We start from the raw sequence: 56,756 nt of genomic DNA, 5'->3' as shown, positions 1-56,756 counted from the left end.
CATCAGCTTCTCGCCGCCCGCCCCGTTCGGCGTCGTCGGCACCAGGGCGCCGATCTCGGTGGGAAGCATCTCGGAGGTCACCTCCTGCTCCGGGTCGGTATGGGTGAGGATCATCAGCCGCTCGACGTTGTTGCGCAGCTGACGGATGTTGCCGGGCCAATCGTGCGATTGCAGCACCGCCATGGCGTCCTCGGCGATGCGCCGGCGGGCGAGCCCCGTGGCAGTCGAGATCTGCTCCATGAAGAAGTTGATGAGTTCCGGCACGTCCTCGCGCCGCTCGGACAGGGACGGCACCCGGATCGGCACCACGGAAAGGCGGTGGAACAGGTCTTCGCGGAAGCGGCCCGCGGCGATCTCCTCGGCGAGATCGCGCGAGGAGGAGGAGATGATGCGCACGTCCACATGGACGCGGGTGGTGCCGCCGACGCGCTGGAAGTTCTGGTCCACCAGAACCCGCAGGATGCGGTTCTGGGTCTCGCGCGGCATGTCGGCGATCTCGTCGATATAGAGGGAGCCGCCATGGGCCTCCTCCAGGGCGCCCACCCGGCGGGCGCGGCCGTCACCGGCCTCGACGCCGAACAGTTCCGCTTCCATGGTCTCGGGGGTGATCATCGCCGCGTTGATGACCACGAACGGGCCGCTCGCGCGGGTCGACGAGGCGTGCAGCGTCCGCGCCGAGAGCTCCTTGCCCGAACCCGGCGCGCCCAGAATCATCACGCGTGCATTGGTGGGGGCCACCCGCTCCACGGTCTGGCGCAGCTGGTTCACCGCCACGGACCCGCCGACGAGACGGCTCGCCTGTCCTGAGCGCGCCTTGAGATCACGAACCTCGCGCTTGAGCCGGGAGGCTTCGAGGGCACGCTCGGCGACCAGGACCAGACGGTCGGCCTTGAACGGCTTCTCGATGAAGTCGTAGGCGCCCGCCTTGATGGCGGCCACCGCCGTCTCGATGTTGCCGTGGCCCGAAATCATCACCACCGGCAGGTCGGGATGCCCCAGCTTGATCTGGTCGAGCACCTGCAGCCCGTCGAGGCGCGAACCCTGCAGCCAGATGTCGAGGAAGACGAGGTGAGGGCGACGCGACTCGATGGCGGCGAGCGCCTCGTCGGAGCCTCCGGCCGTGCGGGTCCGGTGGCCTTCGTCGTCGAGAATGCCGGCGACGAGGTCGCGGATGTCGGCCTCATCGTCGACGATCAGAATATCGGCGCTCATGACGTCATCTCCGCGATTGGGGGTGCCGTCTGTGCGGCAACCTTCTCAGCCTGCGCGGAAGGTGTCCCCTCCGGCTTCTTTTCCTGGGTATCGAGCGGCACGCGCATCCGCACGCGACCGCCCCTGCCCTCTGGATTGTCGTTCAGTTCGATGCCACCGCCATGCTCTTCGAGCACCTTGCTGACGATCGCGAGCCCGAGCCCGGTGCCGCCCTCGCGGGTGGTCATATAGGGCTCGAGCAGCCGCTGGCGCCCCTCGACGGGGAAGCCTTTGCCGTTGTCGGTGATCTCGATCACCGCGAACCCCTCCTCGACGAGGAGGCGCAGATCGACTCGGCCCTTGCCCAGTTCGGCCTCGGGCACGGCGGAAACGGCCTCCACCGCGTTCTTGAGAATGTTGGTGATCGCCTGCGACAGGAGCCGGATATCGAAGGCGGCATGCAGGCGGTCCTGCCCGGCTTCGGTGAAGCCGAACTCCATGTCGGGATGCGCCACCCGCATCATGAACAGGTTCTGTTTGGCGATCTCGCTGAGGTCGTTCCGGGCGATGGCCGGTTTCGGCATCCGCGCGAAGGACGAGAACTCGTCCACCATGCGCTTGATCTCGTCCACCTGGCGGATGATCGTCGCCGTGCACTGGTCGAACACGTCCTTGTCCGCGACGATGACTTTGCCGTATTTGCGCCGGATGCGCTCGGCCGAGAGCTGGATCGGCGTCAGCGGGTTCTTGATCTCGTGGGCGATGCGGCGGGCGACATCCGCCCAGGCCGAGGTGCGCTGGGCCGTGACGAGGTCGGTGATGTCGTCCAGCGTCACCACGAAGCCGCGGGCGCCCCCTTGCGCCTGCTCGCTGGTGACACGCACGGTGACCGTGCGCTCTCGCCCGTCGCGGGTCAGCTGGATCTGCTGCTGGAGGGCGCGCAGGCGGCCCTCCCCTCCCTCGGGAAGGATGGCCTGAAGCTCGGGCACGGCCTGGACCAGCGGCTTGCCGATGATCGCGTCCGCCTTGAGCCCCAATGTGCGCTCGATGGAAGGGTTGGCGATGGTGACGAGCCCCGCCGCGTCGACGCCGATGACACCGGGCGAGACGCCGGCGAGAACCGCTTCGGTGAACCGGCGGCGCCGGTCGATGAGTTCGCTCGCGGCCGTCAGCCCATCGTGCTGGCGCCGCAACTCCTGAGTCATCTTGTTGAAGCTCTCGCCGAGATGGGCGAGGTCGCCGTCGCTCTTCCGGGCCGGGACCTGGGCGTAGAAATTGCCCGAGGCGACCTGGTCGGCCGCGTTGATCAGCCGGCGGATCGGCGCGACGAACCGGTTGGCGAAGTTGAGGCCGAACCAGACCGCCGACAGCAGGGCGATCAGTGCGATCAGCACGAAGATCGAGGCGAAGCTGATCTGGATCGAGCGCTTGAGGGAATCGTAGGTGAGGTACTCGGCGGCGGCCGCCCGCGAGACGCCGGGGAAGTCGACGGCGAGCTGGCTCACCTCGCGCTGCACCAGCAGCACGGCCCCGTCATAGGCGGGCATCTGCAGCAGGGCGGCGAAGATCCGGCCCTCGCTCGGCCGCAGGCAGATCGTCTCGTTGGACTTGGCCGCCTCCTCGAAGGCCGCGGCGGAGGGGAGGCGGCGCTCCTTCAGGATGTCGATCTTGGCGCGGGCGACGACTTCGTTCGGCCCCCGCATGATCTCGGCGACCGGCAGGCCGAGCGCCGTCGCCCGCGTGGTCAGGAAGTTCTCGAACCATTGCCGGTTCACGTCGAAATTCGGCCGCGCCCGGGTGAGGTCGTCGTTGAGGATGCGGATCTCGCGGGCGAGCGACTGGCACTGGTTCTCCTGGTAGGCGTCGGCCACCTCGACGGATTTCAGCACCACGTCGCGGACGCGGTCGGTGAAGCCCAGCGACAATCCGCGATCGATCGTCACCGCCGCCACGACGGCGAGGAGCACCGTGGGCAGGATCGCGATGAGGCTGAACAGGCCGACGATGCGGGTATGCAGGCGTGCCACGGCCGCATTGGCCCGGCGCGCATGCAGGAAGACCCGCGCCTCCCAGCCGATGACGACGAACAGGCTGAGGACGAGGAAGACGTTGATGCCCAGCAGCGTCAGGCCGATCGTCGGCGTCGGCGTGACCCGGATGACCCCGGCGAGGATCAGGAAGGTCGCGATGGCCGAGACCAGGGCGGTGCTGACGACGAGCGCACCGACCCAGCCGGGCCCGCGAGGCGGCGCCCGTCTGTTATGCGGTTCGGGCTCGCCCTGCGGGGAGACGTCGTCTCCCGAGGCGGCCGATTGTCTGGAACGTCGAAGCCACGCCATGGCTGATGCGTCGCCACAACAGTGTGGCGAAATTAATACGAATCGGGCAGGCGTATCGGCGGATAACGTCGATGCAGCGCGGCCTCACACGACGCTTCGAGCGGTGAAACCGATGCTGCCGCAGCAGGCTGCGTCCGGTTCTTGCCAGGGACATGTCACTGTCGACCGGGCGTAAAAATACATTATCCTGACGCCTTTCCTCACACCGAGTTCGCGATGCCCGAGACGCCCGTCTATTCCTCCGCCGCCGTTGCCGCGCCTCACCACCTGGCCGCTACCGCCGGACAGACCGTTCTGGCGCAAGGCGGCAACGCCATCGAGGCGATGGCGGCGATGGCGGCGACCATCGCCGTGGTCTATCCGCATATGAACGGCATCGGAGGCGACGGGTTCTGGCTGGTTCGCGAACCGGGCGGCCAGGTGCGTGGCATCGAGGCCTGCGGTCCGGCCGGGTCTCTCGCCGCGGTCGCTCGCTATCGCAGCCAGGGCCATGAGACGATCCCCTCGCGCGGGCCGGATGCGGCCCTGACCGTGGCCGGCGCCATCGGCGGCTGGCGTCTGGCTCTCGACCTCGCCAAGGCGCTGGGCGGCCGGCTCCCCCTCGAGACCTTGCTGGCCGATGCGATCCGACACGCGCGCCAGGGCTGCGCGGTGTCGCCCTCCGAGGCGCGCTACGTGCCGAAGGAGCTCGACACGCTGCACGACCAGCCGGGTTTCGCGCAGACCTTCCTCGACCGGGGCAAGCCCTTCGCCGCCGGCGCCACGCGCCGCCTGCCGGCCCTCGCCGATACGCTCGAACAGCTGGCTCATGCCGGGCTCGACGATTTCTACCGGGGCGACCTCGGCCGCGAGATCGCCGCCGATCTCGACCGCCTCGGTTCGCCGGTGACGCGGGCCGATCTCGAAGCCTATGCGCCGCGAGAGCGGGCTGCCCTGTCCCTGCGCCGTCGCGACGCGACGCTTTACAACTTCCCGCCGCCCACCCAGGGCCTCGCCGCGCTCATCATCCTCGGCATCTTCGACCGGCTGAAGATTTCGCGGCCCGAGAGCACGGCGCAGTATCACGGGCTGATCGAGGCGACGAAGCGCGCCTTCGCCATCCGCGACCGCACGGTCACCGATTACGACCGGCTGAGCGTCGATCCGGCGAGCTTCCTCACCCCGGAGCGCCTCGACCGCGAGGCGGCCCAGATCGACATGCGCCGCGCCGCCTCCGTGCCCCTCCGGGGACCGGGCGACGGCGACACCGTCTGGATGGGCGCCATCGACAAGGACGGTCTGGCCGTCTCCTACATCCAGTCGATCTACTGGGAATACGGTTCGGGGATCGTCCTGCCGAAGACCGGCATCCATTGGCAGAACCGCGGCACCTCGTTCTCCCTGGACAAGGGCGCGGTGAACCCGCTGGAGCCGGGGCGCCGGCCGTTCCACACCCTGATCCCCGGACTCGCCGCCTTCGACGACGGCCGCGTGATGTCCTACGGCAGCATGGGCGGCGACGGGCAACCGCAATTCCAGGCCCAGATTTTTTCGCGGTATGCCGATTACGGCATGAGCCCGGCCGAGGCCGTCGACGCGCCGCGCCTGCTCTACGGGCGCACATGGGGTGCCGAATCGTTGAGCGTGAAGGTGGAGGACCGATTCGATCCGGCCTGCATCGCCGAGCTGCGCTCGATGGGCCACGAGATCGAGGAACTCGGCGGTTCCTACATCGATTCCCTGGGCCATGCCGGCATGCTGGTCCGCCATCCCGGCAACGGGCGGATCGAGGCGGTTCACGACCCGCGCTCGGATGGCGGTTCGGCCGGCCTGTGAGACGGGTCCCCGCCGGGGATCGGACGATCGAGACCCAGAGACCGGACGGTTCATGATGGCGGATGGCGGGATCACCCAGCGCGAATACTGGAACGGCGAGGTCGGCGCGCGCTGGGCTCGCAACCAGCGCCGGATCGACGCTGTCTTCGCGCCCCTCACCACCGCCTTGCTCGATGCGGCACGCCTTCGGGTGGACGGCTCGGTGCTGGATATCGGCTGCGGCGCCGGTGATTGCGCCATCGCCGCCGCGCGGTATCTCGGTGCCGGTGGACATGTGGTGGCGGCCGATCTCTCCGCGCCCCTGCTCGCCGTCGCGCGCGAGCGGGCCGGAATCGAGGCTTCCGCCGGCGCGCCGATCGCGTTCATCGAGGCGGACGCGCAGAGCCACGATTTCGGCGCGGCGGTTTTCGAACACGCGATCTCGCGCTTCGGAATCATGTTCTTCGAGGATTCCGCCGCCGCCTTCGCCAACATCCGCAAGGCCCTGGTTCCCGGCGGTAGTCTGACCTTCCTGTGCTGGCGGCGGATCGAGGACAATCCCTGGATCACCGTGCCGAGGGAGCTCGTCCTGCCCCTCGTACCGGAACCCGAGCCGGGTCCGCCGGACGCGCCCGGTCCGTTCCGCTTCGCCGAAGCGGAGACCATTCGTGCCGTGCTGGCGGAGGCCGGCTTCCGTGACATCACCGTCGAGGCTGTCGACCGCCCGCTCACCCTCGCCCGGTCCGGTGACGGCGCGGGCCCCACCGCGGCGGAGGCCGCCGCGGATTTCGCCACCGAACTCGGCCCCGTCTCCCGGCTCCTGCGCGATCAGCCGACATCGATTCGCGAGGAGGCCCTGCGCAGGGTGAGCGACGACTTCGCGACGCGCACCGTCTCGGGGGCCGTCGCCCTGAATGCGGGTTGCTGGCTGGTCTCCGCCACAGGCTGACGACCCCGTCGGTTCAATTGGTATACACTTTGCGTCTCCGTGCCCGCAGCATGGAGTGCATAATGGATACGAACCTTTCCCGGCAGCGCTGGATCCAACTCGGCCTCGGCCTCGTGGCCATGATGGCGATCTCCAGCCCGCAATACGTCTGGACCCTGTTCACCAAGCCGCTGATCGCGACGACGGGCGCGAGCCTGCCGCAGCTGCAATGGACCTTCACGATCCTGATCGTGCTGCAGACCTTCTTCTCGCCGGTCCAGGGCTACCTGATCGACCGGTTCAGTCCCAAGCTGATGATCGCGCTGGGCGCCATCCTCTCGGGCCTCGGCTGGGTGCTGGCCGCCCGCGTCGACACGCTCTGGGGCGTCTACGCCACCTACGGCCTGTTCTGCGGTCTCGGTACCGGCATCGTCTATGTCGGCATCGTCGGCCTGATGGTGAAGTGGTTTCCCGATCGCCGCGGCTTCGCCGTGGGTGTGGTCGCCGCCGGCTACGGCATGGGCGCGATGCTGAGCACCTTCCCCATCAGCGACATGCTCACCGCCTCGGGCTACCGCCACACGCTGACGGTGTTCGGCATCATCCTCGGCGTCATCGGCGCGCTGGCCGCCCTCGGCCTGAGGGCTCCCCGCGCCGACGAGGTCCTGCCGGCCCCGGCCCGCAACCTCTCGACCTGCGTCCACGACACCGCCCCGAAGGAGATGCTGAAGACGCCTCTGTTCTGGCTGATGTTCGCGATGATGACGATGATGTCCACCGGCGGCCTGATGGTGGTGGCGAACTTCGCCTCCTTCGCCCGCGACTTCGGCGTGGCCGACGCGATCATCTTCGGCTTCGTGGCCCTGCCCTTCGCCCTCACCTTCGACCGCATCACCAACGGCCTCACCCGGCCCTTCTTCGGCTGGGTGTCGGACAAGATCGGCCGCGAGAACACGATGGGCATCGCGTTCGCCGCCGAAGCGGTGGCCATCGCGCTGCTCCTCGTCTTCCGCGAGAACGCTTACGCCTTCGCCCTGCTTTCGGGCGTCGTCTTCTTCGCATGGGGCGAGATCTTCTCGCTGTTCCCCTCGATCCTCACCGACACGTTCGGCACCAAGCACGCCACCACCAATTACGGCTTCCTCTATATGGCGCAGGGCATCGGCTCGCTCTTCGGCGGACCGATCGCCGCCTGGATCTACCTGGTCCAGGGCTCCTGGCTCCCGGTCTTCGCGATCATCATCACCCTCGACGTGCTGACCGCGATCCTCGCCTATTTCGTCCTCAAGCCCATGCGCCGGAACTGGCTCGGTCTCGGCGAGACGCGCGCCCTGACGGCCAAACCCGCCATGGCCTGACGCCCTCCTCCTGACACCCACCTCCTGACCCTCGCGGCTGGGTTGATCTTTCGAAGCGCGGACGGGGAAACCTGCCCGCGCTTTGCCGTATGGTGCCCATCGATCTTTGTCTGTTCGATGAAGTGAGATTTACAACTTTGACAGGTGCATTCGCCGGGCCAGCGGAATGACTTGGTTGGCTGTCAGGGGCGCAAGCTCGATCGTTGGCGGCATCGTCATGGAAACCCAGACGACCTCTTCGATTTCGGCTGCGGGAGAGACGGGCTGGTCGAGGAGGAAGCCGTAGAGTTCGGCGTCCACCCAATGGCCGTCTTCGTTCGCGGCTTCCGCGACGAAGCGGCCGAGACAGGATGCTTCGGACGGAAGCTCCACGCCCAGCTCTTCCTTCAGCTCGCGCCCCAAAGCCGCGAGCGGGGTTTCTCCCGGCTCGATCTTTCCTCCCGCCTGCATGAAGAACGAGGACCCTCGCTTTCGAACGAGGAGCGTTCGGCCATGCGAATCGAAGATCAACGCTGCCGCGATGCGAATGACGGGTGCTGTGTCGGGCGGGGAATTCTTCAAATGGTCTGTCTCCTCCGTCCCTGCGGGATGAGGGCGAAGCCCAGTGTAAGGATCGCGCCGATCCCGGCACCGAGCATGACGGTGAAGGGCCCCCATCGATCGAGCAGGGCGGATCCCGCCATGGCGCCGATGCCGATCGCCGCGTTCAGGACGGCCGTGTGAACGGCTGCCGCCGGTGTCGCCAGCGGGCCGGCTGCCTTCAGAATCCAGGTCTGCAACGTCGCGAAAAGCATCGAGATCGCCGCGCCCCAGACCACGAGGCATGCTCCGACGCCGAGAAGACCGAGTGCCGTGCTCGACGTTCCCATGAGGATCAGGGCCATTCCCATCGCCGTGAGCGCACACAGGATGACCTCGTGCAGGAAGCGATCGATCAACAATGCGCCGAGAACGCTGCCGAGAAGGCCTGCCGCACCGAAGGCGAAGAGGAAAATCGGGACCGTCGTCGGCAGGATGCCCGGAAGCGCGGCGATGAACGGCTCGGCAAAGGTGTAAGCCGAGAAGTGAACCGCCCCGATCAGCGCGGTGATGGCGTAGATCGGTCGGAGCGTCCGCTGACCGATGGCATCGGCGAGTGTCGCCTCCCGGCCGCGCGTCGATGTCGTCAGGTTGGGAAGCGTCACCATCATCGAAACGGCCGTGAGCAGACCGAGCAGCCCAAGCGCGCCGAAGGCTCCGCGCCATCCCATCACCTGCCCCGCCATGTTCACCGCGGGAACACCCATGACCGCGGCGACGGAAATGCCGCCGAAGACGATGGAGGTCGCCAGCCCCGTTCGGTGAGGCGGGGCGATGTCCATGGCAAAGGCGGCGACCGTCGCCCAGAAGATGCCGTGTGCCACTGAGCCCACGAAGCGGGCGAGGAACAGCGACTCCAGGGACGGCGACATGAGCGCGATCGCGTTCGACGCGGCGATGACGAGCATCAATCCGATCAGGAGAGCTTTGCGCGGGACGCGTCCGACAAGTGTCGGCGCGAGAAGACCGCTGAGGGCTCCGAACCAGGCGTAGAGGGTGACCGTGAAGCCGATCGTGGCCTGGGATTCGCCGAGATCGCCAGCCATCTGCGACATCAGCCCGATAGGGGCGAATTCAGTCGAGACCATCGTGAACGCGGCGATGCCGAGCACCGAGATCGAAAGCCATGTCCGGAAAGGAGAGCGACCATGATCCTCGGCCAAACGTTCTCTCCTCGGACAAACGCGTCAGGCGATCGAATAATAGTTTTTTGAACTTTATCGAGTGGCGCAAACATCACACTTAGGAAGTGCTTGTTGTGATTTGCCGTTCCGCATTAATTAAGTGACATTTCTTCGTATGTGTCTATATAGATATCTATAAAAACAATAGAATGACCGAATAGATATTAAATTGTTTGTGGAAATTTTCTTCACAACGCGTCGCAGCGACCGTTATATTATGTTTTGGCTGATTATTAATCGCAAATGGCAATCTATAATTTCTAGTATGTACAGATATTTATTGTAAATATTGCCGTGCGCCATTCTTGTGGAGCCAGAAGCTGTTGCTTGACCGGCCGTTCCGATCAACCTGAGCATCAACTCACCGCGCAAGAGGAAGTGCAATCGGCCTCGGCGGTCCGCCCTCTGGCGTGACCCAGTCCTGCGCGTTCCGGAGGCGGATGCCGCTGGCGTGCAGGGTTGAGCGCCAGATCGGCGCCAGGGGCGTGAGGCGCGGCAGGGGGCGGAGTTCGACGCCCTGCGCCTTCATCGCGGCGGGCAGGTCCCGGATCGTGTCGTGGCCAATCGGGACGACCGGGCTTCGCGAGACCCAGGTGCCGGGCTCGCCGGCGGGCTCGAAGGACTTAGGTGGCATCCGGTAGCGCTCGATCGCGGCGGTGGCGATCCTCTCCGACCAGGCCTCCTCCACATAGGCGACGGCGCGGCCGGTGACGTCGCCGAACCAGGCCCGCCGGTCCTCCGGCGTGGTCCGTTCGGTCGGCCAGATCACGATCCGGGGGCAGTCGCGCGGGAACAGGTAGAGCAGGCTGTGGGCCGCATCGATCGCCCAGACCAGCGGGCCGTTCAGCCAGGCTCCCGCCTGTCCGCGATCCACGCCGACGCGGACGGGGCGCGGCGTGAAGACCCGGATCGCCGGGTCCTCGCTGAAATGGAACAGGTCCCCTGGTTCGCCGGACGTGTCGCGCGGGCTCACCGTGCGTTGCGGAAGACCTGAAGGTCGAGGTCCCGCACCTTCTTGCGCAGGGTGTTGCGGTTGACGCCGAGCAGTTCCGCCGCGCGGATCTGGTTCCCGCGCGTGGCGGCGAGCGCCGCGCCGATCAGCGGGCCTTCGATCTCGCGTAAGATTCGGTGGTAGAGGCCGGGCGGGGGCAGCGTGTCGCGATAGCCGCTGAAATACTCGGCGAGATGGCGCTCCACCGCCGCCGACAGCGTCTCGTTGTCCGCCGCGCCGGCCTTGCGCGCACCGGACCCGTTGCTCTGTGGCTGCGCCAGGGGCAGCGTATCGAGCTCGGCCTCGATGACCGGGCCGGTGATCGTCTCCTGCGGGTAGAGGGCCGCGAGGCGGCGGACGAGGTTCTCGAGTTCGCGCACGTTGCCGGGCCAGCGATAGCGCTTCAGGCGCTCCATCGCCTCGCCGTCGAGCTGCTTGCGGCTGAGACCCTCCTTCTCCACCAGGATGAAGAAGTGACGGATCAGGTCCGGCACGTCCTCCGATCGCTCGCGCAGCGCGGGCAGGCGCAGCGGCACGACGTTCAGGCGGAAGAACAGGTCCTCGCGGAAGATGCCCTGCTGGATCGAGACGCGCAGGTCCTTGTTGGTGGCCGCGATGATGCGGACATTGGTCTTGATCGGGACCCGGCCGCCCACCGTCGTGTACTCGCCTTGTTGCAGCACGCGCAGGAGGCGGGTCTGGGCCTCCATCGGCATGTCGCCGATCTCGTCGAGGAAGAGCGTGCCGCCCTCGGCCTGCTCGAACCGCCCGGCCGAGCGTGAGAGCGCGCCGGTGAAGGCGCCCTTCTCGTGTCCGAAGAGTTCGGATTCGATGAGGTCGCGCGGGATCGCCGCCATGTTCACCGGCACGAACGGCCCGGAGCGGCGACGGCCGTAATCGTGCAGCGCGCGGGCCACCAGCTCCTTGCCGGTGCCCGACTCGCCGGTGATCATCACCGTGAGATCGGTGGGCATGAGGCGGGCCAGCGCCCGGTAGATCTCCTGCATGGCCGGCGAGCGGCCGACCAGCGGGATGTCCTCGTTGCCCGGATCGGCGCCGGGGGCGGGCGTGCCGCGCGGCCGCGAGAGCGCCCGGCCGACGATGGCGATGAGCTCCTTCAGGTCGAAGGGCTTGGGCAGGTATTCGTAGGCCCCGCGCTCGGAGGCGCGGATCGCGGTCATGAACGTGTTCTGCGCGCTCATGACGATGATCGGCAGTTCCGGCCGGACACGCTTGATGCGCGGCAGCAGGTCGAACACGTTCTCATCCGGCATCATCACGTCTGTGATGACGAGATCGCCCTCTCCTTGCGCGACCCAGCGCCAGAGCGTGGCGCAATTGCCCGTCGAGCGGACTTCGTAGCCCGCCCGTGACAGGGCCTGGTTGAGGACGGTGCGGATCGCAGCGTCGTCGTCCGCGACGATGATGTGGCCGTTGGGCATGACGCGACTCTATTGCTCCACGACCGATTCGCGCCCGTCTCGGGCGCTCGACATGGGAAGGAGGAGACGGAAAGTGGTGCGGCGCGGCACCGGATCGCATTCGACGATGCCACCGTGATCGCCGATGATCTTGGCAGCCAATGCAAGTCCGAGGCCGGACCCCTGGGCTTTGGTGGTCACGAACGGGTCGAACAGGTCGGGCAAAAGCTCGGCCGAAACCCCCGGCCCGTTATCCCGCACCGCGACTTCAATGGGCAGGCTGACCCGCTCGCGCGAGCCCGGAACCTGCATCTTCAGCCCCGTACGGAAGGCGGTGGAGAGTGTGATCTCGCCGTCCACCGCATCGGCGCCGATGGCCTCGGCGGCGTTCTTCACGAGGTTGAGGATGACCTGGATCAACTGATCGCGATTGCCGAGGACCGGCGGCAGCGACGGGTCGTAGGTCTCGACGAAGCGGATATGCCGGGCAAAGCCCGACTGGGCCGAGCGCTTCACCTGATCGAGCACGCCGTGCACGTTGACGGGGCCTCGTTCGACCGGGCGTTCGTCGCCGAACAGCTCCATCCGCTCCACGATGCGGACGATCCGGTCGGATTCGTCGCATATCAGCCGGGTGAGCAGGCGGTCGTCTTCGGTGCCCGATTGTTCGAGGAGCTGGGCCGCCCCGCGGATGCCCGCGAGCGGGTTCTTGATTTCATGCGCCAGCATGGCGCCCAGCGCGATCATCGAGCGCGCGGCGCCGCGATGGGTGAGCTGGCGGTTCATCTTGTCGGCGATGGTGCGCTCCTGCAGCATCATCACCACCGCGTCCTCCTCGTCGCCGAGGGGGGTCGCGAAAACGTCGACATTGCGCTCCAGGCCGGAGCGCGGCTGAACCAGTTCGACGCCGTATTCGCTGACGCTCGCCTTGCGGCGGCGCACTTCGGCCACGAGAGCGCTGATCGGGGACGAGAACGGGATGATGTCGCGCAAGTGCCGGCGCTGCATCAACCGGGCGGAATGGTCGAAGAACGTCTCCCCCGCGTGGTTCACGTGAAGGATGCGGTCATCCGCGCCGATGGTCAGAACCGGCAGCGGCAGCGCGTTGATCACCGCCTCACTCGAAGGCAATGGGCGGGTCCTTCCGCCATGTTCCTTGTCCGCGCTCACGCTGCCTCCTCGGTGATGGACGGTTCGCGCAGGGGCCGCATCGCCCTCAGGAGAAGGTCGGCCGCGATTGTCGGGTCGGTCGTGGTGAGAAGCCGTGTCCGGTCATCCGAGCCGAGGGCGCCGACATCGTCCACATAGGCCGCCAGATGCTTGCGCGCGTGGCGCACGCCCATGGCGGGGCCGTAGAGCGCGAGGAGCCCCTGGTAATGCTCCAGGGCGAGGGCGGCCTTCTCTTCGGCGTCGAGGGAACGCGGTGCCCGGCCGGCGAGACCGGCGGCGATCTCGCCCACGAGCCAGGGACGACCCACGGCCGCACGCCCGATCATCAACCCGGCAGCGCCCGATGCGGCGAGGCAGGCCCGCGCGCCGGCGAGATCCACCACGTCGCCATTGGCGATGACAGGAATCGAGACCGCGTCCACCACGGCGCGGATGGCGGCCCAATCGGCCTGGCCCTTGTAGAATTGCTGGCGGGTGCGCCCGTGCACGGTCACCGCCGCAAGGCCGAGGCCCTGGGCGCGCCGGGCGAGATCGGGGGCGTTGAGGCTCGCATGGTCCCAGCCGAGGCGCATCTTCACGGTGACCGGGATCGCCACCGCCTCGCGGACGGCGGCGAGGATGCGCGTGGCCCCCTCGATGTCGCGCATCAGGGCGGAGCCCGCCTCGCCGCCGGTGACGGTCTTGGCCGGGCAGCCCATATTGATGTCGATGACGTCGGCGCCGTTCGCCTCGGCCAGCCGCGCGGCCTCCGCCATCGATTCGGGCACGCAGCCGGCGAGCTGGACCACGTGGGGATCGACCCCGCCGCCCTCGGCCCGCAGGCGCGCCTCCTCCGACCCACGGGCGAATTCGGCAGCGGCGACCATTTCCGAGACGACGGCGCTTGCACCCAGACGCCGCGCGATGCGACGCATGTGCAGGTCGGTGACGCCCGACAGGGGGGCGAGCAGGACCGGCACCGAAGCCGCGGCGCCTGCCCTCTCGCCGGCCTGCCCCTGGCCATCGCCCGAGCGCAGAACGCTCAAATAATCATCAGCTTTCATTGTGCCCAACAAATAGACAATCGCCGGGGCGACGCAAGCGCCTTGCGCGATTTGATTTCAGGCTATGCCCCGCTTAAACGACAGACCACCCCAGCCATTCACGCTACCTCGAACTGATGCGGGAGCATTTTTCCATGTCCGGCACCGCCTGGAACGCCGCGGTAGTCGTCGCAGCCGGCCGCGGGATCCGCATCGGCGGTGACGTTCCCAAGCAATATCGCAGCGTCGGCGGACGCGCGGTCCTCACCCGGACCCTCGCCGCACTGGCGGCCCATCCCGACCTCGCGGTGATCCAGCCCGTGATCGCCGCGGACGCGGCCTCGTTCTACCACGCCTGCGTCGCGGAACTCGACCCCGTTCTGCGCGCCAAGCTCGCGGCGCCCGTCGAAGGCGGCGCCACGCGCCAGCAATCCGTCCGGGCCGGTCTCGAAGCCCTGGCCGCAACGTCGGTGGAAACGGGCGCGCCGGGCCTCGTCCTGGTTCACGACGCGGCCCGCCCGCATGTGGACGAGGCGCTGATCGACCGTGCCCTCGTCGCCGGCCGGGACCATGGCGCGGCGGTGCCCGGCATCGCCGTCACCGATACGATCAAGATCATCGAGGATGTCGGCCCGGGTATCGCGCGGGTGCGCGAGACCCCTGCCCGCGAATCCCTGCGCGCCGTGCAGACCCCTCAGGCCTTCGCCTTCGCGCCCCTCCTCGCCGCCCATCGCCAGGCGGCGGAGGCGGACCTCCACGGCTTCACCGATGACGGGGCTTTGGCCGAATGGGCCGGGCTCGACGTGGTGGTGTTCGAGGGCGATCCGCGCAATCGCAAGATCACCCAACCCTCCGACCTGATCGAGGCCGACCGCGGCTTTTCCGGCAGCGATGTGCTGCCTTCAGAACCAGAGACCGATTCCATGACGACCTACGTGACCCGCCTCGGGACCGGCTTCGACGTTCACGCCTTCACCGAGGGCGACCATGTCTGGCTCGGCGGCGTGAAGATCCCCGCCGATCGGGGCGTGCTCGCCCATTCCGACGGGGACGTGGCGCTGCACGCCCTCACCGACGCCCTGCTGGGGGCGATCGCGGATGGCGATATCGGCACGCATTTCCCGCCGAGCGACGAGCAATGGCGCGGCGCCTCGTCCGACCGGTTCCTGGCCCATGCGGTGAAGCTCGTTCGCGACCGGGGCGGCCGGATCGACCATCTCGACATCACCATCCTAGCGGAAGCCCCGCGCATCGGCGCCCATCGCGAGGCCATCCGCGCCCGCATCGCCGAGATCTGCGGCGTGAAGCTGAGTTCGGTCTCCATCAAGGCGACGACCACCGAGAAGCTCGGCTTCGTCGGCCGCGCCGAGGGGCTCGCGGCCCAGGCGGCGGCGACGATCCGCCTGCCGGAAGACGACGCGGCGTGATCGACGACCCGGCGCTCCTTGCCCGCGCCGAGGCGCTGGTGGCGGCCTATGCCGCCGCCGGCCTCCGTGCGGCCTGCGCCGAATCCTGCACCGGCGGCCTCGTCGCTGGGCTGCTCACGGCGGTGCCCGGCTCCTCGGCGGTGGTCGAGCGCGGCTTCGTCACCTATTCCAACGAGGCCAAGACTGAGATGCTCGGCGTGCCCGCCGACCTCATCGCGACCCACGGGGCGGTGAGCAAATCCGTGGCCCGCGCCATGGCGGAGGGGGCGCTCGCCCATTCGCGCGCGGATGTGGCGGTCTCGATCACCGGCATTGCCGGCCCGGGCGGCGGCAGCGAGGCCAAGCCCGTGGGCCTCGTGCATTTCGGCCTCGCCCGCCGGGGTGCCGCGACCCGACATATCGAGCGCCGCTACGGCGATCTCGGCCGAGGCGAAATCCGCCGCGCGGCCGTGGCGGAGGCGCTGGAGCTGTTCGGCAGGGCCGTGGAGCCCGTCGGGACGGATTGAGGCCTATGTCAGTTGCTTTTCCAAGGCTCAACCTCATCCTGAGGTGACGCGTAGCGGCCTCGAAGGAGGCTTCCCGCCAGCATCGAGCGATCTGGAGGTCTCCTTCGAGGCCGCCGCTGTGCGGCATCACCTCAGGATGAGGTGGTCTGATTGGATGATCGACTTCGGTCTCGCCATCCGCTGAGACATCCGATCAGACTGGCTTTCAATCGGCGACTTCGCCGAGGATCGCGCCCGTCTTCGGATCGGCATCGAACTTCATCTTTTGGCCGTTCTTGATGCCCTCGCCGTCCCAATGGCCGTCATCGGCCTCGAGCTTCGTGATCTCGGTGTAGCCCTCGGCCATCAGCGCCTTCTTGACCTGATCGATCGGCAGCCAGTCGGCACCGGGCTGGTCCGCCACGGCGAAACCGGAGAGGCCGGCATTCAAGGCGAGGGCGAGGGCGAGAATCGGGATCGGTCTCACGGGGTGTTCTCCGGTGGCGCTGCGCCCCGGTATCTAGGGCCCCGCGCGGCATCCGTCCGCCTATCCCGTTAAGCGACGGTGCCACACATCTCGCGGGACGCGCGGGCTCCCTCTCCTTCCACGAGAGGGAGACGGTCGCGCCTCATGTCGACCCCTCATAGGTAGAGAAACGGCCGTCGAGCAGATGTGTGGATCCAGTAGCCCGTCAGAGAACGGGCACCGGCGCGTCAGGCAGCGCCGTACACCCGATCCGCCCTGCCCTCGAACGCATCGGTGAACTTGCGGAAGGCGCGGTCGAACATCGTGCCCATGAGCAGGCCGAGGGTGCGGCTCTTGAACTCGTAGTTGATGAAGAAGTCGACGTCGCAGCCGGCGGGAGATTTCTCCTTGAAACCCCAGCGGTTCTCGAGGTGTCGGAACGGCCCATCGATATATTCGGCGACGATCCTGAGGTTCTGCGGATCGAGGGTGACGCGGGTGGTGAAGCGCTCGCGGATCGCCTTGTAGCCGACACCCATCTCGGCAACGAGAATTTCCGTCCCGTCTGCGCCGGGTTGGCGGCGCAGGACGCGCAGGGATTCACAGAGCGGCAGGAATTCCGGATAGCGTTCCACGTCGGCCACGAGGTCGTACATCTGCTGCGGCGAGTGGCGCACCGCGCGGTTGATCCGGAAGGAAGGCATCGGCCCTCAGGCGTTGGCAGGCGCGAGCCGAGCGAGCCGGGCGGCCTTCAATCGAGAAAAATCCTCGCCCGCATGGTGCGAGGAGCGGGTCAGGGGCGTCGCCGAGACGAGGAGGAAACCCTTGGAATAGGCCGTGGTTTCAAGGGTCTTGAATTCTTCCGGCGGGACGAAGCGCCTCACCTCGTGGTGCTTCTTCGTCGGCTGCAGGTACTGGCCGATGGTGAGGAAGTCCACATCCGCCGAACGCAGGTCGTCCATGAGCTGGACGATCTCGTTCCGCTCCTCGCCGAGGCCGACCATGATGCCGGACTTGGTGAAGATGGTCGGGTCGAGCTCCTTCACCCGCTGCAGCAGGCGGACCGAATGGAAGTAGCGCGCGCCGGGGCGGACGGTGAGGTAATTGCCCGGCACCGTCTCCATGTTGTGGTTGAACACGTCGGGCCGCGCCTCCACGACGAGCTCCAGCGCCCCATCCTTGCGAAGGAAATCGGGGGTGAGCACCTCGATCGTGGTGTTGGGGCTACGCTCGCGAATGGCCCGGATGGTGCGGAAGAAATGCATCGCCCCGCCATCGGCGAGGTCGTCGCGATCCACCGACGTGATGACCACGTGATGCAGGCCGAGCTTGGCCACCGAATCGGCGATCTTGGCGGGCTCGTCGTCGTCGAGGGCGTTCGGCAGGCCGGTGCGCACGTTGCAGAAGGCGCAGGCCCGCGTGCAGGTGTCGCCCATGATCATGAAGGTGGCGTGCTTCTTCTCCCAGCACTCGCCGATATTGGGGCAGCCCGCCTCCTCGCAGACCGTGACGAGGCCGTGCTCCTTCACGATGGCGCGGGTGGCGTTCCAGCCGGGCGATCCGGGTGCCTTCACCCGGATCCAGTCGGGCTTGCGCTGGATCGGGTTGTCCGGACGATGCGCCTTTTCCGGATGCCGGGGGCGCTGGTCGTTTCGCAGGAGATCGAGGACGACGGCCATGGCATACCGGGCAAGCTGCGCCGGCAACGCGCCGGTGCTCAGGCCGGAACGTAATGGCTCGGCCACCGCATCGCAAACGATCGGGAAACGATCCGCCGAACCTGTCAGTAGCTCATGCCGCGCCCGCGGATCGCCCGGTAGATGGTGATGATGATGACCGCGCCCACGGTCGCCGAGATGAGGTTGCGCCAGAAGCCGTAGATCGGGATGTGGAGCTTGGCGGCGAGGTAGTTCCCCAGCAGGCCGCCGAGGATGCCCATCGCGATGTTGGCGAACAGGCCCATATTCGCGGCGGTGAACTGTTCCGCGAGCCAGCCCGCCAGGGCGCCGATGAGGATGGCCATGAACAATCCCATGCCGGGCTGCCCCAGCGCACCGTAGACTTCGCCATCCATAGTCGTTGCTCCTCGCGATGAACGGGGGGACGCCCCGCGTCGCATCCTACCTGTGATGCCCCGCTGCGTGGCGCAAGTTGCCCTGGCGGACCTGATATCGAGTTTTCCCGTGCTGCGATCTTCGCGTGGATGGACGCAGGTCATGCAATGACAGGTTTAGGCTCGGTCAATCGGGTGGATGCACCTCGGTCCGGAGCGTAGTCAGCCTCATGGTGCAAGATAGAACACAAAATTAACGATATTTCTTAACCATGATTCGACTGAACCCGGCATAGTCAGGGAAAATTTTACGTATTAATTTCCACACACTTGTCAGCATCTTGTTAACGATCCCTTAACTATCTTTGGGCTGCCGAAACGTCCGCCCGGATGTGCAGTCCTTGGAGCGAATGCTGTGAGTCGAATTCTTCTGACAGGTGCGACAGGGCTCATCGGCGGTGCTGTCCTGCACCGCGCCCTGGTGGCGAAAACCGATGCCGAATGGGTCTGCCTGGTGCGCGCTTCCGACGAGGAGGCCGGGCGTCAGCGCATCGCGGCGCGTCTCGGCCGCTTCACGAGTGCCCTGAACGCCCAGCGGATGGCGCAGCGCGTCGAGATCGTGGCGGGCGATTTCACCAAGGCCGACCAGATCGCCGATCCGCGTCTCGATTCTATCACGCAGGTTCTGCATCTGGCCGCCGACACCTCGTGGTGGGCGCAGGAGAAGGTGCACAGGACCAACCATGACGGCACCCTGGCTCTGGCCCGGCGCGCGGCGCGGATGCCGCGGCTCGACCGTTTCCTGCATGTGAGCACGGCGATGATCTGCGGCGGCAAGCCGCCCACCATGGTGGACGAGACCCGCTACCCCGACCCCGACGCCGCGCATCTCGTGCATTACAGTGCGTCCAAAGCCGCCGCCGAGACGTCGCTCGCGGCCGGTTTCGCGGACCTGCCCCTGGTCGTGGCGCGCCCCTCCATCGTGCTCGGCCATTCGACGCTGGGCGCCCGGCCGGGTTCGAGCATCCTCTGGGTGATCCGCGCCTGCGACCGGCTTCGGCTCGTCGCCGGTTCCCGCGACGGGACCGTCGACATCGTCCCCACCGACTGGGTGGCCGACACCCTGGTGGAGATGCTCGCGAGGCCCGCCCTCGCCCACGGCACCTACCACCTCTCCGCCGGCAAGCTGAGCCGCACCCGCTGGAGCGAACTCGGCCGCACCCTCGATCGCGTCGACCCGGCCGAGGGGCCGCGCCACTACGAGGAATTCTCCGCTCGCGACCGAGCGACCCTTCACAGGCGCTTCACCGAGGTCTTCGGCATGGACGAGGCCATCAAGGTGGCGATGTTCCGGGCGCTGCAGGCCTATTACCGGTTCTGCGAACTCGACGTGACCTTCGACAATACCCGCCTCCTGGCGGAGGGCTTCGCGCCTCCCCCCGCGCTCTCGGAATACATCGGCCGCTGCATCGAGACCTCCGGCGAGATCGTCGACCAGTTCCGCGAGGATTTCGGCGGATTTGCCGGGGCGCCCGTGCGGGGCGAGCAGACCGCTCGTCCGAGGCCGTCCCAGCCCGATGGCGTCACGAACCGGACCGTGGCGCGACGGGGATCCGCCCCAGGCTGATCCCTTCCTTGCCGTAGCCAAATCTCACCTCGCCCATGTAATCTGAGCGAAGGGCGTCCGGCTCGGGCGCGGATACAGGGTCACCACCATGCGGAATCGATCGAAGCTCGGCCTTGCGGCCTTGGGCGTAGTGCTTCTTGGCGGAGCGGCATTCCTCCGCTTCGTCGTCTACCCCGAGAAGGCCAGTCTCGAAGCCTCGGCCGGGGAAGGGACCAACCCCACCCTCCCCGCTCCCAACCCGACCTTGATGCCGACCGTGAACATCGCCCGCGTCGCCCGCTGGGAGAACGGCGCCAAGCCGAAGCCGGCCGCGGGGCTTCAGGTCGCGGCCTATGCGGCCGGGTTCGACCATCCACGCTGGATGTATCTCCTGCCCAACGGCGATGTGCTGGTGGCGGAGGCGAACAAGCCCAAGACCGACGACCCCTCCACCGGCATCGCCGACTGGGTCGCCGACAAGGTGAAGAGCATGGCCGGCGCCGGCGTGCCGAGCCCGGACCGGATCGTGCTCCTGCGCGACAAGGATGGCGACGGGGTCGCCGAGGAGCGCCACATGTTCCTCACCGGCCTGCACTCGCCCTTCGGCATGGCCTTGGTGGGCGGCGATCTCTACGTCGCCAATGCCGATGCCCTGGTGAAGGTGCCCTATGCGCAGGCCCAGACCGAGATCACCGCGAAGCCCGAGACGGTGGTCGAGCTACCGTCCGGCATCAACCACCATTGGACGAAGAACGTCATCGCGAGCCCGGATGGTACCAAGCTCTTCGTCACCGTGGGCTCGAACAGCAATGTCGGAGAGAACGGTCTCGACAAGGAGGTGGGCCGCGCCGCGATCTGGGAATACACGATCGCCACGAAGCAGATGCGCGAGTTCGCCACCGGCCTGCGCAACCCCAACGGCCTCGCCTTCGAGCCCACCACCGGCGCGCTCTGGACGGCGGTGAACGAGCGTGACGAGATCGGCAGCGACCTCGTGCCCGACTACGTCACCTCGGTGAAGGAGGGGGGCTTCTATGGCTGGCCCTACAGCTACTGGGGCAAGCATGTGGACGAGCGGGTCTCGCCGCAGAAGCCCGACCTCGTCGCCAAGGCCATCGCGCCGGACTACGCGGTGGGCACCCACACCGCGTCTCTGGGCATCGCCTTCTCCAACGGATCGACCCTGCCGGAGGCGTGGAAGAGCGGCCTCTTCGTGGCCCAGCACGGCTCATGGAACCGCCGCCCGAAGAGCGGCTACAAGGTGATCTATGTGCCCTTCAACGCCGGTAAGCCCACCGGCCAACCCGTCGAGGCGCTCACAGGCTTCCTCGATGCCGACGAGAAGGCGCAGGGGCGTCCGGTGGGCGTGATCCTCGACAAGACCGGGGCGTTGCTCGTGTCGGACGATGTGGGGAAGGTGATCTGGCGGGTGACCGGTGCGTCGCAGACGCAGTGAAACCGAACCGGGTCTCTGACGACCGGGAGGGAGGGGGTCTCCCTCCCTAGTATCCGTCATCGTAGACAACGACCGTTCCGTACCCACTACGTTCGTCAAGCGGATTGCGAGACACACGTGCGACCGGTGCGTCGTAGTAGTTTTCCTGCTCCCACGCCCGGTCTCGCGCGCTTTGAGACACGACGCGACGTGCGCGCTCCGAGGAGCGAGCCACACGCTGCGCTTCGGACCGACGGAGGTTGGCGACGGGCGCATGAATGCTGCCCTCGACGGTGACACGCGTCCCGCCCATCCCCTGCTGCCTCACCAGCGCGAACAAAGTCGCGGCGTTGCGCGGCGAGAGCCGGACACAGCCATGCGAGGCCGGGCGGCCGAGATGGCGGGTCTGATGGGTGGCGTGGATCGCGTGGCCGGCGGGCGTGAAGAAGATCGCGTGCGGCATCGGCGCGTTGTCCCATTCGCGAGAGAAGTGCGTCTTCTCCATCCGGAACGGCCGATATGCGCCGTTCGGCGTGTCGTAGCGGGCGAGCCCCGTTGAGACCGGCCAGACATGCCGGGTCTCGCCGTCCACCGCGACACTCATGCGCTGCGCCTCCTTGTCGATGGTCACGCGCAGCTCGGCCGAGGCGGGATGCGTCAGCGCCACGAGGGCAAGGGCGGACAGGAGGGTGGCGAGACGGCGGCGCATGATCGTCCTCGGTGTGATGCCAGGGTACATGCACCGGCGGGGGCGCGCTTCAAGCGATGCGTTCTGCTTAACGCGCGCTTCAGCCCCTGAGGGCGGAGCGGACATAACCCCGCGAAATCAACCGGCTGGTCTCGCGGGCCCGACGCTCGGCCTGCATCAGGTCGGACAGCGCGTCGGTGATGGCGCAGCGGAGCGCGATCTCCGCATCCCCCGCCGTGCTCGTCAGATAGGCTTGGGCGATATCCTCCACCGGACAGTGCAGGCCCGGCTCCGCCTCACTCTCGTTCCTGATCCTGGTCAGCGTCTTCGGCATGGCCCGTCTCCGACTCGCATTGAGAACGAAGACAGAACACGCCGTGACGGTTAACGGATCCTTACCCGGGTGGTTATAAGCCTGTGGACATCGGCACGATGATGTGCCGGGCTCAGCTGTGGATCACCTTGCCGTAGGCATCGAGCACGCTCTCGTGCATCATTTCGCTCAGGGTCGGGTGCGGGAAGACCGTGTGCATCAGGTCTTCCTCCGTCGTCTCCAGGTTCATGGCGACGACATAACCCTGGATCAGTTCTGTGACTTCCGCCCCCACCATGTGGGCGCCGAGCAGCTGGCCGGTCTTGGTGTCGAACACCGTCTTCACCAGCCCGTCCGGCTCGCCGAGCGCGATGGCCTTGCCGTTGCCGGCGAAGGGGAAGCGGCCGACCTTCACGGAGAATCCCAGCTCCTTCGCCTTGGCCTCGGTGAGGCCGACGCTGGCGATCTGTGGCTGGCAATAGGTGCAGCCGGGGATCTTGGCCTTGTCCATGGCGTGGGTGTGCAGGCCCTTGATCGTCTCGACGCAGAGCACGCCTTCGTGCTCGGCCTTGTGGGCGAGCATCGGCGGTCCGGCGACGTCGCCGATGGCGTAGATGCCCGGCACGTTGGTGTTGCCGAGCCCATCGGTGACGACGATGCCGCGCTCGATGCCGATTCCAAGCTTCTCGAGACCGAGATTCTCGATGTTGCCGACGACGCCCACCGCCGAGATCAGCTTCTCCGCCGTCAATTGCTGGCTCTTGCCGTCCGTCGTCTCGACGGTGGCGGTGACGGAATCGGCCGCCTTCTCCACCTTCGTCACCTTGGCGCCGGTGAGGATCTTGATGCCCTGCTTCTCGAAGCGCTTGCGGGCGAGGCCGGCGATCTCGGCATCCTCCACCGGCAGGATCTGCGGCAGCAGTTCGATCACCGTCACCTCGGCGCCCATAGTGCGGTAGAACGAGGCGAACTCGATGCCGATGGCGCCCGAGCCCATGACGAGCAGGCTCTTGGGCATCGTCTCCGGCACCATGGCCTCGTAATAGGTCCAGATCTGCTTCTTGTCCGGCTCGATGCCGGGGATCGCGCGGGGGCGGGCGCCCGTGGCGACGATGATGTGCTTGGCCGAATAGGAGCCGGCGGCGAGCGCACCCTTCGGCGCGGGGGCGCGGCTCGTTTCCTTCACCGTGACCTTGCCGGGCTCGTTGCCCTTGGCCGCGGCCTCGATGGTGGCCTCGCCCCAGATCACATCGACCTTGTTCTTCTTGAGCAGCATGCCGACGCCGCCGTTGAGCCGGGTCGAGACGCCGCGCGAGCGCTTGACGATGGCGGCCGTGTCGAACCCGACTTTCTCCGCCGACAACCCGTAATCGGAAGCGTGCTGCATGTAATGGTAGATCTCGGCCGAGCGCAGCAGCGCCTTCGTGGGGATGCAGCCCCAGTTCAGGCAGATGCCGCCGAGATGCTCTCGGTCCACCACCGCGGTCTTGAACCCGAGCTGTGCCGCCCGGATGGCCGCGACGTAGCCCCCGGGGCCTGCGCCGATGACGAGGATGTCGTAGGTGTTGGACATTCAGGGCTCCGCGGTCTCTCCTCCCCCTTGCGGGGAGGAGGTAGGAGGTGGGGGTGGTGCCGGATGGAACGGGTAGGGTGCCGATTGACCCCTCGGCGTTGCCAATCCTGTCTCGGGCAGGACATGTAACGACGGGTCGGAGAGTGCGGCGAATATCGTCTCGAGGACGATGTCGATCCGCAGCATGACGTCTGCATTGGTGAATCTGAGAACGCGGAAACCTCTCTCTTCGAGAGCGAGCGTGCGGGTTTCATCGTAAGCGGCCATGTGGTCGTGGCTATGCTGCCCGCCTTCGACTTCGACGATCATGCGCGCGGACAGACAACAGAAATCAGCGACGTAAGGACCGAGGGCAACCTGACGACGGAAATGCGAGCCTTCGATCGGCAGGCAATGCCTCAGGTGCCGCCACAATCGCCTCTCCGCCTCTGTCGATGTTCGGCGCAGGGTCTTCGCATTCAGTGCGGCGCGTGGAGAGACAGAGTGCCGAGGCGGTTCCTTCCATGGCATCGGCTGTCGCCTCCCGTGAACCCCACCAAGCTCGCGCACCTCCCTCCCCCTTGTGGGGAGGGATCGAGGGTGGGGGTGGCTCCGCCGGACTTCGCAGTGGGTCACCCAGTCACCCCCACCTCCAACTCCTCCCCACAAGGGGGAGGAGGGCTCGTTCAGTCTGGTCCGAAAGACTAGACCAGCATCCCCATCGGGTTCTCGATCAGGCTCTTGAAGGCCGAGATCAACTCGGCGCCGAGAGCCCCGTCGAGCACACGGTGGTCGCAGGACAACGTGGCGGTCATCACCTGGACCACCGCCGGGGCGCCGTCCTTCACCACGACGCGCTTCTCGCCCGCACCCACCGCCAGGATCGAGGATTGCGGCGGGTTGATCACCGCCGTGAAGTGCTTGATGCCGAACATGCCGAGGTTCGACACCGAGGTGACGCCGCCCTGGTACTCTTCCGGCTTCAGCTTCTTGGCCCGCGCCCGGCCGGCAAAGTCCTTCATCTCGTTCGAGATGGTGGAAAGCGTCTTCTGGTCGGCCTTGCGGATCACCGGGGTGAACAACCCGCCGTCGATGGCGACGGCGACGCCGACCTCGGCATTGTTGAAGCGTAGGATCCGGTCCTCGGCCCAGACCGCGTTGGCGGCCGGCACGCGCATCAGCGCCAAGCCCATCGCCTTGATGACGAAGTCGTTCACCGAGAGCTTGAACAGCGGCTTGCCGTCCTTGGTGGTGCCGGCGCTCTTGTTGAGCTGTTCGCGCAGGGCCATCAGCGCGTCGAGCTCGCAATCCACCGTGAGGTAGAAGTGGGGGGCCACCTGCATCGCCTCGGTGAGGCGCTTGGCGATGGTCTTCCGCATGCCGTCGAGGGGAACCTCCTCGAACGTGCCCTTCTGGTAGAAGCCGCGCACCTGATCGATGGTCAGCCCCTGTGCGGCGGCCTTTGGTGCGGGCGCTGGCGCGGCGGGAGCCGGAGCGGCCGCAGGGGCAGCGGCGGGGGCGGCTGCCTTCGGTGCGCCGGCCTTCGGTGCGCCGGCCTTGGCCGAGCCGCTGGCGATGGCGGCGCGGACGTCGCGCTCGATCACGCGGCCATGTGGGCCGGAGCCCGAGACGGCGGAGAGGTCAATGCCTTCGAGCTTGGCGATGCGGCGCGCCAGCGGCGAGGCGACGATGCGTCCGCCCTGCCCTGCTTGGGGGGTGGCATCCGGCTTGGCGCCATCGGGCGCCGCGTCGACCCGCGCGTAGGATTTGTGGCCGTCCCCAGGAGTGGTGTTCAGTGCGGGCGTGTCGCTCTTCGGAGCGTCTGCCTCGGGAGCCTCCGCTTTTGCGCCGCCATCGCCCGAAGCACCGACGGTCTTCGGGTCCTCGCCCTCGGAGGCGATGATGGCGATGAGATCGTTCACTGGCACGTCGGCGGTGCCCTCGGCCACGATGATCTTGGCGAGGATGCCCTCGTCGATGGCCTCGACTTCCATCGTGGCCTTGTCGGTCTCGATCTCGGCGAGGACGTCGCCGGATTTGACCGCGTCGCCTTCCTTCTTGAGCCACTTGGCGAGGTTGCCCTTCTCCATCGTCGGCGACAGGGCGGGCATCAGGACGTTGATGGGCATCGTTATGAATCCTGATCGTCAGCGGATGGGCGTGGCGGGGCGGTCAGTTGAGTGTGCCGCCGGGCGGCAAGTCGGGGTCGAAGCTCTCGGAATCGAGGCCGGCGCGGATGCGCTCGAACGCCTCTTCCTCCGACATCTCGGTCTCCAGCGCGTAGACCCGGGCGGCCTGACGGGCGAGGTCGATGAGAAGACGGCCCCAGGTATAGGGATCGTCGAAGGATCGGCGCAGAGCCACGCTCACCGCGCCGTCCACCACGCTGGCACGCACCACCTCGATGCCGCCATTGTTCAGGGCGTCGGGGGGAGCGGAGAGTTCCTGGAACTTGTCGGTCATGGTGCTCAACTCCTCCGAGCCCGTACTCCGACCTGAGACCTCATCCTGAGGCGCCGGAGCGGAGCGGAGGCCTCGAAGGAGCCCTCCAGTTCGAACTGCTAATACTGGAGCCCTCCTTCGAGGCCCGCGGATGCGGGCACCTCAGGATGAGGCCCTGGCTAGGACGATGGTCGGTCCGTGGGCGGCATCGGCTCACCGATAGCAGACCGCCTTCACCGCCTGGATCACTTCGGCGACGTTGGGCAAGGCGAGTTTCTCAAGGTTGGCGGCGTAGGGCATCGGGACATCCTTGCCGGTGACCCGCAGGACCGGGGCGTCGAGGAAGTCGAAGGCGTCGGCCATGAGGCGGGCGATGATCTCCGCGCCGATGCCCGATTGCGGGAAGCCCTCCTCCACCGTTACGCAGCGGCCGGTCTTCTTCACCGATTCCACGATCGTGTCGGTATCCATCGGGCGGAGCGTGCGCAGGTCGATGACCTCCGCGTCGATGCCCTCCTCGGCCAAAGCCTGCGCCGCCTTCAGCGCGTAGGTCATGCCGATGGAGAAGGAGACGATGGTCACGTCCTTGCCGGTGCGATGGATACGCGCCTTGCCGATGGGGAGCACGAAATCGTCGAGCTTCGGCACCGGGAAGCTCTGGCCGTAGAGGATTTCGTTCTCGAGGAAGATCACCGGGTTCGGGTCGCGGATCGCGGCCTTGAGCAGGCCCTTGGCGTCGGAGGCCGTATAGGGCGCGATCACCTTAAGGCCGGGCACGTTGGAGTACCAGGCGGAGTAATCGTGGCTGTGCTGGGCGCCGACGCGGGCGGCGGCACCGTTGGGGCCACGGAACACGATGGGACAGCCGAGCTGGCCGCCGGACATGTAGAGGGTCTTGGCCGCCGAGTTGATGATGTGGTCGATCGCCTGCATGGCGAAGTTAAAGGTCATGAACTCGACGATGGGCCGCAGGCCGGTGAAGGCGGCACCGGCCGCGATGCCGGCGAAGCCGTGCTCGGTGATCGGCGTGTCGACCACGCGGCGGGCGCCGAATTCCTGCAGCAGGCCCTGGGTCACCTTGTAGGCGCCTTGGTACTCGGCGACTTCCTCGCCCATCACGAAGACCGAATCCTCGCGGCGCATCTCCTCGGCCATGGCGTCGCGGAGCGACTCGCGCACGGTCATGGTGACCATTTCGGTGCCGGCCGGGAATTCCTCCATCACCGGCGCGGGGGCCTTGTTGGTGATGACGGCCGGGGCGGCGGGAGCGTTCGGCTTGTCGTCGCCCGATTTCGCCGTGGCGGCCGGTGCAGAGGCCTGGCCTTCGGCCTGCATGGTCGGCGTCGGGGCCGATTGTGCCGGGGTCGAAGCCTCCGGCTTCGAACCGCCGCCCGCCGCCGCCGCGGCCACGTCCTCGCCTTCACCGGCGATGATGGCGATCGGCGTGTTCACCTTCACGCCCTCGGTGCCTTCCTCGATGAGGATCTTGGCGAGGACGCCTTCGTCGATGGCCTCGACTTCCATCGTCGCCTTGTCGGTCTCGATCTCGGCGAGGACATCGCCGGATTTGACCGCGTCGCCCTCCTTCTTCAGCCACTTGGCGAGCTTGCCTTCCTCCATCGTCGGAGACAGCGCGGGCATCAGGATGTCGGTCGCCATGAGGTTTTTTATCCGTAGGTTGGCGGGCGGCCTTCTGGAGAGGAAGCAGCGGCTTCTCTGTCCCTCGCTGCGGCTCTCCCCCGTGCCGTCATGGCAGGGGGATGCCCCGGCTCGGGGAGCGTCGCGAGGCCTGTCTTAGGCGCGGGCTTCCAGCAGGATGTCGGTCCAGAGCTCGGACGGATCCGGCTCGGGATCGTGCGTGGCGAACTCGGCCGCGTCGTTGACGGTCTCGCGGACCTTGGCGTCCGTGGCCTTGAGGTCCGCTTCCGGCACCCCGTGCATCTCGATCAGGCGCTTGCGCACCATCTCGATCGGGTCGTGCTCGTCGCGCATCTTGGAGACTTCGTCCTTGGTCCGGTACTTCGCCGGATCGGACATCGAGTGGCCGCGATAGCGGTAGGTCTGCATCTCGAGGATGTAGGGTCCCTGGCCGGAGCGGGCATGCTCCACCGCCCGGCTCGCCGCCTCACGGACGGTGCGGACGTCCATGCCGTCGACCTGCTCGCCGGGGATGCCGAAGGAGATGCCGCGCCTGGAGAAATCGGTCTGCGCCGAGGCGCGTGCCACCGACGTGCCCATGGCATAGCGGTTGTTCTCGATCACGTAGACCACGGGCAGCTTCCAGAGCTGGGCCATGTTGAAGCTCTCGTAGACCTGGCCCTGGTTGGCGGCGCCGTCGCCCATATAGGTCAGGCTGACTTTGCCGTTCTTCCTGTAGGCGTCGGCGAAACCGAGGCCGGTTCCGAGGGAGACCTGGGCGCCGACGATGCCGTGGCCGCCGAAGAACTGCTTCTCCTTGGAGAACATGTGCATCGAGCCGCCCTTGCCCCGGGAATACCCGCCGCGGCGGCCGGTCAGCTCGGCCATCACGCCCTTCGGGTCCATGCCGCAGGCGAGCATGTGGCCGTGGTCGCGGTATCCGGTGATGGTCTGGTCGCCTTCGACCGAGGCCATCTGCATGCCGATCACGACGGCTTCCTGGCCGATATACAGGTGGCAGAACCCACCGATCAGGCCCATGCCGTAGAGCTGGCCCGCCTTTTCCTCGAAGCGCCGGATCAGCAGCATTTCGTGATAGGCGTGGAGGTCTTCTTCCCGCGTGAATTGTGGTGTGTTCGGCGCGGGGGCGTGCTCCGGAGCGTTGCTGGCCCCCGTACCCAACTGAGCCGAACCTTTGGCCGAATCGGCTTTCGCCTGCCCCGCTTCGTTGGCGGCATCCATCGGCTTTCCTCCCGTGAACGGCTATTCTGAACCGTTTCTAGGACAGGGTTTTCCGGAAAGCGAGGCCGTCCAGTCGACAGATCGTCGGAGTTGTCAGGCGGAATGCGACGGGACAAACACGATCATGGGTTGATGATGACGACATCGTTCGCGTGGACGCGCCCCAGCACGATGCGGGCACGTTCCTCGAGGAGATCGCGGTCGATCTGGTCGCTGCGCAGGAGGGCCACCCGGTGTTCCCAGATCGCCCGGTCCGCCTTGGCGGCCGTGAGCTCCTGCTTCAACCCATAGGCCTGGATCTTGAGCGCGCGCTTGGCCTCCAAGCCGCGATTGCCGCTCTCGGCCTGATGAACGAAATATCCGACCACGAGCGCGGACACGGCGTAGAGGCCGAGCGGCATGAGAACGGAACGGACGCGACGACGGACCACCATGTTTCGAGCATCGCGTCACAGGGTTAAGGATGCGTTTCCAATGTGGCTTCCTTTCGCCGGGTTTGCCCGATGATGCGTTTCGACCTCGTCGATCTCGGCCTGTTTCGCCACGTGGCCGAGGCGGGGTCGATCACGCATGGGGCGGCCCGGGCGAACCTGGCGCTCGCCGCCGCGTCGAGCCGGATACGGGCGATGGAGGTTTCCCTCGGGGCGGCACTCCTCAGCCGGAGCCGCCAGGGCGTGCTTCTCACCCCGGCGGGCCGCGCGCTGCTCGCTCATGCGCGCGGCCTTTTGGAGGGGGTCGACCGGATGCAGGGCGATCTCGCCGCCTATGCCGGCGGAGCGATCGGCCAGATCAAGGTCCTGTCGAACACCCACGCGCTGACCGAATTCCTGCCGGAGGCCCTGAGCGCCTACCTCGCTCTCCATACCGGCGTGAGCGTCGATATCGTCGAGCGGACGTCGGACGAGATCGTCGGTCTCGTGGCGGAGGGAGCCGCCGATCTCGGCATCGTCTCCGGCACGGTGGATACCGGCACCCTGGAGACCCACCCGTTCCGCCAGGACAGGTTCGTGGCGGTGCTGCCTTCCGGTCATCCGCTGGGGGAGCGGGACGGCGTGCTGTTCGCCGATGTGCTGGATTACGACCTTGTCGGCCTCGATCGGGCGAGCGCCATCACCCGCTTCCTCGCCGACAAGGCCATGCGCACCGGGCGGCCGCTCATGCGGCTGCGGGTCCAGCTGCGCGGCTTCGATGCGGTGTGCCGGCTGGTGGAATGCGGCGTCGGGCTCGGGATCGTCCCCGAAACCACCGCCCGGCGCGCCGCGCGCTCGATGGGCCTCGATATCGTGCCGCTCCTCGACCCATGGGCGGCGCGCGACCTCACCATCTGCCTGCGATCCCTCGAAGCGCTACCGGTTTTCGCCCGGGAATTCGTCGCTCATCTGCGCGCAGGGGCGTCACGGCCCGGTTTAGGGCTCCCCTCGGGGGCCGGCCTTGGCTAAACACGGCTCGGGAACGGAATGGTCCGTGTCCGTGACACCGATGAAGCAAGGGGTGCCCGGCATCATGCAGGATTCGTCGCGATCCATGCCCGACGCCCCTCTGGTCGATCCGGACGTCCATGTGGAGAGCTTCCGGCAGGCACGCGAGGCGCGCCGCCTCGAACTCGTCGAAGATTACGTGGAGTTGATCGCCGATCTCATCGGTGATGGCGGCGAGGCGCGGCAGGTCGATATCGCCGCACGCCTCGGCGTCGCCCAGCCCACCGTCGCCAAGATGCTGAAACGCCTGGCCGAGGACGGCCTCGTCCAGCAGCGCCCCTATCGCGGCGTGTTCCTCACCGAGAGCGGACGCATGCTCGCGGTCCAGAGCCGCGAGCGCCATCGGATCGTCGAGCATTTTCTCTGTGCCCTCGGCGTCAGCGCCGAGACCGCGCGGCGCGATGCCGAAGGAATCGAGCATCACGTGAGCGCCGAGACGCTGGAGGCTTTTCGCGACTTCACGGAGCGCAAGGCCTGAAGGGGGCGAAGCTTAAAGGGCTGGCATGTCACGGAGAGGTGCCGGCCTTCGCCCCGTGGTCGAACGGAACGCTACGGTTTTCGCGCGAAGACATGGCGCGTCGAGCGGCTCGACGGCAGGACCGAGGTCGTTTCCCCTTCGCGCAAAGGCCGGGCGCTCCCGCCGATCTCGCGCCACCCGCCCCAGCTGGGTCCGGTCGCGGACTCCTTGGATGCCTGGATGATGCCGTCCGAGACGGAAAGATGCCCGGTTGCGACGCCGCGTATCATTTCGGGCGCGTATTGCCGGGCCGCGATCCCGAACAGCGAGATCCCTTTGCTGCCTGGCGCCAGCAGGGTGCCGAGCGCGCCCTCAGGTGGTTCGCCGGCGAGGCGCATGACGCTGGTGTTGGAATCGAGGACGGCCGCTGCCGCTTCGATGTCGCCCTTTGCCAGGAGCCGGCCGGCGCGGGTGATGCGCACCTCGTAGCCGTATCCATCCCGGTCGCGATACAGGCGGGTCAGGCCGAGTTGCAGGGATTCGCAGATCATCAGCACGTGGTCGCGGGCGTATTCGTCGCTCGTCATGACCGTGGGGAGATCGCTCCTTCCCGTCTGCGTGCTGGCGGCGATGTGCTCGAGGAATTCGAGCTTGGTGGATTTCCGCCTGATCGTGCCGCCGCCTTTCAACCGGGGTACCTCCCGCACCGCATTCGAACGTCATCGGGGCGACGAGCGCCCCACACAGCCCCCGAAGTCGGATGCCCTGGCGACGAGCCTCCGACCGTCACGTAGCTTTCGCGAGGGGACGTTAAGGCTGTGAGGGTTTCCGTTCTCTTGCCAAACCCCCTCAGTCTGAAGCGATTTCATCCGTGCGGAGGACGGGAGCGTCAGTCCGTCCTCAGTGCTCCGCCGATCTCCCGTGCCGCGCCGCCATCCACGAGGAGCTCCACCGGGCGCGGGTGGCTGAGAAAGCCCGTGGGGCTCGCCGTCAGGCCGTAGGCCCCCGATTGCAGCACGGCGATGAGGTCTCCTGCCGCGAGGTCCGGCAGCGGTGTGGCGCGGGCGAGCATGTCTAGGGGCGTGCAGAGCGGGCCGACGACGGCGCAGGGCGAGCGTGGCCCGCCCCGGTCCACCACGACGGCGACGGGATAATCGCGCTTGACCACCTGTCCGAGATTGCCGGAGGCGGCGAGATGGTGGTGCATGCCCCCATCGGTGATGACGAAGCGGCTGCCCCGCGAGACTTTCACCGCTCGCACTCGCGCCACGTAGAGCCCGGCCGGCCCGGCGAGGAACCGTCCGGGTTCGAGCATGATCCGCGCCTCCCTGAGCCGAGGATCTGACTTCACACGGGCGATCAGCGCTGGAATGCCGTCCCGGATGGCGGCGAGGTCGAGCTGCGTGTCGGTGGAGAAATAGGGGATGCCGAGGCCGCCGCCGAGGTCGATCGTGTCCAGCGGGCGCGCGATCCGGTCCGCGACCCGCGCCGCCAGCGACAATCCATAGGCCCATTGCGACAGGAGCGTCGCGGCGACGAGCCCTTGCGTCCCGGCAAAGAGGTGGATGCCGGACAGGTGCAGGCGCGGCTCGGCCTCCACCGCATCGACGATCGCATCCAGTTCCTCCTCGTCGAAGCCGAAGGGCGAGGGTTTGCCGCCCATTCGCATGGCGCCCCCCTGCGCGTCGGGCCCCGGATTGATCCGGATCGCCACGCGCTGAACGACGCCGTGGCGCCCGGCGGCCTCGGCCACGCGCCGCATCTCCTCGCTGTTCTCCAGATGGATCTCGCCGATCCCACCGGCAACGGTGGCCTCGATGTCGAAATCGCTCTTACCCGGCCCGGCGAACAGGATGTGTCGGGGTTCGACACCGGCCGCCCAGGACGCGGCGAATTCCGCGCCGGAGGCGATCTCGGCCCCCGCTCCCTCGTCGCGGAAGACCCGGATCACCTCGGGTGCCGGATTGGCCTTCACCGAATAATCGACCACGGCGAAGCCCGAGACCGCATCGGCAAGGTCGCGATAGGCCCGTCTCAGAAGCTCGGCGTCGTAGACGAAGAGTGGCGTGCCGTGAGCCTCGGCGAGGTCGCGCAGGTCGAGCCCGCCCACCCGGAGCACACCGTCAGACCGGGGGAAATGTGCCGCCACGAGGCGATCCGCGAGGCTGTCGCCGGCCGTGTCAGACATAGCTCGTCCGTTCCGCCACGAGGCGCTTGTAATCGACCTTACCGTTCGGCGTCGTCGGTAGGGCCGGGACGCTCTCGACGGCACGCGGGACCATGTGCGGGGGAAGGCTCCGCCGCACGTCCTGCAGCACCTCGGCTCGGGCAGGACCGCCCTCCGCCGGCACCGCCACCGCATGGATGCGTTGACCGAGCGCGGCATCCGGCAGGCCGATGACTGCCACGGCCCGGAAGGCTCCGGTTTCCATCAGCGCCTCCTCGACTTCGGTGGGGCTGACGCGGAACCCGGCGCTCTTGATCATCGCATCCTCGCGGCCGAGGAAGCGAAAGTAACCGTCCTCGTCTTCCACGACGAGGTCGCCCGAGCGGCAGACGAGGGTACCGTCCCCCGGAAAGCGCGGGTCAGGCACGAGCACCCTGGCGGTGTCCTCGGGCCGGTTCCAGTAGCCGAGGGACACGGTGGGCCCGCGATGGTGCAGGATGCCCGGCTCATTGGCACGGCTCCGCTCTCCCTCCGCCGTCACCGCGAAGATCTCGGTCTCCGGGATGGCCCGGCCCATGGAGCCCGGGCGCATCTCCAATTCCTCCGGTGGAAGGAAGGTGGAGCGGAAAGCCTCGGTGAGGCCGTACATGAGTACGATTCCGGTCTGTGGCAGCGCCTTGCGCAGCCTCGAAACCGTCTCCAGCGGCACCGCTCCGCCGGAATTGGTGATCAACCGCAGGCTCGAAAGATCGGCCTTTCCCAGTCTCGGTGCCGCGCGGATCAGCAGGGTCCAGAGGGTGGGGACGCCGGCGAGCAACGTGATCCGATGCCGTTCCAGCGCACCCACCACCTCGTCTCCGAAGCGGAATTCCAGCAGGACGAGGCACGCGCCCTGCTCGACGCTCGTGAGCAGCTGGTTGAGGCCGTAATCGAAGGAGAATGGCAGGACGGAGAGGATGCGATCGTCCGCCGTGATCGCCAAGTAGGTGCGCACGATCCGGGTGCCGGCCAGGAGATTGGCATGGCTGAGCATCACGCCCTTCGGCAGACCGGTGGAGCCGGACGTGTAGAGGATCGCGGCGAGGCCGGGCGGCGGCGATGTCGCGGATTCCGGCTGCAGCCGGACGATGATCGGGAATTCGGGAACCCCTCCCTCCCCCGTTGAGGGTGGAACGTTCGAGGGGGGCAGATCGAGGGCCGAGAGCAAGGTCGCGTCGGTGATGAGGAACCGAGCGCCGCAATCGGCGAGGATATGCGCCACCTGACGCGGGCGCAGGCTCGGATGGATCGGCACGAACACCGCCCCGATCCGGCTGATGGCGAAGATCGCCGTGCATTCGGCAAAGGATTTCGGAAGCAGGATCGCGATGCGGTCGCCGGGCTCCGCGCCCTGGCTCCTCAAACGTACTGTGAGGTCATCCACCCCGGCCCGCATCCCGCCATAGCTCAGCCGTCCGGTGCCGGCGACGAGGGCGGTCCGCTCGGGCGCACATGCCGATCCGTCGAGGAGGTCGTGCAGCAGTGCGGGCGCCGACATATCCTAACGCTGCGCCTCAGCCCTCTTGGCGTCGATGAAGGCGGCCAGCGCGTCGATGCTTTCGAAATGCGTGAGTTCGAACGCGTCGTCCTCGATCTCGAAGCCGAACCGGTCGCCGAGCTCCATCATCAGATCGAGCACGCCGATGGAATCGAGGGCATCGCTGGTGACGAGGGACGTCTCGCCCGTGATGGCCCCTGGCGCGAGGCCGGGGTTGCGGCCAACGATGAAGGCGAAAATCGCCTCTCGCGCGGCGGCATGGGTGTCGACCACATTTGTCTCGACCACATTTGTCTCGACCACGTTCCAGCCTCCCGATCGGTCATTCCGCCGACCGTCGCCGCCCATAGCGAGGTCGACAGGGCAAGTCCATGAGTCACGCGGACGTGCTCCGAGCCGGGAGGTCATCCAAGACGGGAGAGGGGCGGGACCGCTCCTGGTTTCTGTATCGGTAGATGAGACCGCACCTTGAGATCGTTTCGGTAGCACCGATTCGACGATTGCCAAGAGTTGTGATGAAAACTACGCTATTCATGTGAATATCGAGCAGAGAACCGATTCTTCGGTCTTGAATACCGGATGGTCGCCCCTCTGCATTTGAGCGGAGATGGTCATGACCAATGATACGATCCGGCGAGCGACAGCAGAATTTTTCGGAACATTCTGGCTGACTTTCGGCGGCTGCGGCGCAGCCGTCGTTTCAGCGGCCTATCCCGAATTAGGGATCGGATTTCTCGGGGTGGCCTTCGCCTTCGGGCTGACTGTCCTGACAATGGCCTACGCCGTCGGGCACATTTCGGGCGGCCATTTCAATCCCGCCGTCACCGTCGGCCTGTGGTCAGCCGGCCGTTGCGCCGACCACCACGTGATTCCCTACATCGTGGCGCAGGTCGTCGGAGCCGTGTTCGGTGCCGGCGTGCTCTACCTCATCGCCTCCGGCAAGGCCGGATGGATGCCTAACGGCTTCGCCTCGAACGGCTACGGCGACCTGAGTCCAGGGAAGTATGGATTGCTCTCCTGCTTCCTCGTGGAGGTTCTCGCGACCTTCTTCTTCCTGTTCATCATCATCGGGACGACATCGAAGGGCGCCGCCACCGGATTTGCCGGTATTCCCATCGGCTTTGCCCTGGTGCTGATCCACCTCATCTCGATCCCGATCACCAACACCTCCGTCAATCCTGCGCGTAGCACCGGTCCGGCCCTGTTCGCGGGGGCCGAGGCGATGGGCCAGCTCTGGCTGTTCTGGCTGGCACCGGTGCTCGGTGCCGTGATGGCCGGGGCCATGGCGCGCTGGCTCTACGAGCCGGACACGATCATCGAGACGACGATCGTCGAGAAGCGGACCCCGGCGTAGGAATCGACGGAACCCATTCCGTCTCGCGACCTCATCCTGAGGGACCGACGAGGCCTCCATGAACGCTCGGCGTTCCTTGAAGGCCTCCGTCGAGGCGTTCGCTTCGCTGCCGCATCTGGGGATCGCGTAGGACGACGCTCGAAATCAGGCCGTTTCGGTTTCCGGCTCGCCCGCCGATTCCGGCATCGCTTCGCCGTCCGGGATCACATCCACCTCGACCTTGAGCTTCTGCGGGCCGGAAGAGGAGACGATGCCGTCGATGGGCGAGACGTCGGTGTAGTCGCGGCCCCGCGCCACCACGATGTGGTCGTCGCAGGCGCCGATATTGTTGGTGGGATCGAGGCCGATCCAGCCATCCCCGCACCAGACCGAGACCCAGGCATGGCTGGCATCGGCGCCGCGCAGGCGCGGCCGGCCGGCCGGCGGGATGGTGCGGATGTAGCCGCTGACATAGGCCGCCGGCAGGCCGAGCCCGCGCAGGCCGGCGATCATGATATGCGCGAAATCCTGGCACACCCCCGCCTTGAGGGCGAAGGCCTTGGCGAGGGGCGTGTGAACCGTTGTGGCCTTCGCGTCGAATTTGAAGTCGGCACGCATGCGCCGCATCAGGTCGACGGCTCCGCCATATGCGCTGCGACCGGGTGTGAAACTCGCGCGCGCATAGTCGGTCACGTCCGGGTCGAGGGGAACCCTGACGCTCGGGAACACGAAATGCACGGGGGCGTCGGGCGCCATCGACCGACCGGAAATCGCCGCGTCGCGCACCGATTCCCATGCCATGCCGGATTCGGGCGGCGGCAGCGGCGGACGCTCCACCTTGACCCGCGACAGAGCTTCGACCCGCAACTCGTTATGCGGCGTGTCGATCAGGAAGGTCACCACGTCGAGGCCGAAATAGTCGCGCCGCACCGTGCGGGTTTGCGGAGCCGGCGAAACGGTCAACTCACTGGACAGGACACTCTGCCCCTCCCCGTCCCGCGGCTGAAGCCGCAGGGAGCAGCGGGCGTAACGGACGGGCTTGCCGTAGCGGTAGGTGGTGAGGTGGCGCAGCGTATAGATCACGCGAGCCCCACGAGCTTCTCCGGACGCATGGCGTGCGGGCCGTTGGGGAAGTAGCGGGTGACGATCGCGTCGGCGAGGCCCTCGAAGGCGTTCTCCAGGCGCGTCAGGGCGGCGCCGTCGAGTTCCGAGGCTTCGCCGGTGGTGAATTCGGCGGCCAGCTTGAGAGCGAGGCGCTGGTGCGTCTCCGGCAGGCCGTCGACGCGCAACACCGGCAGGTCGGCGAGATGCCGGCAGATCGCTTCCACCTGGAACGCGACGGAGCGCGGGTTGAACGGGTCGAGGAGCACCATGTCGCGTACTGGGTCGATCGCCACGCCCTGCATGTAGCGCGCGCCGAACGAGACGTGCGAGTCGCACAGGGACAGCATGACCCCGAGATCCTCGGCCGTCGCCTCGTCCCCTGCGAAACTGGCGGCGAAGGAGCAGGTGTTGATCGCCCGCTCGATCCGGCGTCCGAGATCGACGAAGTGCCAGCCGGCGGTCCGGTTCATGTTCTCCTGGGCGAGACCGGCCAGGGCGGCGATGTGGCTGAGGGCACGCTCCGCCAGGCCGAGGAGCTCGGCTTCGGCCAGTTCCTTCGCCTCGTCGAGTTCCAGGAGATCCTTCAGGTCGGCGAGCACGCGCCATGCCTCGCTGGAGAGCCTTTCGCGCAGGGAGGCCGCGTTATGGCGTGCCGACACGCTGTGCGAGAGGGCCGAGCCGTAGGTAAGGCGTCCGCTCAGGGCTTCCTGCGCGAGCTTGGCCGTCGGCAGGTCGGGCGCTTCGATGGCGCCCCATTCGTCGAGCAGGGCGCGGATCCGCAGGGCCGTCGGCGCCGTCTCGTCGCCCGCCATGTCGGCGATCACCGCGTTCCCGACGCTGCCGAGATGGGCGATGACGAGGCGGATCACCGCCTCCGCCCGCTCGACGTAGCGGCCGAACCAGAACAGGTTGTCGGCCGCGCGAGACGGCAGGTGCCCGGCGATGCGGCGGACCCTGGGCGCGCCCGGATGCATCAGCGAGACCGGTTCGACCGGACGGTCCGAGAGGACCCAGACATCCGCCGATTTGATCCCGGCCCGCATCTCGATCGGGTTCACGTCGGGGCGCTCCGAGATGCGGCAGAAGCCGCCCGGCATCACGCGCCAGCCGTCCGGCGTCGCCGCCGCGAAGACCCGCAGGACGAAGGGACGGGGCACGAGGCGCATCCCGTCCTCTCGACGCTCCCAGCCCGGCATGGTCGAAAGCGGAGCCTGTTCCTGGGCGATGTAGTCGAAGGGCCTGTCGCGCAGGGCCGCCACCACGCGCTCGCGCTCGGCGACGATCGCGTGCGGTCCGAGGATCGCGTCGCGACCCATCCCCTTGGTCGGCGTCGCCACTGGGCGGAGGTTGAGGTGTTCGAGGTTGTCGCGGACATGCGCGAGCGCGTCGGGATCGCCGCACCACCAGCTCTTCAGCCCTTCGAGCTGGAGATCGGTGCCGAGGAAGTAGCGGGCGATGCGCGGCAGGTAGGCGCCGAGCGCACCCGATTCGAGGATGCCGGAACCCGGCATGTTGCCGACGACGAGACTGCCGTTGCGCAGAGCCTCCAGCACCCCGGAGATGCCGAGGCGCGAGGCCGGGTTCAGTTCGAGCGGGTCGATATAGTCGGAATCGATGCGCCGCCACAGCACGTCGGTGCGTTTCAGCCCGGAGACGGTGCGCACGTGGAGCGCGCCGTCCTGCATCACGAGGTCGTCACCCTCCACCAGCAGCAGGCCGAGATAGCGCGCCAGCGCCGCCTGCTCGACATAGGTGGAGCTCAACGGCCCGGAGGTGAGAAGGCCGATACGCGGGTCGCTCCGCTGCGCGCCCATGACCAGCCCGTCGCGAAACGCCTGGAAGAACGGGGCGAGGCGCTCGACATGGAGATCGGCATAGAGGTCCGGGAAGGCGCGGGTGAGCACCATCCGGTTCTCGAGCGCGTAGCCGGGACCGGAGGGAGCCTGCGTCCTGTCGGCGAGGACACGCCAGCGCCCGTCCGGCCCCCGGCCGATATCGGCGGCGTAGAGCTTGAGCCAGCGCCCGCCGGGCGGCTTCACCCCTGAGAGCGGTCGCAGAAATTCCGGGCTGCCGGCTACGAGGGCCGCCGGCAGCACGCCCTCCGACACCATCCGGCCAGGGCCGTAGATGTCGGAGATGATGGTTTCCATCAGCTCAGCGCGCTGGACGATGCCAGCGCTGAGGGCGCGCCATTCGGCGCTCTCGATCACGAGAGGGAGGGAACTCAGTGGCCAGGCATGCTCGCGCTGGTCGCCGTAGATCCGGTAGGAGATCCCGGTATCGCGGATATGCCGCTCCGCCGAGGCGAAGCGGGTGGTGATCTCGGTTCCGCTCAGGGTCCCGAGCCGGTCGAGCAGGCGGGGCCAGGCACCGAGATGCGCGCCTCCCGCCCCCACGAACTCGTCCGGGATACCGGGCCGAGGCTGGTAGTCCGAGGTCCAGCGCGCAAGACGCTTCGCCCGTCCTCCGGCTTGCGCCTCGGCCATATTCGTCATCTGGGCGCAGGTGTCCTGAGGTCGAGCGTGAGCGGGAACTCGCGGCTGATCTCCTCGACCGGCATCTCGACCTTGCCGGGCGTGTGGCCATGGGCCTGGAAGCGCGCGAGACGCCGACCCTCGGCCTCGTAGGTGTTCACCGGGAAGGTCTCGTAGTTGCGGCCGCCGGGATGGCTGACATGGTAGCGGCAGCCGCCGATCGAGCGTCCACTCCACGCATCGAGGATGTCGATGGTGAGGGGCGAATGCGCGGGGATCGTCGGATGCATCGAGGAGGCCGGCTGCCACGCCTTGAAGCGCAGGCCCGCCACCGCTTCGCCCACCGTGCCGGTGCCGGTCATCGGAAGGCGCCGGCCGTTGCAGCTGATGATGTGGCGGCCGGGGACGAAGCCCTCGACCTTGACCTGCAGACGCTCCACGGAGCTGTCCACGTACCGCACCGTTCCACCGATCGCCCCCTCTTCGCCCAGCACGTGCCAGGGCTCCAATGCCTGCCGCAGTTCCAGCTTGACGCCGCCCTGCTCCACCGTTCCGAAGACTGGGAAGCGGAACTCGTACTGCGCCTGGAACGCCGCCGGATCGAAGTCGTAGCCGGCTTGGCGGAGGTCTTCCAGCACGCCGAGGAAGTCCGTCCAGAGGAAGTGGGGCAGCATGAAGCGATCGTGCAGGCCCGTGCCCCAACGGACACAGCCGCCTTCCTGCGGTTCGCGCCAGGCCCAGGCGACGATGGCCCGCAACAGCAATTGCTGGGCGAGGCTCATGCGCGGGTCCGGCGGCATCTCGAAGGAGCGGAACTCCAAGAGGCCGAGGCGGCCGGTGGGGCCGTCCGGCGAGTAGAGTTTGTCGATGCAGATCTCGGAACGGTGGGTGTTGCCGGTGACGTCCACGAGGATGTTGCGGAAGATCCGGTCCACGAGCCAGCGCGGGATGTTGGGCTCGTCGGGTTTCGGCACCTGCGCCAGGGCGATCTCGAGTTCGTAGAGCCCGTCGTGCCGGGCCTCGTCCATGCGCGGGGCCTGGCTCGTCGGGCCGATATAGAGCCCGGCGAACAGGTAGGAGAGCGAGGGGTGGCGCTGCCAGTAGAGCACAAGGCTCTTCAGCAGGTCCGGCCGGCGCAGGAACGGCGAATCCGCCGGGGTGGCGCCGCCCAGCACCACGTGGTTGCCGCCGCCGGTGCCGGTATGGCGCCCGTCGGTCATGAATTTCTGCGCGCCGAGGCGGATCTGGCGGGCATCCTCGTAGAGCTCGCTCGTGATGGTGACGGCCTCGCGCCACGAGGTGGCGGGGTGGACGTTGACCTCGATCACGCCCGGATCGGGCGTGACCTTGATGACGTTGAGGCGCGGATCGAACGGCGGCTCGTAGCCCTCGATATGCAGGGGCTGCTTCAGCTCGGCGGCGACGGCCTCGAGATGCCCGATGAGTTCGAGATACTCGTCCACCCGTTGCAGCGGCGGCATGAACACCCGCAGCACCCCATCCCGGGGCTCGACCGCGAGCGCCGTGCGCACGGCGACCCCGGTGACGCCCGATCCGTTCTCGGTCTTCGTGCCGGGATGACCCTCGGGGAGCGCGCCGCGCTCCTCCAGCGGGTCCTGGGGCTGGTAGTAGGGGTAATGCTCCGGCGGCACGAAGGGCAGCGAGCTCAGCGGCAGGCGATACCCCACCGGTGAATCTCCCGGCGTCAGGAAGGCGTGGGTACGGCGGAATTCCCAGGGCTCAGAAATCCAGCGACGGTCGTCGGGATCGTCCTTACCCATGGGCAGGCTCGCCAGGGGAAGAGCATAGCCGGCGGCCTCGCCGAGGCCGCGCTCGAACACCCGCGCGATACGGGCATTGGTCTCCGGGTTCGGAAACTTGGCGTCGGAGGTGGTGACGTTGATCGGCAACTCCTCCCGCTTCTCCTCCCAGTAGATCGGGTCTTCGAAAGCGGGGAACACGTAGGTTTCGAGGCCGAGGCGCTTGGCGACGCCGTCGATCAGCGCCTTCGCCTTGCTGGAGGTGGCGTCACGCGGGCCGTCCTCCTTGGCGACGAGGTCGGGATTGCTCCAGATCGGCTTGCCGTCCCGGCGCCAGTACAGGGCGAAGGCCCAGCGCGGCAGGCTCTCGCCCGGATACCATTTGCCCTGGCCGTAATGCAGCATGCCGCCCGGTCCGAAGCGGGTGCGCAGGCGCCGGATCAGCTTGTCGGCAAGGCCGCGCTTGGTCGGCCCCACGGCGGCGGCGTTCCACTCGGCCGATTCGAAATCGTCGATGGAGACGAAGGTCGGCTCGCCGCCCATGGTCAGGCGCACGTCCTGTTCGGCGAGATCGACATCGATCCGCTCGCCCAGCGCATCCATCTTGGCCCAGACCTCCTCGGAGAAGGGCTTCGTGATGCGCGGGGCTTCCGCCACGCGGGTCACCGTCATCTCGAAGCCGAACTCCACCTCGGCGGGTTCGGCGAGGCCGGAAATCGGCGCGGCGGATTGATAATGCGGGGTGGCGGCAAGGGGGATATGCCCCTCGCCGCAGAGGAGGCCCGACGTGGCGTCGAGGCCGATCCAGCCGGCACCCGGCAGGTAGACCTCGGCCCAGGCATGAAGATCGGTGAAGTCCGTGCTGGTGCCCGCCGGCCCGTCGACGGCGGTGGTGTCGGGAACGAGCTGGATCAGGTAGCCGGAGACGAAGCGCGCGGCGAGGCCGATGCGGCGCAGCACCTGGACCAGGAGCCAAGCGGAATCGCGGCAGGAGCCGCTCTTGAGCGTCAGCGTCTCGGACGGTGTCTGGACACCGGGCTCCATGCGGACGCCGTAGGTGATCTCGGAGGCGATCATGGCGTTGAGGGCCACGAGGAAGAGCACGGTGTTGGGCTGTTCCGGCAGCCGCTCGAGCAAGGCGTCGATCTCGGGGCCCACCGCGTCGTCGGTGACGAGATAAGGCTTCAGCTCCGCGGTCAGGTCGCTCTCGTAAGCGAAGGGGCGGGTCTGGGCGTAATCCTCGACGAAGAAATCGAACGGGTTGATGACCGCCATCTCGGCGGTCAAATCGACCTCGATCTTCAATTCGGTGGTCCGCTCGGGGAAGACCAGACGGGCGAGCCAGTTCCCGTTCGGGTCCTGCTGCCAGTTGATGAAGTGGTTCTCCGGAAGGATCTTGAGGGAATAGGCCGGCACGGTCGAGCGCGTATGCGGCGCGGGGCGCAAGCGGATCACCTGCGGTCCGAGCTGGATCGGCCGATCGTACTTGTAGTGAGTGACGTGGTGCAGAGCGGCTTTAATGGACACGGGGACTCCCGCTGGTTCGGACGTGAGACCGGGCGCGCGGCGGACGCGCGGCGGTGGCGGGAAACCGGAGCGCATCACCGAAGCGCCCCACGGTTGTCATCGGCGCTTTGAGGCCGAATGACCATAGGCTGTGATCGCCGCCGACGGCAGCCGAAATCGGTGCTAGTCTACAGCGGCGTTGCCCTACCGGGCGATGGGAGGTGACGACGTTCATCACGTGAGCAGATTGGCCCTGGCAGTTCAGACAGACGGCATGGCGACGCTGCCCGCCGTCGAGCAGAAAGCAAATTCCGTGCATCGTGACGCGGGGCTTCGCCGCGAAGCGTTCCCTCACGCATATGCCGGCGCCCATAGTGCGGGCCCGGCCGGCCCATGAAGATCTTTCAGTGCCAGGCTTGCAACCAGCCGGCGAGTTTCGAGAGTACGGAATGCGAGAGCTGTCAGCGGCGGCTCGGCTATGTCTGCGGCACCCACGAGATTTCCGCCCTGGAGCCCTCCGGGACGGTCTGGCACGCCTATGCCGATCCGGGCCGGAAGTACCGCTTCTGTGCAAATGCCGAGTTCAGTGCCTGTAATTGGCTGCTGCCCGATGACAGTCCAGACCGGTACTGTACTTGCTGTCGGCACAACAGGGTGGTGCCGGACCTGGCCCTCGCCTGGAATCTCACGCGCTGGCGCCAGATCGAGGCCGCCAAGCACCGGTTGTTCTACTCGCTGCTTCGCCTCGACCTGCCCCTGATGACACGGGACGAGAACCCCGCCACCGGTCTGGCCTTCGACTTCCTCGTCGACCCCGCCGAGAGTTACAGCGTCGGCCCCCCCGTGCTCACCGGGCATCGCAGCGGCCTCATCACCCTGAACATCGCCGAGGCGGACGATGTCGAGCGCGAACGGCGCAGGATGCTGTTCGGGGAGTATTACCGCACGCTCCTCGGCCATTTCCGCCACGAGATCGGGCATTATTTCTGGAACGTCCTGATCCGCTACGATCAGAGCATCTGGTCATTCCGAGACCTGTTCGGCGACGAGCGTGCCAGCTACGGCATGGCCCTGCAGCGTTACTATGCCCAAGGCGCGCCGGCGGACTGGCAGGAATCCTACGTCAGCGCCTATGCCACCAGCCACCCATGGGAGGATTTCGCCGAGACCTGGGCGCATTACCTCCACATCGTCGACACGGTGGAGACGGCGAGCACATTCGAACTGCACGTGCGGCCTCGCCTGCGCAACGGCGCGCCGGACCCCGTCGTGATCGATTTCGATCCGTATCAGTCGCCAGACCTCGATCGCCTGATCTCGGCCTGGTTGCCGCTGACCTATGCGGTGAATTCCTTGAGCCGCAGCATGGGGCAGCCGGCGCTCTATCCCTTCAAGCTGACACCGGCCGTCATCGCCAAACTCGCCTTCATCCATGACCGGATCGAAACCGTTCGCTCGGTCACGGGCGATCATCTCGATTCGGATATTCTGAAGGCGGTGATCACCGGCCTGCGCCAGCGCGTGGCACCGCCGAACGTCTGAGCCGCCAGCCGAACCCTAGGGCCGGTTCAGGGCTCACATTCCCTGTTCCGGCTCCGGTTTGGGAAGCCGACGCGGGCGCCCGTCATCGTCGATGGCGACGAAGGTGAAGGTCGCCTCGGTGACCTTCTCGCGCAGCTTGGTGCGGAAGCGGCGCGCCCAGGCTTCGACCTGGATCTTCATGGACGTGCGCCCGACACTCTCCACCCGCGTGTAGACGCAGAGCACATCGCCCACCCGTACCGGACGAATGAAGGTCATCGCGTCGACCGCCACCGTGACCACGCGACCCTGGGCCTGGTCGACGCCGGCAATCCCGCCGGCCTGGTCCATCTGCGACATCACCCAGCCGCCGAAGATGTCGCCATTGGCGTTGGTGTCGGCCGGCATGGCGATGGTGCGCACCGTGAGGTCGCCGCGCGGGTCGCTGGTCTCGCCCATTCCGGTCTCCACCCATCCTCGTTGCGCCGCCTTCGTTCGTCCGAGACGTCGCTTGGCCTCCTGCATCGGCCGACAAGGGGCATCAGGTCAAGAAAAAGCCCGGCCGTCCCGAATGGGACGACCGGGCCTCGAAACCGACCGGCGTGACCGACTTAGTAGTAGAAGCGACGCGGGCCGTAGAACCGGCGCGGACCGTAAAACGGGCGGCGGTAGAACGGACGCGGCGCGAAGTACGGCCGACGGTAATACGGACGGGCGTAGTAAGGACGGCCGTAGAACGGGCGACGGTAATACGGCCGGCGATAGTAGTACTGCGCCTTCTCGGCTACGGCGGGTGCGGCCTCGCTCTGAAGGGCCGAGACTGGGCCGATGGGCGCGGCCGAGGCGCCCTGGGGGGCCAGGGCGGCGAAGCCCAGGGCCAGCAAGGCGGCCAGAAGGAGTTTTCTCAACACGTTCATGACTCCTCGAGTGATCGAACGACGGTGATGATACGACGGCATGCGAAGGAATGCATGCTTGGCCGTCAGCCGAACGCACAGAATTGGCAAACCGTTTCATGCCCTCCGTCGGCAAGCTTAACGGCAACCTTCCCGGGAACGGCCTTCGCGGGCGGGGTCTCCGCGTCGGTGACTTCGCGTGGACGGGTCAGGCGATCTTCAACGTCATGTCGACGACGCTGGCATCGGCCGAACCCTTCACCAGGGTGATGCCACGCTCGCAATCTTCCCTGCGGGCATAGCCCTCGGCCGAATCGGCGATGACGTTCCCGTTCGTGACTCGAAGGCGCCAGCGCCAGTCGCCACTCGAATCCCGGTACAGCTCGAAACGCATGCCCATGCCTCCCTCGCGGAGATGCCCGCCAGAGGCTGAGATGGCGCGGGATCGTCCGTAAGCAATATCCGTCCCGGCCTTGGGCTCAAACGAAAACGCCGCCCCGGACGATCCGGGGCGGCGTCGTGTCGAGCGAACTCGACCGTATGGGATCGATTCGGATCAGGAACGCGGGAAGCGGTCGAGCCAGCCGATGGCGCGACCTTCGCCGGCGGCATTGCCGCCGCCGCCGCTGCGCGGGCGTTCACCCTGGCGCGGAGCGCGGGTGTCGCCGCGCTGGTCGGGACGGGGGCCACGGCCCTGCCCTTCCGCCGGACGATCGCCGCGGCCTTCCTGCGGACGGCCGGAACGGGCCGGACCGCCGGGCTGGCCGCCACGGCTCTCGCCGCCGCGACCGCCGCCGGGACGACCGCCGAAGCCGGGGCGTCCGCCGCCGGGGCGCTGACCCTGGCGCTGGCCGGGACGCTGGCCCTGGGGCGCCGGACGACGCTCCTCGGCCTGCGCGGCCTCGGCCGCTTCCTGGCGGGTCGGCGGGTTGAAGCCCTCGGGGAAGGCGCCGACGGGGATCTTCTGGCGCGTGGTGCGCTCGATATCCCGCAGGTAGGCCTTCTCCTCGTCGTTGCAGAACGAGATGGCGAGCCCGTTCGCCCCGGCGCGCGCGGTGCGGCCGATGCGGTGGACGTAGCTCTCGGGCACGTTGGGGAGGTCGTAGTTGATGACGTGGCTCACGGCCTCGACGTCGATGCCGCGGGCGGCGATGTCGGTGGCCACCAGGACGCGGCACGACCCGTCCTTGAACGCGGCGAGAGCACGCTCGCGCTGCGGCTGGGACTTGTTGCCGTGAATGGCCGAGGCGTTGATCCCGACCTTCTCCAGGCCGCGCACGACCCGGTCTGCGCCGTGCTTGGTGCGGGTGAAGACCAGGACGCGTTCGATGGCGGGGTCGCGCAGGATGTGGTTCAGCAGGGCCTGCTTCGCACCGGTATGGGCGAAGATGACCTCCTGCGTCACACGCTCGGCCGTCGTCGCCACAGGAGTCACGGCCACCTGGACCGGGTCACGCAGGTACTGATCGGCGAGGCCCGCGATGTTCTTCGGCATGGTCGCCGAGAAGAACAGGCTCTGGCGCTCCTTCGGCAGCATCTTCACGATGCGCTTGAGGGCGTGGATGAAGCCGAGGTCGAGCATCTGGTCGGCCTCGTCGAGGACGAGGATCTCGACGGCTTCGAGGGTCAGCGAGCGGCGCTCGATGAGATCCATGAGACGGCCCGGCGTGGCGACGAGGATGTCGACGCCGTTGGCGAGCGCCTTCTCCTGGCGAGAGATGGTGACGCCGCCGAACACCACGGTGTTGGTGAAGGACAGGTGCTTGCCGTAATCCGAGAAGCTCTCGGCGATCTGGTTGGCGAGTTCGCGGGTGGGCGAGAGCACCAGCACGCGGCAGCCGCGGCGGATGGCCTTGCGCGGGTTCTGGGCGAGGCGGTGCAGGATCGGCAGCGCGAAGGCCGCAGTCTTGCCGGTGCCGGTCTGGGCGATGCCGCAGAGGTCGCGGCCTTCCATGGCGGGGCGCAGGGCCTGAGCCTGGATCGGGGTCGGAGTCTTGTAGCCGGCCTCATCCAGGGCGCGCAGCACGGGCTGAGCGAGGCCGAAATCGGTAAATTGGGTCAAGGGTAGACTTTCAGGCAGCGGGACCGGCCGGACGCCATCGGATAGGATGGCCGTCTTATCGAAGGGACTGGTCCGTTGAGCTGGAGGTCGCCCGCGTGATGGGGCGATCCGGGTGCATGCACGTTTGAAGAGAGGGGCTCAGGTCGCTTGGGTCGCGCTGACGCGCAATCGGCGATCCGTCACGCAGCCCTCTCAAGCGAACCTGTCACGGCCGCTGACGCTGCGACTGCGATATGCGCTTTCGCGCCTGCGAAGTCAATCTCGGCCTTGAGCCATACGCTGAGCGCCTGGACGTGTGGCCTTACCAGCCGAAACGCGCCATCTGGGCGAGCTTGGCCTGGACCGCTTTCTCGTCACGGCCGAGGGAGGCGAGGGTCTGGGACAGGCCGTAGCAGGTGCCGCAGAACGGGAGCTGGACGAGGGGCATCGTCTCGGCCCGGAAGCGGGACACGGAGCCGATCAGGCAGGCGATGACCGCCTCGTCTTCCGGGCCGCCGACGCAATCTCCGCGTGGGCTGCCGAACAGTGCACGATCCGGCCAGGCCAGGGCGATGGTGGTGCCGCCGCGCCGGTCCGGTGCGGGCGGCAGCGTGTAGCTCCGTACGAACAGCCCCGCGAACAGAAGCATCAGAACGAGGCCCGCGAGGACGCGCATGGTCAGGCGGTCTCGTCGAAACGCGTGCGGTGGAAGACCTCCGTCCCCGCCCCGTCGATGACCCGTACCGCCTCGGCCGGTCCGCCCGAGCGCTGCGGTGCCCGTGCCCGTGCGAACAGCAGGAGCGCGCGCTCCGTGGCGCTCTCGGGCCCGCTCGCGCGGATCGACAGGCGCTGGCGCACGCGATCCTCTCCCTCGTCCTCGGAGCCGAGAATCTCGATGTGGAACGTCTCGCGGGGACTCACGATTCTGTCCGCTCCGGAAGGGGTTCGTGGCTGCGGCTCGTCATGCGGTGAGCTTTCGCCTCAACGCACCGACTGTGCAAGCCGGGGGCGGATGTGGTTGAGTGGCGCTGACCCTCATCACGGACCGAGAAAACATGACGCCTTCGCACTTCGTCACGACCGACTGGCTCAAGGAGCGTCTCGGCGCGCCGGGCATCATCGTGCTGGATGCGTCATGGTATCTTCCCGCCCAAGGCAGGAACGCCGAGGCCGAGTACCAGGCCGCGCACATACCCGGCGCGATCCGCTTCGATATCGATGCCATGAGTGACGAGACGTCGCCGCTGCCGCACATGCTGCCCCGCCCGGAGGTCTTCGCCTCGCGCATGCGCGAACTCGGCATCGGCGACGGCATGCACATCATCGTCTATGACGGGATGGGTCTGTTCTCCGCCCCCCGGGTCTGGTGGATGCTGCGCACCTTCGGCGTGCGCGACGTCCAGATCCTGGAAGGCGGTTTCCCGGCCTGGCTCGCCTCCGGCGGCAAGACCGAGGATGGCGACGGCCCCCGGCGCGACCGGCGCCATTTCTCGGCGCGACTGGACCATGGCGCCGTGGCCGATGCCGGCGATGTCGCTCGTGCCCTGGAGCGCGGTTCGGCGCAGGTGGTGGATGCCCGTTCCGCCCCGCGCTTCCGTGGCGAGGAGGCCGAGCCACGCCCCGGCGTACGTCCCGGCCACATGCCGGGCGCCCGCAACGTCCATTATTCCGCGCTCCAGGCGGACGGCCGGCTGAAGGACGCCGATTCCCTGCGCGCCGTCTTCGCCGAGGCCGGAGTCGATCCGGCAAAGCCGGTCATCACCACCTGCGGTTCAGGCGTCACGGCGGCCATCGTCGCGCTCGCCCTGGAGACGCTGGGCCACCCGCCCCGTGCGCTGTACGACGGGTCCTGGTCCGAATGGGGCGTCGATCCCGCGCGTCCGGTCGCTACAGGGCCGGCCTGAGGGTTCCGCGCGGGACGCCCTTCCCGTGGCCGACCTCCCGAGCCTCGACACCGTCCCACACGCTATTGTTCCGGTGCGCCAGCGCTCGGAGGGACGCGTCGCCGTGCGCGTCGTCCGCCACGGGGCGGGCACGCATATCGCCGATCTCTCGGAGGCCGGGCCGTTGCGCCTGCGCCTGCCGCGCCATGGCGAGGGTGTCTGCGAGGCGGTGCTGCTCAACACGGCCGGCGGTATCGCCTGCGGCGACGGTTTCCGGGTCGAGGCGACGGTCGATGCCGGTGCGCATCTCGTGCTCACGACGACGGCCGCCGAGAAGATCTATAAGTCCGACGGTCTCTCGAGCCGCGTGACGACGACCGCGACCCTGGCCGAGGGCGCGGGTCTCGACTGGCTGCCGCAGGAGACGATCCTGTTCGACCGCGCGCGGCTGGAGCGACGGTTCGAAGTGGACCTCGCGCCGGAGGCACGGCTGCTCGCTTTCGAGGCGGTGGTTTTCGGGCGAACGGCGCGCCATGAGCGTATGGAAACGGGCCTGTTCCGGGATGCCTGGCGCATCCGCCGCGCGGGGCGTCTGACCTACGCGGATTCCGTCGCCTTCGACGGGCCGATCACCGCCCTTCTGGAGCGGACGGCTTTCGGCGGCGGCGCCCGCGCCATGGCGACTCTGCTCGATGTTTCGGCAGACGCGGAATCCCGCCTGGAGCCGCTTCGTGCCCATCTCGACAGTCTGGGACCGACAGGGGTGGATGTGGCGGCAAGTGCCTGGAATGGGCACCTCGTTGCCCGTTTCTTGAGCGCCGACCCCGACGCCCTGCGGGCGACGGCCGCTCGTATCCTGGTGGCCTATCGCAGCGCGCCGATGCCCCGGGTCTGGCAGAGCTGAGGCCCCTCGTCAGGGGGCCTTCTCTCCCTGGAACGGATGGATCGGCGGAATCAGCGCCGCCGCGAGTTCCAGCCGGCCGGAGATGACGCCGCGCTCGGTGATCATCGTGTCGGCGATGGTCTGGAGCGTCGCGGCCGGCCCCTGCACCAGCACCACTTCCAGGGTCTGGTTGTTCATCAGATGGACGTGGAGCGAGGAGATGACCTCGGCGATGTAGCGCCGCTGCAGATCGGCCAAACGCTGCTGCACGCCCGGCGCGAGATGGTCGTAGAACAGTGTGATCGTGCCCGCCATTACCCGGTCGCCGACCTTGTGGCGGTGCTCCACGAGCGAGCGGTGAAGAATCGTCGCCACGGCCTGTGAGCGGCTGGCGAAGCCACGCTCCCCCACCATGGTATCGAGCTCGCAGAGCAGATCCTCGGAAAGCGACAGGCTGATCCGGCTCACCGGCCTGCGTCGGCCACCAACTCCCTCCTCCGGGTTCGTGCCGTCCTCGGGGGCCGCTTCCGTTGCTTCGCTACCCGCCATGGCGCCTTCCCCCTGCATGCCGAACTCGTCCTGGCACGTGTTTTGTATAGCAATCACCCGATCGGTATTACGATTTCCAGCGATCGTACTACGCGGTTCGGAGAATGCAGATGCACCTTTCCACGATCCTGACCGCCGGACGCAAGGCCGTCACGGGCTGCGCCCTTGCCCTGGGCCTCCTCACGGCCTCCGCCTCCATCCCCGTGGCGCACGCCGCCGAGCCCCTGCGCATCGGCTACAGCGACTGGCCCGGCTGGGTCGCCTGGCAGGTCGCCATCGAGAAGGGCTGGCTGAAAGAAGCCGGGGTCGACGCGAAGTTCGAGTGGTTCGACTACTCGGCCTCCATGGATGCGTTCTCCGCCGGCAAGCTCGACGCCGTCACCTGCACCAACGGCGATGCTTTGGTGATGGGTGGCAATGGCGCCAAGAACGTCATGATCATGCTCACGGATTACTCCAACGGCAACGACATGATCGTCGGCAAGCCCGGCGTGAAGGCACTGGCCGACCTCAAGGGCAAGAAGGTCGGCCTCGAAGTCGGCCTCGTGGAGCATCTCCTCCTCATCAACGGCCTGACCAAGCTCGGCCTCAAGGAGACGGACGTCACCCTGGTCAACGCCAAGACCAACGAGACCCCGCAGGTCCTGGCCTCCGGCGACGTCTCGGCCATCGGCGCCTGGCAGCCCGTCGCCGGGCAGGCGATGAAGGGCGCGGCCGGCGCCAAGCCGCTCTACACCTCCGCCGACGAGCCGGGCCTGATCTACGACGTGGTCACCGTCTCGCCGGCCAGCCTGTCGGGCCGTCGGGCCGAGTGGATCAAGTTCGTCGGCGTCTGGAACAAGGTCGTCGCCTATATTCAGGATCCGAAGACGCAGGGCGATGCGGTGGCGATCATGGCGGCCAAGGTCGGCATCGACGCGCCCACCTTCACCCGCTTCCTCAAGGGCACCAAGCTCCTCACCCTGGCCGAGGGCGCCAAGGTGATGAAGGATGCCGACGGGTTCGGCTCCCTCTACGGCTCGAGCCGCTATGCCGACGCCTTCAACGTCAAGTACGAGGTCTACAAGACCGCCCAGGACGTGAAGAGCTACATCGACCCCGCGCTGACCGACGGCAAATGAGTGCCGAGATGCGCCAGGGCTTGGAGCGCACTTCCCCTCCCCCTTGTGGGGAGGGGACAGGGGTGGGGGTGGCTCCGCCAGCCTCGGCCGCGGTGGGTCACCCAACCACCCCCACCTCCAACTCCTCCCCACAAGGGGGAGGAGGGGCCCGCGTCTCGTCTCCCATCTCCCGCCGCCGCTCCTGGATCGGCGTCGCCCGGCCGCTCTCGCCACGCCGCCGGACGAGCCTCGCAATCCTGTCGTTCCTGATCCCGCTCCTCGCCTGGGCGGCGGTCTCCTACGTGCCGTTCCTGTGGCATCCCCTGATGGAGGTGACCGAGCCCGGGGACATCGCCTGGATGGAGCCGGGGATGCGCGTGCCGAAGGCCGCCTTCGCGGAGGAGGTCGCCTCGGCCAAGGCCGCCGGCACCGCCGAGCCGGCGGGCATTCCCGCCAACCCGGTCTACCTCCCCGCCCCGCACGAGGTGGCCACCGCGTTCTGGACCTCGCTGACGGCCCAGCCGACCCAGCGCGACGCCATCCGCCTGCCCTTGAGCCTGTGGCACTCGATCCAGATCATCGCCTTCGGCTTCCTGCTTTCGTCGGTGATCGGCGTGCCGCTGGGAATCCTCTGCGGCGCCCAGCCGACTTTGGCGCGCCTCACCGAGCCGGTCATCGAGTTCGTGCGCTACATGCCGGCGCCCGCCTTCGGGGCGCTGATGGTCGCCATCCTCGGCATCTATGACGGGCCGAAAATCGCGATCATCGTCATCGGCACCTTCTTCCAGCAGGTGCTGGTCATCGCCAACACCACCCGGCGGATCGAGCCGCTGCTGATCGAGGCGGCCCTGACGCTCGGCGCGCGAAATCTCCGCCTCATCCGTCGGGTGATCGTGCCGGCGATGCTGCCGCAGCTCTACCGCGACCAGCGCATCCTGCTCGGCTGGGCCTGGACCTACCTCATCGTCGCCGAACTCATCGGCACCTCGTCGGGCATCACCTTCTTCATCACGCAGCAGGCCCGCTACCAGCATTTCGACAACGTCTACGCCGCGATCCTCATCATCGGCCTCGTCGGCTCGATCACGGATCTCGCCCTCGCCTGGCTCGGCCGCCGGCTGTTCCCCTACGACAGGAGCGAAGCGTGAACTCGGTCTCTCCCGTCGCCTCTCCCGTCATCCTGCCGATCGAGGCCTGCGACTACCGCACCCAGTGCGAGCCGGTCCGCGCCCGGTTCGAGAAACTGAAGAGCCGTGAGGTCGCCCTCCGGGTCGAGAAGCTGACGAAGACCTTCCGCAGGGCGGATGGCGGCGTGACGGTGGCCTTGAAGGACATCGACCTCGTCACCCACCGGCGCGAGTTCCTCTGCGTCGTCGGGCCGTCGGGCTGCGGCAAGTCCACCTTCGTGCGCATCCTCGCCGGGCTCGAGACCTCTACCTCGGGCGTGGTCAGCGTCGAGGGCGTGCCGGTCTCCGGGCCGGGCGCGGACCGGGGCATGGTGTTCCAGGGCTACACGCTGTTCCCCTGGCTCAGCGTCCTGCGCAACGTCGCCTTCGGGCTGGAGGAGAACGGCACGCCGCGTCGGGAAGCGGAGCGCGAGGCCCGGCAATGGCTGGCGCTCATCGGCCTGGAGGCCTTCGCCGACAGCTACCCGCACCAGCTCTCCGGCGGCATGAAGCAGCGGGTGGCCATCGCCCGGGCGCTGGCCACCCGCCCGCGCATCCTGCTCATGGACGAGCCGTTCTCGGCCCTCGACACCCAGTCGCGCGCCCGGATGCAGGCCTATCTCATCGAGATCTGGAAGAAGATCGACATCACCATCGTCTTCATCACCCACGACCTCGACGAGGCGGTGCATCTGGCCGACCGCATCCTAGTGCTCAGCGCCCATCCGGGCGAGGTGGCCGAACTCATCGAGGTCCCGGTGCCGCGTCCGCGCAGCCACAACCAGGCGCTCACCCCCGAATTCCGCGCCACCCGCGCCCGTCTCGACGCGCTGATCCACCCGCCGAAGGACGAGGCGGAGGAGAGCGTCGCCCCCGACGTGGTGACGCGCATGACCTCCGCCGGGGACGAGGTGGAATGATCGCCATGTCTTACACGACCGGCTCTGGCTTGCCTCACGGCGATCTCCGGCATGCCGACGTTCACGCATCCGGGGCGCTCGGGCACAGCCCTCCCCCCTCTGCGGGGGAGGGTGGTCGCGGAGCGACCGGGAGAGGGGGCGACCTTTCCGGAGATGGCACACCCCTCATCCGACTTGGCTCGCGGGCCACCTTCTCCCGCAGAGGGGAGAAGGAGTCGTCTCACCTCGACCTCTGTGTGGGCCGACGGAGGTCTGTATGACCACACCCTCCCCCCTCCTCTGGGCGAACCGCACCTGGGACGAGATCCCCGGCGACCTCGCCGCCGTTGCCCATTCCGCCATCCTACCCGTGGGAGCTACGGAACAGCACGGGCCGCATCTCGGCACGGGCATGGATTTCGTCCTGGCCGAGGCCCTCACGCATGCGGTCTCGGCGCGGACCCGCGTGCCGGTGCTTCCCACCCTGCCCTATGGCTGTTCCCTCGGGCATAGCCGGCGCTGGCCAGGCACCATCACCCTCGATCCCGTGATGATGACGCGGCTCGTGGCCCAGATCGGCACCTCGGCCTACCAGTCCGGCGTCCGCCGACTGTTCATCGTCAACGCCCACGTGACCAACGCCGCGCCCCTGCGCTGCGCCCTGGAGATACTGCGGGCCGCCCATGACGACCTCATGGTCGCCCTGGTGAATTCCGCCACGGTGAGCGAGCGCGTCCGCGCCGCGCATTTCGCCGATGCCGACGACTGGCACGCCAACGCCGCCGAGACCGCGCTGATGATGGCGATGGCGCCCGATCTCGTGCGCCCGGACCGCATCGCCGATGCGGACGACCCCGACCGGACGGAGGGGCTCGTCTTCTCCCATCCGGTGAACCGGACGAGCCTGAACGGCGTCACCGGGCGTCCTTCGGAGGCGAGTCTCGAAGACGGGAAACGCCTGTTCGGCTGGATGGTCGAGGACCTGTCCGCCCTCGTCCTGCGCGGCCTCTCCGAGACCCCGCCCCTCCCCCATTCCTTCTCCGTTTCCGCTTAAAACCAAGGAGCCGCCCGATGGCGCATGCCACCGAAATCGATCCCTCCATCGCCAAGCTGCAGGACGACCTGCGCGCCAAGGGCGTGAAATACGTGATCGGCGCCTATGTCGACATCCATGGCGCGCAGAAGGCCAAGGTCGTGCCCATCGACCACCTGCCGCAGATGGCGGCGGGGTCCGAGCGCTATACCGGTTATGCCCTCGACGGGCTCGGCCAGGCTCCGAACGAGGACGAACTGGCCTCCGTGCCGGACTTCTCTCAGTTGATCCAGCTGCCCTGGGAATCGAAGCTCGCCTGGTGTCCGGCGGACCTGACGTTCCAGGGCCAGCCTTATCCGCTCTCGACCCGTGTCGCCCTGAAGACCGTCATGGCCGAGGCCGAGGCCATGGGGTTCGGCTTCAATCTCGGCATCGAATGCGAGATCTTCCTGCTGAAGCAGGAGGCGGACGGCTCGCTCCACACGCCGATCCCCGACGATAAGCTGGTGAAGCCCTGCTACGACGTGCGCGGCTTCGTCGACAACTTCACCTGGCTCGACAAGGTCGCCACCACGATCAACGATCTCGGCTGGGACCTGTATTCCTTCGACCACGAGGATGCCTGCGGCCAGTTCGAGTTCGACTTTAACTACGCCGACGCCCTGACCATGTGCGACCGGCTCACCTTCTTCCGCATGATGGCCAAGCACTATGCCAAGGAAGAAGGCCTCATCGCCACGATGATGCCCAAACCCTTTGCAGATCGCACCGGCAATGGCGCGCATTTCAACATGTCCCTCTCCGACAAGGAGACGGGCAAGAACATCTTCGCCTGCGACCCGAAAGACGATCCGCGCGGCCTCGGCCTCACCGAGACCGGCTATTACTTCATCGGCGGCGTGCTGAAGCACGGGCGGGCGCTCTGCGCCGCCTTCGCGCCGACCGTGAACAGCTACAAGCGCCTCGTGCGCCAGGGCTCCATGGCGGGCTTCTCCTGGGCGCCGGTCTTCAACTCCTATGGCTCGAACAACCGCACCAATTCGGTGCGCGTGCCCGCCGGCGGCGGCCGCTGCGAGAGCCGCAACGCGGACGGTGCGGTCAATCCCTACCTCGCCGCCGCTCTCGTCCTCGCTGCCGGTCTCGAAGGCATCCGCGAGCGCATCGATCCGGGCGCCCCCAACGAGGACAACCTCTACGACCTCACCGATGCCCAGCGCGCCGAGCGCGGCATCGAGTTCCTGCCCCAGACCCTCGCCGAGGCGGTGGACGCCTTCGCCGCCGACCCGCTGGTGGAGAAGACCCTGGGCAAGGCGCTGCGCGACGAGTTCATCCGCTACAAGCGCGCCGAGTGGGAGGAGTATCACCTCACGGTCAGTGCCTGGGAGATCGAGCGCTATAGCCACCTTTTCTAGGTGTTAACTTCCTCGTGAAGCGGACGCTCAACACACTCATGCCTCTCTCGCGCGAGACATATTGGTATTTGCAGGTACGGCCGAGATTCGGCCGGCCGCGGATGTCCTTGCGAGGGAGATGGCTCGGTGGAGATTGCGCGGCTGCTTCATACTTTCGGCGGTCCGATTCTTGCCCTGTTCGGCGGCATGGGAGCCCGATCTGTCGCGACCCTCGTGACCGGTATGGGACAGGC

General features: G+C 67.4%; 52 protein-coding genes (1 of these 52 cut by a window edge). 18 read left to right on the top strand and 34 right to left on the bottom strand.

Features of this window, described 5'->3' with window-relative positions; genetic code table 11:
* Positions 1–1,212: the 5' portion of a sigma-54 dependent transcriptional regulator gene (locus tag IPV08_RS08020; RefSeq protein WP_207411452.1), read on the bottom strand. The gene continues 159 nt to the left of window position 1, outside the view; only the first 1,212 of its 1,371 coding nucleotides appear in the window; the start codon lies at positions 1,210–1,212; the stop codon falls past the left edge of the window.
* Positions 1,209–3,530 carry a PAS domain-containing sensor histidine kinase gene (locus tag IPV08_RS08015; RefSeq protein WP_056433347.1) on the bottom strand — a complete coding sequence of 774 codons (2,322 nt, stop codon included), beginning with the start codon at positions 3,528–3,530 and terminating at the stop codon, positions 1,209–1,211. Before IPV08_RS08015 ends, IPV08_RS08020 begins: the two co-directional genes overlap by 4 nt.
* 216 nt (positions 3,531–3,746) lie before the next feature.
* On the opposite strand from IPV08_RS08015, the gene IPV08_RS08010 reads away from it, so the two are divergent.
* The 3 genes from IPV08_RS08010 to oxlT all read left to right on the top strand — a co-directional run bounded on the left by IPV08_RS08010 (position 3,747) and on the right by oxlT (position 7,610).
* Entirely contained in the window at positions 3,747–5,345 is a 1,599-nt protein-coding gene (locus IPV08_RS08010) for a gamma-glutamyltransferase family protein (RefSeq protein ID WP_207411451.1), read from the top strand.
* 52 nt (positions 5,346–5,397) lie between these two features.
* Positions 5,398–6,273 (top strand): class I SAM-dependent methyltransferase, encoded by an 876-nt coding sequence (locus IPV08_RS08005; protein WP_207411450.1) that lies wholly within the window; start codon positions 5,398–5,400, stop codon positions 6,271–6,273.
* A gap of 62 nt (positions 6,274–6,335) precedes the next feature.
* Complete coding sequence (gene oxlT / locus IPV08_RS08000; protein WP_207411449.1) at positions 6,336–7,610, top strand: oxalate/formate MFS antiporter; 1,275 nt, start codon at positions 6,336–6,338, stop codon at positions 7,608–7,610.
* 129 nt (positions 7,611–7,739) lie between these two features.
* Here the strand turns inward: oxlT and IPV08_RS07995 are convergent, their stop codons facing one another.
* From IPV08_RS07995 to dusB, 6 genes are all read right to left on the bottom strand, one after another.
* Complete coding sequence (locus IPV08_RS07995) at positions 7,740–8,120, bottom strand: NUDIX domain-containing protein (RefSeq protein WP_246747854.1); 381 nt, start codon at positions 8,118–8,120, stop codon at positions 7,740–7,742.
* A gap of 47 nt (positions 8,121–8,167) precedes the next feature.
* The gene (locus IPV08_RS07990; RefSeq protein WP_207411447.1) at positions 8,168–9,352 is read right to left on the bottom strand and encodes an MFS transporter; all 1,185 of its coding nucleotides are present in this window, start codon (positions 9,350–9,352) and stop codon (positions 8,168–8,170) included.
* A 382-nt stretch (positions 9,353–9,734) separates the two neighbouring features.
* Positions 9,735–10,346 (bottom strand): DUF6886 family protein, encoded by a 612-nt coding sequence (locus IPV08_RS07985; RefSeq protein ID WP_207411446.1) that lies wholly within the window; start codon positions 10,344–10,346, stop codon positions 9,735–9,737.
* The gene (ntrC, locus tag IPV08_RS07980; protein ID WP_207411445.1) at positions 10,343–11,806 is read right to left on the bottom strand and encodes a nitrogen regulation protein NR(I); all 1,464 of its coding nucleotides are present in this window, start codon (positions 11,804–11,806) and stop codon (positions 10,343–10,345) included. Before ntrC ends, IPV08_RS07985 begins: the two co-directional genes overlap by 4 nt.
* Before the next feature lie 9 nt (positions 11,807–11,815).
* Complete coding sequence (locus tag IPV08_RS07975) at positions 11,816–12,955, bottom strand: ATP-binding protein (protein WP_207411444.1); 1,140 nt, start codon at positions 12,953–12,955, stop codon at positions 11,816–11,818.
* Entirely contained in the window at positions 12,952–13,998 is a 1,047-nt protein-coding gene (dusB, locus tag IPV08_RS07970) for a tRNA dihydrouridine synthase DusB (RefSeq protein WP_207411443.1), read from the bottom strand. Before dusB ends, IPV08_RS07975 begins: the two co-directional genes overlap by 4 nt.
* Before the next feature lie 134 nt (positions 13,999–14,132).
* Here dusB and IPV08_RS07965 point away from each other — a divergent pair, with 134 nt between their 5' ends.
* Entirely contained in the window at positions 14,133–15,404 is a 1,272-nt protein-coding gene (locus IPV08_RS07965; protein WP_207411442.1) for a bifunctional 2-C-methyl-D-erythritol 4-phosphate cytidylyltransferase/2-C-methyl-D-erythritol 2,4-cyclodiphosphate synthase, read from the top strand.
* A complete protein-coding gene (locus tag IPV08_RS07960; RefSeq protein ID WP_207411441.1) occupies positions 15,401–15,910 on the top strand; it encodes a nicotinamide-nucleotide amidohydrolase family protein in 510 nt (169 codons plus the stop codon). The genes IPV08_RS07965 and IPV08_RS07960 overlap by 4 nt, the downstream gene beginning before the upstream one ends.
* Positions 15,911–16,115: 205 nt before the next feature.
* Here IPV08_RS07960 and IPV08_RS07955 read toward each other — a convergent pair whose 3' ends face one another.
* From IPV08_RS07955 to IPV08_RS07940, 4 genes are all read right to left on the bottom strand, one after another.
* Positions 16,116–16,376, bottom strand: a complete 261-nt coding sequence (locus IPV08_RS07955) for a PepSY domain-containing protein (protein WP_207411440.1) — start codon at positions 16,374–16,376, stop codon at positions 16,116–16,118.
* Between the two features lie 227 nt (positions 16,377–16,603).
* On the bottom strand, positions 16,604–17,059 hold the full coding sequence (locus IPV08_RS07950) for a type II toxin-antitoxin system RatA family toxin (protein ID WP_207411439.1): 456 nt from the start codon (positions 17,057–17,059) through the stop codon (positions 16,604–16,606).
* Between the two features lie 6 nt (positions 17,060–17,065).
* A complete protein-coding gene (gene lipA / locus IPV08_RS07945) occupies positions 17,066–18,034 on the bottom strand; it encodes a lipoyl synthase (RefSeq protein ID WP_056433729.1) in 969 nt (322 codons plus the stop codon).
* A 104-nt stretch (positions 18,035–18,138) separates the two neighbouring features.
* Positions 18,139–18,429 carry a GlsB/YeaQ/YmgE family stress response membrane protein gene (locus tag IPV08_RS07940; RefSeq protein WP_056433378.1) on the bottom strand — a complete coding sequence of 97 codons (291 nt, stop codon included), beginning with the start codon at positions 18,427–18,429 and terminating at the stop codon, positions 18,139–18,141.
* A 394-nt stretch (positions 18,430–18,823) separates the two neighbouring features.
* On the opposite strand from IPV08_RS07940, the gene IPV08_RS07935 reads away from it, so the two are divergent.
* Complete coding sequence (locus tag IPV08_RS07935) at positions 18,824–20,035, top strand: SDR family oxidoreductase (protein ID WP_348646101.1); 1,212 nt, start codon at positions 18,824–18,826, stop codon at positions 20,033–20,035.
* A gap of 88 nt (positions 20,036–20,123) precedes the next feature.
* On the top strand, positions 20,124–21,470 hold the full coding sequence (locus tag IPV08_RS07930; RefSeq protein ID WP_207411438.1) for a sorbosone dehydrogenase family protein: 1,347 nt from the start codon (positions 20,124–20,126) through the stop codon (positions 21,468–21,470).
* Between the two features lie 46 nt (positions 21,471–21,516).
* On the opposite strand, the gene IPV08_RS07925 is transcribed toward IPV08_RS07930, so the two are convergent.
* The 8 genes from IPV08_RS07925 to IPV08_RS07885 form a co-directional block, all read right to left on the bottom strand.
* Positions 21,517–22,158: a L,D-transpeptidase gene (locus tag IPV08_RS07925; protein ID WP_207411437.1), complete on the bottom strand. Its 642-nt coding sequence runs from the start codon at positions 22,156–22,158 to the stop codon at positions 21,517–21,519.
* 79 nt (positions 22,159–22,237) lie between these two features.
* Positions 22,238–22,471 (bottom strand): hypothetical protein, encoded by a 234-nt coding sequence (locus IPV08_RS07920; RefSeq protein ID WP_207411436.1) that lies wholly within the window; start codon positions 22,469–22,471, stop codon positions 22,238–22,240.
* Positions 22,472–22,583: 112 nt separating this feature from the next.
* Positions 22,584–24,023, bottom strand: coding sequence for a dihydrolipoyl dehydrogenase (lpdA, locus tag IPV08_RS07915; protein WP_207411435.1), 1,440 nt, complete (start codon positions 24,021–24,023; stop codon positions 22,584–22,586).
* Positions 24,024–24,706: 683 nt separating this feature from the next.
* Positions 24,707–26,131: a pyruvate dehydrogenase complex dihydrolipoamide acetyltransferase gene (locus IPV08_RS07905; protein ID WP_207411433.1), complete on the bottom strand. Its 1,425-nt coding sequence runs from the start codon at positions 26,129–26,131 to the stop codon at positions 24,707–24,709.
* 43 nt (positions 26,132–26,174) lie between these two features.
* On the bottom strand, positions 26,175–26,465 hold the full coding sequence (locus IPV08_RS07900) for a DUF5076 domain-containing protein (protein ID WP_018043098.1): 291 nt from the start codon (positions 26,463–26,465) through the stop codon (positions 26,175–26,177).
* Positions 26,466–26,657: 192 nt separating this feature from the next.
* Entirely contained in the window at positions 26,658–28,103 is a 1,446-nt protein-coding gene (locus IPV08_RS07895) for a pyruvate dehydrogenase complex E1 component subunit beta (protein WP_207411432.1), read from the bottom strand.
* Between the two features lie 135 nt (positions 28,104–28,238).
* A complete protein-coding gene (gene pdhA / locus IPV08_RS07890) occupies positions 28,239–29,324 on the bottom strand; it encodes a pyruvate dehydrogenase (acetyl-transferring) E1 component subunit alpha (RefSeq protein ID WP_056433397.1) in 1,086 nt (361 codons plus the stop codon).
* Positions 29,325–29,446: 122 nt separating this feature from the next.
* A complete protein-coding gene (locus IPV08_RS07885) occupies positions 29,447–29,758 on the bottom strand; it encodes a septum formation initiator family protein (protein WP_056433401.1) in 312 nt (103 codons plus the stop codon).
* Between the two features lie 69 nt (positions 29,759–29,827).
* Here IPV08_RS07885 and IPV08_RS07880 point away from each other — a divergent pair, with 69 nt between their 5' ends.
* Complete coding sequence (locus IPV08_RS07880; RefSeq protein ID WP_200919218.1) at positions 29,828–30,763, top strand: LysR substrate-binding domain-containing protein; 936 nt, start codon at positions 29,828–29,830, stop codon at positions 30,761–30,763.
* Positions 30,764–30,848: 85 nt separating this feature from the next.
* Positions 30,849–31,280 (top strand): manganese-binding transcriptional regulator MntR, encoded by a 432-nt coding sequence (mntR, locus tag IPV08_RS07875; protein ID WP_244477964.1) that lies wholly within the window; start codon positions 30,849–30,851, stop codon positions 31,278–31,280.
* A gap of 71 nt (positions 31,281–31,351) precedes the next feature.
* On the opposite strand, the gene IPV08_RS07870 is transcribed toward mntR, so the two are convergent.
* From IPV08_RS07870 to IPV08_RS07855, 4 genes are all read right to left on the bottom strand, one after another.
* The gene (locus tag IPV08_RS07870; protein WP_207411431.1) at positions 31,352–31,966 is read right to left on the bottom strand and encodes a hypothetical protein; all 615 of its coding nucleotides are present in this window, start codon (positions 31,964–31,966) and stop codon (positions 31,352–31,354) included.
* Positions 31,967–32,148: 182 nt separating this feature from the next.
* Positions 32,149–33,447, bottom strand: a complete 1,299-nt coding sequence (locus IPV08_RS07865; protein ID WP_207411430.1) for a type III PLP-dependent enzyme — start codon at positions 33,445–33,447, stop codon at positions 32,149–32,151.
* The gene (locus IPV08_RS07860) at positions 33,440–34,963 is read right to left on the bottom strand and encodes an AMP-binding protein (RefSeq protein ID WP_207411429.1); all 1,524 of its coding nucleotides are present in this window, start codon (positions 34,961–34,963) and stop codon (positions 33,440–33,442) included. The genes IPV08_RS07865 and IPV08_RS07860 overlap by 8 nt, the downstream gene beginning before the upstream one ends.
* Positions 34,964–34,966: 3 nt before the next feature.
* Positions 34,967–35,266, bottom strand: coding sequence for an acyl carrier protein (locus IPV08_RS07855; RefSeq protein ID WP_348646100.1), 300 nt, complete (start codon positions 35,264–35,266; stop codon positions 34,967–34,969).
* Between the two features lie 310 nt (positions 35,267–35,576).
* On the opposite strand from IPV08_RS07855, the gene aqpZ reads away from it, so the two are divergent.
* Positions 35,577–36,317 (top strand): aquaporin Z, encoded by a 741-nt coding sequence (gene aqpZ, locus IPV08_RS07850; protein WP_207411427.1) that lies wholly within the window; start codon positions 35,577–35,579, stop codon positions 36,315–36,317.
* A gap of 144 nt (positions 36,318–36,461) precedes the next feature.
* Here aqpZ and IPV08_RS07845 read toward each other — a convergent pair whose 3' ends face one another.
* The 3 genes from IPV08_RS07845 to IPV08_RS07835 are packed head-to-tail and all read right to left on the bottom strand — an operon-like array spanning position 36,462 to position 43,161.
* Positions 36,462–37,379, bottom strand: coding sequence for a transglutaminase family protein (locus tag IPV08_RS07845; protein WP_207411426.1), 918 nt, complete (start codon positions 37,377–37,379; stop codon positions 36,462–36,464).
* Positions 37,376–39,895 carry a circularly permuted type 2 ATP-grasp protein gene (locus IPV08_RS07840; protein ID WP_207411425.1) on the bottom strand — a complete coding sequence of 840 codons (2,520 nt, stop codon included), beginning with the start codon at positions 39,893–39,895 and terminating at the stop codon, positions 37,376–37,378. The genes IPV08_RS07845 and IPV08_RS07840 overlap by 4 nt, the downstream gene beginning before the upstream one ends.
* Positions 39,892–43,161, bottom strand: coding sequence for a transglutaminase family protein (locus IPV08_RS07835; RefSeq protein WP_207411424.1), 3,270 nt, complete (start codon positions 43,159–43,161; stop codon positions 39,892–39,894). The genes IPV08_RS07840 and IPV08_RS07835 overlap by 4 nt, the downstream gene beginning before the upstream one ends.
* A gap of 372 nt (positions 43,162–43,533) precedes the next feature.
* Here IPV08_RS07835 and IPV08_RS07830 point away from each other — a divergent pair, with 372 nt between their 5' ends.
* Complete coding sequence (locus tag IPV08_RS07830) at positions 43,534–44,682, top strand: putative zinc-binding peptidase (protein WP_056433426.1); 1,149 nt, start codon at positions 43,534–43,536, stop codon at positions 44,680–44,682.
* A 33-nt stretch (positions 44,683–44,715) separates the two neighbouring features.
* Here IPV08_RS07830 and yciA read toward each other — a convergent pair whose 3' ends face one another.
* The 6 genes from yciA to IPV08_RS07800 all read right to left on the bottom strand — a co-directional run bounded on the left by yciA (position 44,716) and on the right by IPV08_RS07800 (position 48,519).
* Entirely contained in the window at positions 44,716–45,120 is a 405-nt protein-coding gene (gene yciA, locus IPV08_RS07825) for an acyl-CoA thioester hydrolase YciA (protein ID WP_056433429.1), read from the bottom strand.
* A 152-nt stretch (positions 45,121–45,272) separates the two neighbouring features.
* Positions 45,273–45,572: a hypothetical protein gene (locus IPV08_RS07820; protein ID WP_056433743.1), complete on the bottom strand. Its 300-nt coding sequence runs from the start codon at positions 45,570–45,572 to the stop codon at positions 45,273–45,275.
* 193 nt (positions 45,573–45,765) lie between these two features.
* On the bottom strand, positions 45,766–45,951 hold the full coding sequence (locus tag IPV08_RS07815; RefSeq protein WP_207411423.1) for a DUF1508 domain-containing protein: 186 nt from the start codon (positions 45,949–45,951) through the stop codon (positions 45,766–45,768).
* Positions 45,952–46,113: 162 nt separating this feature from the next.
* Positions 46,114–47,619, bottom strand: a complete 1,506-nt coding sequence (locus IPV08_RS07810) for a DEAD/DEAH box helicase (protein WP_207411422.1) — start codon at positions 47,617–47,619, stop codon at positions 46,114–46,116.
* Between the two features lie 301 nt (positions 47,620–47,920).
* On the bottom strand, positions 47,921–48,274 hold the full coding sequence (locus tag IPV08_RS07805; protein ID WP_207411421.1) for a hypothetical protein: 354 nt from the start codon (positions 48,272–48,274) through the stop codon (positions 47,921–47,923).
* Between the two features lie 2 nt (positions 48,275–48,276).
* Positions 48,277–48,519: a hypothetical protein gene (locus tag IPV08_RS07800; RefSeq protein ID WP_207411420.1), complete on the bottom strand. Its 243-nt coding sequence runs from the start codon at positions 48,517–48,519 to the stop codon at positions 48,277–48,279.
* Positions 48,520–48,653: 134 nt separating this feature from the next.
* Between IPV08_RS07800 and sseA the strand changes: the two genes are divergently transcribed.
* On the top strand, positions 48,654–49,502 hold the full coding sequence (gene sseA, locus IPV08_RS07795) for a 3-mercaptopyruvate sulfurtransferase (protein WP_207411419.1): 849 nt from the start codon (positions 48,654–48,656) through the stop codon (positions 49,500–49,502).
* Positions 49,503–49,527: 25 nt separating this feature from the next.
* Positions 49,528–50,385: an urease accessory protein UreD gene (locus tag IPV08_RS07790; RefSeq protein WP_207411418.1), complete on the top strand. Its 858-nt coding sequence runs from the start codon at positions 49,528–49,530 to the stop codon at positions 50,383–50,385.
* 9 nt (positions 50,386–50,394) lie between these two features.
* Here the strand turns inward: IPV08_RS07790 and nikR are convergent, their stop codons facing one another.
* Positions 50,395–50,931, bottom strand: a complete 537-nt coding sequence (gene nikR, locus IPV08_RS07785; RefSeq protein ID WP_246747853.1) for a nickel-responsive transcriptional regulator NikR — start codon at positions 50,929–50,931, stop codon at positions 50,395–50,397.
* An 86-nt stretch (positions 50,932–51,017) separates the two neighbouring features.
* Here nikR and IPV08_RS07780 point away from each other — a divergent pair, with 86 nt between their 5' ends.
* The 5 genes from IPV08_RS07780 to glnT all read left to right on the top strand — a co-directional run bounded on the left by IPV08_RS07780 (position 51,018) and on the right by glnT (position 56,523).
* On the top strand, positions 51,018–52,034 hold the full coding sequence (locus IPV08_RS07780; protein WP_207411417.1) for an ABC transporter substrate-binding protein: 1,017 nt from the start codon (positions 51,018–51,020) through the stop codon (positions 52,032–52,034).
* Positions 52,031–53,161 carry an ABC transporter permease gene (locus IPV08_RS07775; RefSeq protein WP_207411416.1) on the top strand — a complete coding sequence of 377 codons (1,131 nt, stop codon included), beginning with the start codon at positions 52,031–52,033 and terminating at the stop codon, positions 53,159–53,161. Before IPV08_RS07780 ends, IPV08_RS07775 begins: the two co-directional genes overlap by 4 nt.
* Complete coding sequence (locus IPV08_RS07770; protein WP_207411415.1) at positions 53,158–54,099, top strand: ATP-binding cassette domain-containing protein; 942 nt, start codon at positions 53,158–53,160, stop codon at positions 54,097–54,099. Before IPV08_RS07775 ends, IPV08_RS07770 begins: the two co-directional genes overlap by 4 nt.
* A 256-nt stretch (positions 54,100–54,355) precedes the next feature.
* A complete protein-coding gene (locus IPV08_RS07765) occupies positions 54,356–55,132 on the top strand; it encodes a creatininase family protein (protein ID WP_207411414.1) in 777 nt (258 codons plus the stop codon).
* Positions 55,133–55,149: 17 nt separating this feature from the next.
* Positions 55,150–56,523, top strand: a complete 1,374-nt coding sequence (glnT, locus tag IPV08_RS07760; RefSeq protein ID WP_207411413.1) for a type III glutamate--ammonia ligase — start codon at positions 55,150–55,152, stop codon at positions 56,521–56,523.
* The last annotated feature ends 233 nt before the right edge of the window (positions 56,524–56,756 follow it).

The sequence above is a fragment of the Methylobacterium sp. SD274 genome (genome assembly GCF_017355285.1).
In the GTDB taxonomy this organism is placed as follows: domain Bacteria; phylum Pseudomonadota; class Alphaproteobacteria; order Rhizobiales; family Beijerinckiaceae; genus Methylobacterium.
The sequence above is the reverse complement of the archived record's forward strand: the minus strand, read 5'-3'. Positions and strand labels throughout refer to the sequence as shown.

Excerpts from the sequence above, each read along its gene's own strand:
- IPV08_RS08015 (WP_056433347.1), bottom strand. The coding sequence starts at position 3,530 with ATGGCGTGGCTTCGACGTTCCAGACAATCGGCCGCCTCGGGAGACGAC.
- IPV08_RS08010 (WP_207411451.1), top strand. The coding sequence starts at position 3,747 with ATGCCCGAGACGCCCGTCTATTCCTCCGCCGCCGTTGCCGCGCCTCAC.
- IPV08_RS08005 (WP_207411450.1), top strand. The coding sequence starts at position 5,398 with ATGATGGCGGATGGCGGGATCACCCAGCGCGAATACTGGAACGGCGAG.
- oxlT (WP_207411449.1), top strand. The coding sequence starts at position 6,336 with ATGGATACGAACCTTTCCCGGCAGCGCTGGATCCAACTCGGCCTCGGC.
- ntrC (WP_207411445.1), bottom strand. The coding sequence starts at position 11,806 with ATGCCCAACGGCCACATCATCGTCGCGGACGACGACGCTGCGATCCGC.
- dusB (WP_207411443.1), bottom strand. The coding sequence starts at position 13,998 with ATGAAAGCTGATGATTATTTGAGCGTTCTGCGCTCGGGCGATGGCCAG.
- IPV08_RS07965 (WP_207411442.1), top strand. The coding sequence starts at position 14,133 with ATGTCCGGCACCGCCTGGAACGCCGCGGTAGTCGTCGCAGCCGGCCGC.
- IPV08_RS07950 (WP_207411439.1), bottom strand. The coding sequence starts at position 17,059 with ATGCCTTCCTTCCGGATCAACCGCGCGGTGCGCCACTCGCCGCAGCAG.
- lipA (WP_056433729.1), bottom strand. The coding sequence starts at position 18,034 with ATGGCCGTCGTCCTCGATCTCCTGCGAAACGACCAGCGCCCCCGGCAT.
- IPV08_RS07940 (WP_056433378.1), bottom strand. The coding sequence starts at position 18,429 with ATGGATGGCGAAGTCTACGGTGCGCTGGGGCAGCCCGGCATGGGATTG.
- IPV08_RS07930 (WP_207411438.1), top strand. The coding sequence starts at position 20,124 with ATGCGGAATCGATCGAAGCTCGGCCTTGCGGCCTTGGGCGTAGTGCTT.
- IPV08_RS07925 (WP_207411437.1), bottom strand. The coding sequence starts at position 22,158 with ATGCGCCGCCGTCTCGCCACCCTCCTGTCCGCCCTTGCCCTCGTGGCG.
- IPV08_RS07920 (WP_207411436.1), bottom strand. The coding sequence starts at position 22,471 with ATGCCGAAGACGCTGACCAGGATCAGGAACGAGAGTGAGGCGGAGCCG.
- lpdA (WP_207411435.1), bottom strand. The coding sequence starts at position 24,023 with ATGTCCAACACCTACGACATCCTCGTCATCGGCGCAGGCCCCGGGGGC.
- IPV08_RS07905 (WP_207411433.1), bottom strand. The coding sequence starts at position 26,131 with ATGCCCATCAACGTCCTGATGCCCGCCCTGTCGCCGACGATGGAGAAG.
- IPV08_RS07900 (WP_018043098.1), bottom strand. The coding sequence starts at position 26,465 with ATGACCGACAAGTTCCAGGAACTCTCCGCTCCCCCCGACGCCCTGAAC.
- IPV08_RS07895 (WP_207411432.1), bottom strand. The coding sequence starts at position 28,103 with ATGGCGACCGACATCCTGATGCCCGCGCTGTCTCCGACGATGGAGGAA.
- pdhA (WP_056433397.1), bottom strand. The coding sequence starts at position 29,324 with ATGGATGCCGCCAACGAAGCGGGGCAGGCGAAAGCCGATTCGGCCAAA.
- IPV08_RS07885 (WP_056433401.1), bottom strand. The coding sequence starts at position 29,758 with ATGGTGGTCCGTCGTCGCGTCCGTTCCGTTCTCATGCCGCTCGGCCTC.
- IPV08_RS07880 (WP_200919218.1), top strand. The coding sequence starts at position 29,828 with ATGATGCGTTTCGACCTCGTCGATCTCGGCCTGTTTCGCCACGTGGCC.
- mntR (WP_244477964.1), top strand. The coding sequence starts at position 30,849 with ATGCCCGACGCCCCTCTGGTCGATCCGGACGTCCATGTGGAGAGCTTC.
- IPV08_RS07865 (WP_207411430.1), bottom strand. The coding sequence starts at position 33,447 with ATGTCTGACACGGCCGGCGACAGCCTCGCGGATCGCCTCGTGGCGGCA.
- IPV08_RS07860 (WP_207411429.1), bottom strand. The coding sequence starts at position 34,963 with ATGTCGGCGCCCGCACTGCTGCACGACCTCCTCGACGGATCGGCATGT.
- aqpZ (WP_207411427.1), top strand. The coding sequence starts at position 35,577 with ATGACCAATGATACGATCCGGCGAGCGACAGCAGAATTTTTCGGAACA.
- IPV08_RS07840 (WP_207411425.1), bottom strand. The coding sequence starts at position 39,895 with ATGACGAATATGGCCGAGGCGCAAGCCGGAGGACGGGCGAAGCGTCTT.
- IPV08_RS07830 (WP_056433426.1), top strand. The coding sequence starts at position 43,534 with ATGAAGATCTTTCAGTGCCAGGCTTGCAACCAGCCGGCGAGTTTCGAG.
- yciA (WP_056433429.1), bottom strand. The coding sequence starts at position 45,120 with ATGGGCGAGACCAGCGACCCGCGCGGCGACCTCACGGTGCGCACCATC.
- IPV08_RS07815 (WP_207411423.1), bottom strand. The coding sequence starts at position 45,951 with ATGCGTTTCGAGCTGTACCGGGATTCGAGTGGCGACTGGCGCTGGCGC.
- IPV08_RS07805 (WP_207411421.1), bottom strand. The coding sequence starts at position 48,274 with ATGCGCGTCCTCGCGGGCCTCGTTCTGATGCTTCTGTTCGCGGGGCTG.
- sseA (WP_207411419.1), top strand. The coding sequence starts at position 48,654 with ATGACGCCTTCGCACTTCGTCACGACCGACTGGCTCAAGGAGCGTCTC.
- nikR (WP_246747853.1), bottom strand. The coding sequence starts at position 50,931 with ATGCAGGGGGAAGGCGCCATGGCGGGTAGCGAAGCAACGGAAGCGGCC.
- IPV08_RS07780 (WP_207411417.1), top strand. The coding sequence starts at position 51,018 with ATGCAGATGCACCTTTCCACGATCCTGACCGCCGGACGCAAGGCCGTC.
- IPV08_RS07775 (WP_207411416.1), top strand. The coding sequence starts at position 52,031 with ATGAGTGCCGAGATGCGCCAGGGCTTGGAGCGCACTTCCCCTCCCCCT.
- IPV08_RS07765 (WP_207411414.1), top strand. The coding sequence starts at position 54,356 with ATGACCACACCCTCCCCCCTCCTCTGGGCGAACCGCACCTGGGACGAG.
- glnT (WP_207411413.1), top strand. The coding sequence starts at position 55,150 with ATGGCGCATGCCACCGAAATCGATCCCTCCATCGCCAAGCTGCAGGAC.